Below are 48,536 nucleotides of genomic sequence, written 5' to 3' on the forward strand. Positions count from 1 at the left end.
TGTTAAAGAGCAGTGCCGCTTCGTTTTCGCTGCGGCGCGGGGTGTGCATATTACGCTTTCCCGCTTCAGAGTCAAGCGTTTATTTCGCTGTTCTCTGCTGACCCGGCGGCGTGTGTGCCGTTGTTCCGTGTCAGTGGAGGCGCATTATAGGGAGTAATTCCGAAGCTGCAAGGATAAAGTGAAAATTATTTACCAACTGCTCACTTTCCAGGCAAAACGCATCCCAGCCCTCAATTTTCGCCTGGTTTTTAAACAAAAACGAGCCGCAAGCGGCTCGTTTTTGCGTTTTGTGACTTACTGCACTGCCACAATACGATCGTCGTTGGCTTCCAGACGGATAACTTTGCCCGGAATCAGTTCTCCGGAGAGGATCTGCTGCGCCAGCGGGTTTTCGATCTGCTGCTGAATAGCACGTTTCAGTGGACGCGCACCATAAACCGGATCGTAACCATTCTCGCTCAGCAGCTTCAGCGCATCGTCGGAGATGTGAATTTCATATCCACGCTCTTCCAGACGTTTGTACAGACGCTGCAGCTGGATCTGCGCAATCGACGCAATGTGTTTCTCACCCAGAGGGTGGAATACCACCACTTCGTCAATACGGTTAATGAACTCCGGACGGAAGTTATGGCTCACCACACCGAGCACTAGATCCTTCATATGGCTGTAGTCAAGTTCACCGAAACGTTCCTGAATCAAATCGGAACCCAGGTTCGAGGTCATGATGACGACCGTATTACGGAAATCGACCGTTCTCCCCTGCCCGTCCGTCAGACGACCATCATCCAGCACCTGAAGCAGGATGTTGAACACATCCGGATGCGCTTTTTCCACCTCATCCAGCAGGATGACGGAATAAGGACGCCGGCGCACCGCTTCGGTCAGGTAGCCGCCCTCTTCATAACCAACATATCCCGGAGGCGCACCGACCAGACGCGAGACGGAGTGTTTCTCCATGAACTCGGACATGTCGATACGCACCATCGCATCGTCGCTGTCGAACATAAAGTTTGCCAGCGCTTTACACAGTTCGGTTTTACCGACACCGGTCGGCCCCAGGAACAGGAACGAACCGATCGGGCGATTTGGATCGGAAAGCCCAGCACGGCTACGGCGAATAGCGTTGGAGACCGCTTCAACCGCCTCGTCCTGACCAATCACCCGCTGATGCAGATCCTGCTCCATACGCAGCAGCTTATCGCGTTCGCTTTCCATCATGCGCGCCACCGGAATACCGGTCCAGCGAGCGAGCACTTCGGCAATTTCGGCATCCGTCACTTTATTACGTAACAGACGCATGGTTTTGCCTTCAGACTGCGTGGCGATCTCAAGCTGTTTCTCCAGCTCAGGGATTTTGCCGTACTGCAGTTCAGACATACGTGCCAGGTCACCCACACGGCGAGCCTGCTCAATGGCAATTTTGGCCTGTTCGAGTTCCGCTTTAATGGTCTGCGTGCCAGAGAGGGAGGCTTTCTCGGCTTTCCACTCTTCTTCCAGCTCAGAATACTGGCGCTCTTTATCGTCCAGCTCTTCATTGAGCATATCCAGGCGTTTCTTACTGGCTTCATCAGACTCTTTTTTCAGCGCCTGCTGTTCCAGCTTGAGCTGAATGATGCGGCGGTCGAGTCGGTCCAGTTCTTCCGGCTTCGAGTCAATCTGCATACGAATGCTCGACGCCGCTTCATCGATCAGGTCGATTGCTTTATCAGGCAACTGACGATCGGCGATATACCGATGCGAAAGCGTCGCCGCCGCAACGATGGCCGGGTCAGTAATCTGTACATGGTGGTGCAGTTCATAACGCTCTTTCAGACCACGCAGGATCGCGATGGTATCTTCAACGCTTGGCTCAGCAACAAACACTTTCTGGAAGCGACGTTCCAGAGCGGCATCTTTCTCAATGTACTGACGATACTCATCAAGCGTAGTGGCACCGACACAGTGAAGTTCACCACGCGCCAGCGCAGGTTTCAGCATGTTCCCGGCATCCATCGCGCCGTCGGCCTTACCAGCCCCCACCATGGTGTGCAGTTCGTCGATAAACAGAATGACGTTGCCTTCCTGTTTCGCCAGGTCGTTAAGCACGCCTTTCAAACGCTCTTCAAACTCACCGCGGTATTTCGCACCGGCCACCAGCGCGCCCATATCCAGCGCCAGTACGCGGCGGCCTTTCAACCCTTCCGGCACTTCACCGTTTACGATACGCTGCGCAAGCCCTTCAACGATGGCAGTTTTACCGACCCCCGGCTCACCAATCAGTACCGGGTTGTTTTTGGTACGACGCTGCAGTACCTGAATCGTACGACGGATCTCTTCGTCACGGCCGATAACCGGGTCAAGTTTGCCCTGCTCGGCACGTTCGGTCAGATCGACCGTAAATTTCTTCAAAGCCTGACGTTGGTCTTCGGCTCCCTGATCGTTCACGCTTTCACCTCCGCGCATTTTCTCAATCGCCTGAGTCACATTGGCGGTGGTCGCACCGGCAGATTTCAGCAGGTCGGTCAAGGTACCGCGTGATTCAAGCGCCGCCAGAACAAAGAGCTCCGACGAAATAAAGTTGTCCCCACGTTTTTGCGCCAGCTTGTCGCAAAGGTTCAGCACGCGCACCAGATCCTGAGACGGCTGCACATCGCCGCCGGTACCTTCTACCTGCGGTAAACGGCTCAGCGCCTGATCGATAGCGGTGCGTAACTGGCCAGCATTAATGCCAGCAGACGTTAATAAAGGACGTATCGATCCCCCTTCCTGATTCAGCAAGGCGCTCATTAAATGAAGAGGTTCGATGAATTGGTTGTCGTGCCCCAGTGCAAGGGACTGGGCATCGGCGAGAGCAAGCTGGAATTTATTAGTAAGACGATCCAGACGCATAACTCCTCCCATAACAGGTCAAATTTGCTACTGGAGATTAAATGAGGTCATCCCTCAATTATTCAAGGTTAATGACCTGAATTATGTGAAAAGAAAACGGCACGTGCCGGATCGTCTTGATTCTTTAGGTTATATCAGCCAAATGAAACTTGCCATACGACCCGTCGTCTTGTCGCGGCGATAGGAGAAAAAATCATCCTTTTCGGTGAACGTACAGCGATCGCCGCCGAAGATCTGCGTTACGCCAATATTATTCAGACGCTGGCGGGCAAGCTGGTAAATATCCGCCAGATATTTTTCCCCGGCAGGCAGGAAGGCCTCAATGGCTTGCGGATCTTTTTCCATAAATGCTTCGCGAACCTCCGGCCCCACTTCAAAAGCATGAGGGCCAATCGCCGGACCTAGCCAGGCCATGATATTGGCGGGATCATCATTGAAGCAGGCGACGGTCTCTTCCAGCACGCCCTCGCATAAGCCACGCCAGCCCGCGTGCGCTGCTGCCACCTCCGTACCGGCACGGTTACAAAACAGAACCGGCAGACAATCGGCGGTCATTACGGCACAAACCGTGCCCGGCGTATTACTGTAAGAAGCATCGGCGCGTTTGGAAGCGTAAGGTTCTCCCGTCAGCTTCAGTACCGCTTTGCCGTGAACCTGCTCCAGCCAAACCGGCTTCGACGGCAGATTTCCTGCAGCAAACAGACGCGTGCGGTTCTCTTCAACGTGTTCCGGGCTATCGCCGCAGTGCGCACCGAGGTTTAAAGACTCCCACGCGCCCTGGCTCACGCCGCCAATACGGGTCGAACTACAGGCGGCCACGCCTGCAGGCAGCGGCCACTCCGGGACAATCAGTTTGGTCATAACCAGTCCACTTGATCCTTATGTTCTTCGAAATCGGCACGCATGGCATCAATGAGTTCCACCATATCCTGCGGGATAGGCGCATGCCATTCCATCTGAATACCACTGATCGGGTGATAAAGACGCAGCATGGTCGCATGCAGCGCCTGACGATCGAATTTACGCAGTACGCTGATGAACTCATCCGACGCGCCTTTTGGCGGACGCGGACGACCGCCGTACACCTGATCCCCCACCAGCGGATGGGTAATGTGCGCCATGTGAACGCGGATCTGGTGAGTACGACCGGTTTCCAGGCGCAGGCGCAGGCGGGTATGAATACGGAAATGCTCCATAATGCGATAGTGCGTCACCGCCGGTTTACCCATCGGATGCACCGACATATGGGTACGTTTCGTCGGGTGACGGCTGATCGGCTCTTCTACCGTGCCGCCAGCGGTCATGTGTCCAATCGCCACCGCTTCATATTCGCGAGTAATCTCACGCAGCTGCAGCGACTCCACCAGACGGGTCTGAGCGGGAACGGTCTTCGCCACCACCATCAGACCGGTGGTGTCTTTATCCAGACGGTGAACGATGCCTGCACGTGGGACATCCGCAATCGGCGGATAATAATGAAGAAGTGCGTTAAGTACCGTACCGTCTGGATTCCCTGCGCCCGGATGAACAACCAGGTCGCGCGGCTTGTTGATCACCAGAATGTCATCATCTTCATAGACGATGTCCAATGGGATATCCTGCGGCTCGAAGCGGATTTCCTCTTCGATTTCAGCATTGATGGCAACAGCTTCCCCACCAAACACTTTCTCTTTTGGTTTGTCCCAGATCTTGCCGTTTACCAGCACGCGCTGGTCAAGGATCCATTCTTTTATGCGTGAACGCGAATAATCAGGGAACAATTCGGCCAAAGCCTGATCTAAGCGTTGACCGAGCTGATTTTCGGAGACTGTTGCGGTGAGTTCTACTCGTTGTGCCATAAACTGCTTCTTTGTTTAACGTTGGGTTTTACGGCTTTGCCGTTTAATATAGTGTGCTATTGTAGCTGGTCTTAATCGGGAGCAGGAACAGAGTTTCTCCCGGACAAACATTTGAGGAAAGTCAAAACGTCATGACGCGCATGAAATATCTGGTGGCAGCGGCCACGTTGAGCCTGGCTTTGGTGGGCTGCTCCGGTTCGAATGAACAGGTCCCTGACAATCCGCCGAATGAAATCTATGCGACTGCACAACAAAAGTTGCAGGACGGTAACTGGAAACAGGCGATAACGCAACTGGAAGCGTTGGATAATCGCTATCCATTTGGTCCGTATTCGCAGCAGGTACAGTTAGATCTTATCTACGCCTACTACAAAAATGCCGATCTGCCGCTGGCTCAGGCAACTATCGATCGTTTCATGCGTCTGAACCCGACTCATCCTAACATCGACTACGTCATGTACATGCGCGGCCTGACCAACATGGCGCTGGACGACAGCGCCCTGCAGGGCTTCTTCGGCGTAGATCGCTCCGACCGTGACCCGCAGCATGCGCGCGACGCCTTCAATGACTTCTCCAAGCTGGTGCGCGGCTATCCGAACAGTCAGTACGTCACCGACGCGACCAAACGTCTGGTGTTCCTGAAAGATCGTCTGGCGAAATATGAGTACTCCGTTGCGGAATACTATACCCGCCGTGGCGCATGGGTTGCCGTGGTTAACCGCGTAGAAGGTATGCTGCGTGATTACCCGGATACTCAGGCAACGCGTGACGGCCTGAAGCTGATGGAAAATGCTTACCGTCAGATGCAGATGACCGCTCAGGCTGAAAAAGTGGCGAAAATCATCGCCGCGAACAGCAGCAACACGTGATAGCGTTTCAATGCAAAACGGCAGCCCGAAGGCTGCCGTTTTTTTATTCAATTCAGACATCCGCTGAAGCGCTTTAGCCTCAACACATCCCGTCAACTATGACCGCAATTCGTACCTTCCACAAGGTAAATCTCATCTCTTCCTGCCCTGCCTCACAAAAAAGATTCCCTGACAAAAACCGACAAAATAACGTGATCTAAATCACACATTTTGACATTAGGTCGGGTATGCTGGAATCACCAAGACGGAAAGACAAGAGGTAAAATTTATGACAATGAACATTACCAGTAAACAAATGGAAATTACTCCGGCAATTCGCCAGCACGTCGCAGACCGTCTCGCCAAACTGGATAAATGGCAAACACATTTGATTAATCCACATATCATCCTGTCCAAGGAGCCCCAGGGTTTCATCGCTGACGCAACTATCAATACTCCAAACGGCCATCTGGTCGCCAGCGCAAAACATGAGGATATGTACACCGCTATTAACGATTTGATCAACAAGCTGGAACGGCAGCTCAATAAAGTGCAACACAAAGGTGAAGCCCGTCGCGCCGCAACGTCGGTGAAAGACGCCAGCTTCGCGGAAGAAGTTGAAGAAGAGTAATCCTTTAAATTGAGTGTACCGCCAACGCGCCTTCGGGCGCGTTTTTTATTGACAGGGTGAAAACAGTACGGGTACTTTAACGGTATCAAACACAGGATGACTTTATGAAACTTACGCCGTTCTTCTTCGCATTCTTTTTTACCTTCCCCTGAACGGGAGGCGTTTCGTCGTGTGATAAAGAATGCGAAGACGAACAACAAGGCCTCCCACACCGGGGGGCCTTTTTTATTGATAACGATAAAATGAGACAGGCAACACTATGACACCGGAAAACCCGTTACTGGATCTGCGAGTAAAAATCAGCGCGCTGGATGAAAAATTACTGGCGCTGCTGGCCGAACGTCGCGCCCTCGCCGTTGAAGTGGGCAAAGCCAAGCTGGACTCCCATCGTCCGGTCCGTGACATCGACCGCGAGCGGGATCTGCTGGAACGTCTCATCCAGCTCGGCAAAGCGCATCACCTCGATGCCCACTACATCACCCGGCTGTTCCAGCTCATCATCGAAGATTCCGTTCTGACCCAGCAAGCGCTACTCCAGCAGCATCTCAATAAAACCAACCCGCACTCGGCGCGCATCGCCTTCCTCGGGCCTAAAGGCTCCTACTCTCATCTGGCCGCACGCCAGTATGCCGCACGTCATTTTGAAGAGTTTATTGAGAGCGGCTGCGCAAAATTCGCCGATATTTTTAACCAGGTTGAGACCGGCCAGGCGGATTACGCCGTGGTGCCGATTGAAAACACCAGTTCCGGTGCCATCAACGACGTCTACGATCTACTGCAGCATACCAGCCTGTCGCTGGTCGGCGAGCTGACGATCCCTATCGATCACTGCGTGCTGGTCTCCGGTTCAACGGACCTGAACACGATCGAAACGGTCTACAGCCATCCGCAGCCTTTCCAGCAGTGTAGCCAGTTCCTGAACCGCTATCCGAACTGGAAAATTGAGTACACCGAAAGCACCTCGGCGGCAATGGAAAAAGTAGCGCAAGCCAACTCCCCAACCGTTGCTGCGCTCGGCAGCGAAGCGGGCGGCGCGCTATATGGCTTACAGGTGCTGGAACGCAATCTTGCTAACCAGACGCAAAACATCACCCGCTTCGTGGTGCTGGCCCGCAAGGCAATCAACGTGTCAGACCAGGTGCCGGCGAAAACCACGCTGCTGATGGCGACCGGCCAGCAGGCGGGCGCGCTGGTAGAAGCCCTGCTGGTGCTGCGCAACCACAATTTGATCATGACCAGGCTGGAATCACGCCCAATCCACGGTAATCCATGGGAAGAGATGTTTTACCTCGATATCCAGGCCAACCTGGAATCTGCATCCATGCAGAAAGCCCTGCGCGAACTGGGTGAAATTACCCGTTCAATGAAAGTGCTGGGCTGCTATCCGAGCGAAAACGTCGTCCCGGTCGATCCAAGCTAGCATTCGATAAAACGGCTTTTCTTCATCCCTGCCACATTAACCGGCAGGGTGAAGACGGCTCCGGAAAGCGGATACTTCGCCACCTCCTCCGCATCCATATTTTCCCGCGTGGTGGTAATGAACAGCGTTTTCATATCATCGCCGCCAAAGCAGACCATCGTAGGGCAACGCACCGGCATGCGGTATTCTTCCAGTTGCTCCCCTTGTGGAGAAAAACGCGCGATACGCCAGCCGTCAAACAGCGCGCTCCAGTAGCAGCCTTCCACATCCATCGCCGCACCGTCCGGTATCCCTTCTCCCGCGTTAAACTGACGAAATACCTCACGCCTGCCGGGTTCGCCCTGCTCGTTAAGCGGCGTGCGGTAAATTACGCCGTTTGGCGTGTCTGAGGTAAACATCCACTGTTTATCCGGGGTAAACGCTAAGCCGTTGTGCCCGTGAATATCGCACTGGATCACTTTCGGCGTCAGGTCATTGTCGATGCGCATCAGCAGGGCGCCGTTGTAATCTCCCGGCCCCCAGAACGTGCCCGCATAGAACCGGCCCTGATAGTCGGTGCCCCCATCGTTAAAACGCGCCAGCTGCGGGTTAGAGGGGTTATCACACACCTTGCGGCGCAGCAGTCCGTGTTTATCGGTCAGCCAGATGCCCGTGCGCATCGCAACGATAAAACCACCCTGCTCGCGCAGCGCGAAACAGCCCACCTCCTCGTGGAAAGAGAGCACGGTATGTTCCGCCGTCGGCAGGTGGTAGCGGTGGATCTCCCCTTCCAGAATATCCGCCCAGTAAAGCGCATTTTCTTCTGCGCTCCACGTCGGGCATTCGGGCAGATGCCCGGTGTAGTTCAACAGCAGCTGCGGTTCAGCCATGACAGTTCCCCAAAATGAAAAAAGCCAGCATTGCTGGCTTTCAGTATATACATCATTGGATTACTGGCGACTATCATTTGCTTGGCGCAACAGCGTGCGGCTTTCACTCTGGAAACGCGTGGCGTAATCGCCGAACCAGTGCTCCACTTTGCGGAAGCTGTCGATAAACGCCTGCTTGTCTCCGTGCTCCAGCAGCGTAATGGCTTCGCCAAAGCGCTGATAGTAGCGCTTGATCAGCGCCAGGTTATTTTCAGACGACATGATGATGTCGGCGTAAAGCTGAGGATCCTGCGCAAACAGACGCCCGACCATCGCCAGCTCAAGACGATAGATCGGTGAAGAGAGCGCCAGCAGCTGTTCAAGCTGCACGTTCTCTTCCGCCAGATGCAGGCCGTAGGCAAAGGTCGCAAAGTGGCGCAGCGCCTGAATGAACGCCATGTTCTGATCGTGCTCGACCGCGCTGATGCGGTGCAGCCTCGCGCCCCAGACCTGAATCTGTTCCAGGAACCATTGATAGGCTTCAGGCTGACGGCCGTCGCAGTAAACCACCACCTGCTTTGCCAGGCTGCCGCTGTCCGGGCCAAACATCGGGTGCAGCCCGAGCACCGGGCCCGTATGCGCAGCCAGCATCGCCTGCAGAGGGCCGTTTTTAACGGAAGCCAGATCCACCAGAATGCAGTCTTTTGGTAAAGGAGGAAGCTTCCCGATGATCTGCTCCGTCACGTGGATCGGCACGCTGACGATAACCATTCCGGCATCTTTCATCAGTTCCGGTGCTTGTGCCCAATCCTCTTTTTCCAGAATGCGCACCTGATAGCCAGAAAGCGTCAGCATTTTCTCGAACAGACGCCCCATCTGCCCTGCTCCGCCAACAATCACCACCGGACGCAGGGACGGACAGAGGGTTTTAAAGCCCTTGTCGTTTTCGCTGGAATAGGATTCCCGCATCACGCGACGCAGAACATCTTCAATCAAATCCGGCGAAACGCCCAGCGCCTGCGCCTCTTTACGACGGGAGGCCAGCATTGAGGCTTCGCGCTCCGGGACGTAAATCGGCAGGCCGTATTTGCTTTTCACCTCACCGACTTCGGCAACAAGCGCCATACGGCGCGCCAGCAGGTCCAGCAGCGCCTTATCCACTTCATCAATTTGATCGCGCAGTGCGGTCAATTCAGCAACCATAACTACCCTCTTAAGCCAGACGCGTCGCCAGCTGGCCGCTTAAATCTTTATGGATCTCACGCAGCAGCGCATCGGTGGTTTCCCAGCTGATGCAGGCATCCGTCACGGAGACGCCGTGCTTCATCGCGCTGCGCGGCTGTTCTGATGACTGATTACCTTCATGAATGTTGCTCTCAATCATCAGGCCGATAATCGAACGGTTTCCGTCTTTGATCTGTGCGACCACGGATTCCGCAACCGCTGGCTGGCGACGGTAATCTTTATTCGAATTACCATGACTGCAATCTACCATCAGTGCCGGACGCAGTCCCGCCTGTTCCATCTCTTTTTCACACTGCGCCACGTCCGCCGGGCTGTAGTTTGGCGCTTTACCGCCGCGCAGGATCACATGACCGTCCGGGTTGCCCTGCGTTTGCAGCAGGCACACCTGGCCCGCCTGGTTGATCCCAACAAAGCGGTGCGGCATGGCGGCGGCGCGCATGGCGTTGATCGCCGTCGCCAGGCTGCCATCGGTACCATTTTTGAAGCCAACCGGCATCGACAGGCCAGACGCCATCTCACGGTGGGTTTGCGATTCAGTCGTACGCGCACCAATTGCGGACCAGCTAAACAGATCGCCCAGGTATTGCGGGCTGTTTGGATCCAGCGCTTCGGTTGCCAGTGGCAGCCCCATGCTGACCAGTTCCACCAGCAGGCGACGCGCAATCTTCAGGCCTGCTTCCACATCAAACGAGCCATCCATGTGCGGATCGTTGATCAACCCTTTCCAGCCGACGGTGGTACGTGGCTTCTCAAAATAGACGCGCATCACCAGATAGAGGCTATCGCTGACCTCCTCCGCTAATGCTTTAAATCGACGCGCATACTCAATGGCGGTTTCAGGATCGTGAATAGAGCAAGGACCACAAACCACCAGCAGGCGCGGATCGCGGCCGGCGATAATGTCAGAAATGGTCTGGCGAGAGTGCTCGATCTGAGCCTCCTGCGCGGCGCTCAGCGGAAACTCCGCTTTCAGTTGATCCGGGGTAATCAAAACCTGTTCGTCAGTGATATGTACGTTGTTCAGCGCGTCTTTTTGCATGATAGCGATCCTGTAAAGCTCGTTTGCGATAGTTGTTTTCCTCAGTGAGGTGAAACCACGATACCATAAAAAGTAAACATTTCAATCCAAAATACGTACATATTACTTTACAGTCGCATAATAAAGGCAAAAATCAGCCGCTAAAATCGTAAACTTTAAATTACACTCTAAATTTCTCCCGCCAGGCTATGCTGAAGAAAAAGGAGAAGGGTTATGCGATCGATTGCTTTCGTCCTGCTGTCGCTGTTTTTATCGGGCTGTCAGATTAATCCTTACACTTTCCAGCCCAACTGGACGAGCCCGGACTGGTTCAGCGCGGGTAAAGAAGACGCCATAAATGGCCTGCCGGTTAAAGATAACCAGACCCTGGCCGATAGTTTTAACGACCCCCACGTCGATCGTAATGAATATCTTCGCGGCTATGCTGATGGTCAGAAGAAAGTGTGTGAAGAAGGCTTTATTCATGCATGGGGATTAGCGGGCAAATCTTATCCAGCCAGTTGTGATACTGTTGAAAATGCAGCGAAACTGCATGCGTCATGGCAAAAAGGAATGGATGAAAGTATGCGTTCCAGCAGGCTTAATTAAGTCTGCTTTTATTCTTTGGAAAATAAACAACTGTAGGATTTAGCTTAGGTCAGCCATGGGCTATTTCTGACATAATGACGGTTCTGATAAACAATGGTATTCTGCCCGCAACTCTTAAGGACATCTATTTCCGGAGCGGTACGGCGGATTCTGGTGAAAAATTTATACTTGAACTCTTTGTTCCGACTCACTCTGGTGCTAATGCTGTTCCTTATGGTGGGCCCGGCGATGGCAGGCGCGCTCTCGGAGACAGATAAATCGGTACGTTCTATTGTCTCAGGCATAGTGAGCTATACGCGATGGCCGTCGCTTTCCGGTCAGCCTAAACTCTGCATCTATGCCACTTCTCACTATACGCACGCGCTCAGCGAAGACCAGGGGCATAACGAGTTACCTTATACCCCCGTTATTGTACGTAACGATCGGGAAGCCCTGGCCGCGACATGCGATGCTGTTTATTTCGGGACTGAACCACCTGCGAAACAACTTGAATTAATAAGTCAATATCAGGGCAGAGCATTGCTATTAATCTCAGAGCAAAATCCGGAATGTGTTATTGGCAGCGCCTTTTGCCTGATAATCGATCGTGGCCAGGTGCGATTTTCCGTCAATCTGGATGCGTTGACACGCAGTGGCGTCAGGGTTAACCCGGATGTATTGATGCTTGCACGGAATAAGCAGCATGGATAAAGATTTCATCTCGACGCAGCGTCCGACCTTTAAAAGAACGCTGAGGCGAAACAGCATGATAAGCGTCATCATCACAATGACGTTAATATGGCTGTTGCTCTGTTTTGCCTCGGTCGTAACATTAAAACAATACGCGCAAAAAAATCTCGAATTAACCGGCGCCACAATGAGCCACAGCCTTGAAGCCTCTCTGGTTTTCAACGATTCACTGGCGGCCAACGAAACGCTCGCTGCGCTGGGTAAGCAGGGGCAGTTTGCCGTAGCAGAAGTCATCAACGGGCATAAAAAGCGCTTTGCCTACTGGTCCTGGAACCCGAAGGATAATAACGACACGCTGGGGGCGCTGGTCAGCCGCTGGCTTTTCCCCGTTCCGGTTGCGCAGCCCATCCTGCACAACGGCGCGAAGATAGGTGAAATACGTCTTACCGCGCGTGACAGCCTTATCAGCCATTTCATCTGGATGTCGTTTGCCGTCCTCACCGGCTGTATTCTTTTTGCAACCGTCGTCGCGCTCACCATTACCCAGTCTCTGCACCGCGGCATGGTCACGGCGCTGCAAAATATCACCGACGTTGTGCATGACGTCCGCACCAATCGCAACTTTTCCCGTCGGGTGAAAGATGGGCGCATTGAAGAATTCCATCAGTTTGGAGAAGACTTCAACAGCCTGCTGGACGAGATGGAGGAGTGGCAGCTTAAGCTCCAGGCGAAAAACGCTCAACTGCTTCGTACCGCCATGCACGACCCGCTCACCGGCCTTGCTAACCGCGCTGCGTTTCGTAACAGTATTGCGGCATTAATGAATGACCCCTCGGCAAAAACAAACTCGGCCCTGCTCTTCCTCGACGGTGATAATTTTAAGTTTATTAACGACACCTGGGGACACGCGGCAGGAGACTGCGTGCTGATTGAAGTCGCCAGCAGGATGGTGGAATTTGGCGATAAACGCCACCAGTCCTACCGCCTTGGCGGTGACGAATTTGCCATGGTGCTGTACGGGGTGCATTCTGAACCAGAGGTTCAACACATTTGTGCTGCGCTAGCGCAGCAGTTTATCCGTCCGTTTGATCTGCATAACGGACAAAAAGCATCGATGTCACTCAGCATTGGCTTTGCTCTGGCGTGGGAAAATGCTTCCGTGGAAGCATTACTGGAGAGGGCTGACCGCAACATGTACCAGGTTAAAAACCAGCGTACGAAAACAATAAGTTAGAAAGGATACACTATGTTAAAACGTTACTTCGCGCCGTTAGTTATGGCCTCACTGGTTCTGGCAGGCTGTCAGTCGCCGCCCCAGGGCAAGTTCACACCTGAGCAAATCGCGGCGATGAAGTCATACGGTTTTAACGAACTGAACGGCGACTGGTCGCTTGGTATGTCGGACACCATCCTCTTTGATAAGAATGACGCCAGACTGCGCCCGGAAAGTGAAACACAGATCCAGTCTATGGCCTCTCGTCTGGCGAAAACTGGCCTGAATCACGCGCGAATGGACGGTCATACGGATAATTACGGTGAAGCAAGCTACAACGAAGCCCTGTCGTTAAAACGCGCCAATGCCGTGGCCGACGCGTGGGCGAAGGGCGCGAATATCCCGCGCAGCAATCTCACCACCCGGGGATTAGGCCAAAAATATCCGATTGCGAGCAACAGCACTGCACAAGGGCGCGCTGAAAACCGCCGGGTGTCAGTGGTTATCAGCGCGCCATAGGATTATTTAGCGGATGATTCGGTGAGCGACACGCCTGTTGCCGCTCGCCAGCGCAGCCAGTCAATCAGAACAAACAGCGCCAGACTCACGCCCATCACCGGCAAAGCCAGCCCCAGCAGTGCGCTGATGACCACGGTAACACCTCTTCCCCACCCTGACAGCGCCAGCCAGCTCTGAGCAAGCGTCTGCACCGGATTCATTGCCGACTGTGCCGGACGACGCATCCACCACATCCGGTATCCCCAGATGATAAGCACGCACAGGGCAAGGCCGAAAGCAACGAGCAGCAGCTGATTCACCAGCCCGAATAAGATCCCCATATGGAAATCCACGCCCCAGCGGGTCAGTTTTGCCATGAGCGGGAAGTCCTCGAATCGGGTTCTGTCGAGGATCTGCATCGTACCGGGATCAACCGCAACGGCGTCCACCTGAGTCGGCCAGCTGCGGTCGATTTCCGTTACTGTCCATGCGCGATCCATTGTTTTCGCCGGGCGGATCTCCAGCCTGTTGGCATCAATCCCCGCTTTACGCGCCGCGCTTAACACACCGTCAAACCGCGTCAGATCCATCGCCATTTCCGGCATCATCATTCCGCCGTGATGGCCACGGTGTTCGGCGTGCTCATCCACGCTCTCCGGCACGCCGGATAGCATCGTATTCACCTGCGGGGTTAGCCAGTTCAACTCAGCGCGCAGCTTATCAACATTCCCCCCCGCCCACTGGGACCAGGTCAGGCCGGTTGCAGAGAAGAGCAGCATGCCCCCCAGTAATATCCAGCCGAGCGTCACATGCACCCGACGGCGGTTCTGGAAGCGATTGTTAATCCGGCGTTTTGGTCGGGTATAAAACCACAGGGCAATCCCTCCCAGTGCGGCCACCCACATCCAGGAAGCGGCCAGTTCGCTATAGAGCCGCCCGATATCGCCCAGCATCAGAGAGGTATGCAGATAATCAATGGTCTGACGCAGCGGTAAAATCCCGCTGGTGCCGTACACCGTCATATCTCCCCGCACCGCCAGGCTTACCGGATCGATAAAGATCGCCCGGTTTTCCGAGGGCCCCAGCGTCGGGTCAGCAAACATCACGCGGGTGGTTTCACCTTCAACCAGTCCCGGACGAACGGCGTGCAAACGTAGATCTGAGCCAACGGCCTTTTCCGCCGTGGCGATTTGTTCCGCCAGCGGCTTCGGCTCGCCCACGGAATCCGTATGGAGCGCGTGCCGGTAGAGCGCATTCTCGAGCTGCGGGGTCGCCACGTACAGCGTACCGGTCAGCGCGGCGAAGAAGATAAACGGGCCGACAAATAGCCCGACGTAGAAATGGAGGCGACGCAGCAGGTTTCCCCATGCCGCGCGCGGTGTGCAGGTAGTCATACTTTTCCTTTTTAAGGCAGTAAGTTATCGGTTTATTTTTTTAAAGGGAAAAAGCAGACTGCCGCGGCGGCGCGCGGGTATCAGGGTAAAGCCAGGGGAAAAAGTGCCAGTGGCTGACCGCCTGACGCGGCGGCTTAACGCGAAGCCTTTGCAGCACGATACTGAGCAGCACAATCAGCGCGAGCATCACGCCCGGCACGTGGGCTAACAGCACGCAGTAGCCACAGGCTTCCGCATGGTCAACCGGCATCGTGTGCGGCATATCGCCGTGATGCTCGTCCATCGACATCATGCTCATGTCATGATGCATGCCCGGTATGGCGCTCATGGGGTCTTTCTGCAACGAGACGGAGATAAGGGGTGCCACCACGATCAGCAGGATCGCAAACAGCGCGGTCAATGCCGCTGCGCGTTTCCGGTTAGGCTGATGCAGTACGTTATCCACGTCCCCTCCATTCAAGAGGCAAGCATTGTAAATGATTTATGACGAAAGGGTTAATGCGAGAGGTGCGATGGGATAAAAAAAGGGCCAGCCTTTCGGCCAGCCCTTTCTAACAGGATGTCGCTTAAGCGAATCTTAGTTCAGACGCTCTTTAATACGAGCAGACTTACCAGTACGCTCACGCAGGTAGTACAGTTTAGCTTTACGTACAGCACCACGACGTTTAACAGCAATGCTGTCAACTACCGGAGAGTGAGTCTGGAAGACACGCTCAACGCCTTCGCCGTTGGAAATTTTACGAACAGTGAATGCAGAGTGCAGACCGCGGTTACGAATAGCGATAACCACGCCCTCGAATGCCTGCAGACGTTTTTTGGAACCTTCAACAACCCATACTTTCACTTCCACGGTGTCACCTGGACGGAAGGAAGGTACGTCCTGCTTCATCTGCTCTTGTTCAAGTTGCTTAATAATGTTGCTCATAATTTAATCTCTTATCCTGGGTAAACTGATATTCGGGAGCGTATTACGCATTCCCATCATGTTCATGCTGCTGGTGCGCGTGTTCAGTTTTGAACTCGGCCAGCAACTTTGCTTGCTCTTCAGTCAGAGCCAGGTTTTCCAGAAGTTCAGGTCTTCTAAGCCAGGTTCGGCCCAGCGACTGCTTCAAACGCCAGCGACGTATCTCGGCATGGTTTCCTGACAGTAACACTGCCGGTACTTCCATCCCTTCTAACACTTCAGGACGAGTATAGTGTGGACAGTCCAGCAATCCATCGGCAAAGGAATCTTCCGTTGCCGAAGCTTCATGGCCCAGTACCCCCGGAATAAACCGGGCGACGGAGTCAATCAGCGTCATTGCCGGTAACTCACCACCGCTGAGAACGTAATCGCCGATAGACCATTCTTCGTCAATCTCGGTTTGAATTACGCGCTCATCTATCCCTTCGTAGCGCCCACAGACCAGAATCAGTTTTTGATTCGTCGCCAGTTCGCTCACGCCCGCTTGATCAAGCTTGCGTCCCTGAGGTGACAGATAAATCACCTTTGCGCCTTCACCTGCCGCGGCTTTTGCTGTGTGAATGGCGTCCCGTAAGGGTTGCACCATCATTAACATCCCCGGTCCGCCGCCGTAAGGACGATCGTCCACGGTACGGTGCCGGTCATGAGTAAAGTCACGAGGACTCCAGCTCTGGATGCTCAGCAGGCCATTCTTTACTGCCCGGCCAGTTACCCCGTAATCGGTAATCGCGCGGAACATTTCAGGAAACAGGCTAATTATGCCAATCCACATAGCGCCGTCTTTTACCGTTTATCCGGAGAATTTAAAAACCAGGATCCCAATCTACTTCAATGGTTTGAGTAGCGAGATCGACTTTCTTGATAACCTGTCCATCGAGGAACGGGACCAGCCGCTCCTTGATGCCAAATGCATCTTTCAGGTTTGCCTTAATGACGAGAACGTCATTTGACCCGGTTTCCATCATATCGATGACTTTCCCCAGGCTGTAACCTTCAGTGGTGACTACCTGGCAGCCCATAAGGTCTTTCCAGTAGTAGTCGCCCTCTTCCAGCTGTGGCAACTGCGACGAATCCACGACAATTTCACAATTAGTCAGCGCATTCGCGGCATCACGATCGTCAATGCCTTTCAGCTTGATGATGATGTCCTGATTGTGGTGACGCCAGCTTTCCAGCTCGACCTCTTCCCACTTACCAGCTTTCTGGATGAACCAGGGCTGGTAATCAAAAATGCTATCAGCGTCTTCAGTGGAGGAAAACACTCTGAGCCAACCACGGATACCGTAGCAAGAACCCATTTTTCCCAATACGATCGGTTCAACAGGTGCTTTATTGCTCATCATGACCACCGTGACAGATTAAGCTGCTTTGTTTGCTGCTTTGATCAGCGTAGCAACGCGATCGGAAACAGTAGCGCCCTGGCCAACCCAGTGAGCGATACGATCCAGATCCAGACGGGTTTCTTCTTCTGCGCCAGAGGCCAGTGGGTTGAAGAAACCAACGCGCTCAATGAAGCGACCGTTGCGTGCATTACGGCTGTCAGTCACAACAACCTGGTAGAACGGACGCTTTTTAGCGCCGTGACGTGCTAAACGAATAGTTACCATAACATCCTCTTGTGTGAATAAAACAACCGGGCCCCATCGAGGAACGGAGCCCGGGTGTCATATTAAAAGCCCGAAAATTTTACTCATTTTCGGGCAAAAAGCAATCTCAAAAGCGATTAACGCCCTGGAAAACCGGGAGGCATCATGCCTTTCATGCCGCGCATCATCTTCGCCATGCCGCCTTTCTTCATTTTCTTCATCATGCGCTGCATGTCGTCGAACTGTTTCAGAAGGCGGTTAACGTCCTGCACCTGCATGCCGCAACCGGCAGCGATACGGCGCTTACGGGAACCTTTGATGATTTCTGGCTTGGCTCGTTCTTTCAGCGTCATGGAGTTAATGATCGCCTCCATACGCACCAGCACTTTGTCATCCATCTGGGATTTAACGTTGTCAGGGATCTGGCCCATGCCCGGCAGTTTGCCCATCAGGCTTGCCATGCCGCCCATGTTTTTCATCTGACGCAGCTGCTCAAGGAAGTCGGTCAGATCGAAACCGTCGCCTTTTTTCAGCTTGCTGGCGAGCTTTTCAGCCTGCGCGCGGTCGACCTTGCTCTCGATATCTTCGATCAGCGACAGCACGTCGCCCATGCCGAGGATACGGGAGGCGATACGGTCCGGGTGGAACGGCTCCAGCGCTTCGGTTTTCTCGCCCACGCCGAGGAACTTGATCGGCTTACCGGTGATATGACGAATAGAAAGCGCCGCACCGCCGCGGGCGTCGCCGTCGACTTTGGTCAGCACCACGCCGGTTAACGGCAGCGCTTCGTTAAACGCTTTCGCGGTATTCGCCGCATCCTGACCGGTCATGGCGTCAACGACAAACAGGGTCTCTACCGGGTTGATAGAAGCGTGCACCTGCTTGATTTCGTCCATCATCGCTTCGTCAACGTGCAGACGACCGGCGGTATCCACCAGCAGCACGTCGTAGAATTTCAGCTTCGCTTCTTTCAGCGCGGCGTTAACGATGTCGACAGGCTTCTGGGCAACGTCGGACGGGAAGAAGTCCACGCCGACCTGCTCGGCCAGCGTTTCCAGCTGCTTGATCGCCGCCGGGCGATAGACGTCCGCAGAGACCACCAGCACTTTCTTCTTGTGCTTTTCGCGCAGGAATTTACCCAGCTTACCGACGCTGGTGGTTTTACCCGCACCCTGCAGGCCCGCCATCAGCACCACGGCCGGCGGCTGAGCCGCCAGGTTAAGCACCTGGTTCTCTTCGCCCATCGCCGAAACCAATTCGTTACGAACGATTTTGACGAACTCCTGACCCGGGGTCAGGCTCTTGTTAACTTCATGACCAACCGCCTTCTCTTTTACGCGGTTGATAAAATCACGAACAACCGGCAACGCCACGTCTGCTTCCAGCAGCGCCATGCGCACTTCGCGCAGCGTTTCCTTGATGTTCTCTTCAGTAAGGCGTCCGCGGCCGCTGATGTTGCGCAGCGTGCGCGACAAACGATCGGTTAAATTATCAAACATTGTCTCTCGCCTGAGTAGAAACGTTGGGCCGCATTGAGCGACACATACACAGAATTTTGCCGGAGTATAACATGAAGGCGCCTTTGTTGTTATGCAACGGTTGGAGCAGGCGTCACGTAACGTTATACTGCTTCTCTTTCTTATTAAGACAACTGTCGATGCCTATATGCCTGTTTTCGCACTGATCGCCCTTGTTGCCTACTCAGTCAGCCTCGCGCTGATCATTCCTGGCCTGCTGCAAAAAAACAGCGGCTGGCGGCGCATGGCTATTCTTTCGGCGGTCATCGCACTGATAAGCCACGCGTTTGCGCTGGAATCACGCATTATTCCCGGCGACGGCAGCGTGCAAAACCTGAGCGTCCTCAACGTCGGCTCGTTGGTCAGCCTGATGATCTGTACGGTAATGACCATCGTCGCGTCTAAAAATCGCGGCTGGCTGCTGCTGCCGATTGTCTATACCTTCGCGCTGATCAATCTGGCTTTAGCCACCTTTATGCCTAATGAATTCATTACGCATCTGGAGGCGACGCCGGGGATGCTGGTGCACATCGGCCTGTCACTGTTCGCCTATGCGACGCTGATCATCGCCGCGCTTTACGCCATGCAGCTCGCCTGGATTGATTACCAGTTGAAAAACAAAAAGCTGGCGTTCAACCATGAAATGCCGCCGCTGATGGTCATTGAGCGTAAGATGTTCCACATCACCCAGATAGGCGTGGTGCTGCTGACGCTCACGCTCTGCACCGGCCTGTTTTACATGAAGAACCTGTTCAGCGTGGAGAATATCGATAAAGCAGTGCTCTCCATCATCGCGTGGTTTGTCTATATTGTCCTGTTGTGGGGCCATTATCATGAAGGCTGGCGCGGTCGTCGCGTCGTCTGGTTCAACGTCGCGGGTGCGGGCATTCTCACCCTTGCCTATTTTGGCAGCCGCTTCATACAGCAATTTGCTGGCTAAGTTATAAAAGGAGTTCCCCCTGGAACACATCTCTACCACCACGTTGATCGTTATCCTGATCGTCATGGTGGTCATCTCCGCCTATTTCTCCGGCTCGGAAACCGGCATGATGACCTTAAACCGTTACCGGTTGCGTCATCGTGCTAAACAGGGTAACCGTGCCGCCCGCCGCGTTGAAAAACTGCTCCGCAAGCCGGATCGGCTGATAAGCCTGGTGCTTATCGGCAACAACCTTGTCAATATTCTGGCCTCAGCCCTCGGCACCATCGTTGGGATGCGCCTGTACGGCAACGCCGGGGTCGCGATTGCTACCGGCGTGCTGACGTTTGTGGTGCTGGTGTTTGCCGAAGTATTGCCAAAAACCATCGCCGCGCTTTACCCGGAAAAGGTGGCCTACCCGAGCAGCTTCCTGCTGGCACCGCTGCAGATCCTGATGATGCCGCTGGTATGGCTGCTGAACATGGTCACGCGCGTTTTAATGCGGATGGTGGGGATCAAAGCCGACGTCACTATCAGCAGCGCGCTCAGCAAAGAAGAGCTGCGCACCATCGTGAACGAATCCCGCTCGCAGATCTCCCGGCGCAATCAGGATATGCTCCTGTCGGTGCTGGATTTGGAAAAAGTGAGCGTGAACGACATCATGGTGCCGCGTAACGAAATCGTCGGTATCGACATCAACGACGACTGGAAAGCCATTGTCCGCCAGCTGACACACTCTCCGCATGGGCGCATCGTGCTCTATCGCGACTCGCTGGATGACGCCATCAGCATGCTGCGCGTGCGCGAAGCCTACCGTCTGATGACCGAGAAAAAAGAGTTCACCAAAGAGGTGATGCTGCGCGCCGCCGACGAGATTTACTACGTGCCGGAAGGTACGCCGCTCAGCACGCAGCTGGTTAAATTCCAGCGCAACAAGAAAAAAGTCGGCCTGGTGGTCAACGAGTACGGCGATATTCAGGGCCTGGTGACGGTCGAAGATATTCTGGAAGAGATTGTCGGAGACTTTACCACATCGATGTCCCCTTCCCTCGCGGAGGAAGTGACTCCGCAGAACGACGGTTCGGTGCTGATTGACGGTAGCGCGAACATCCGTGAACTCAACAAAGCCTTTAACTGGCATTTGCCGGAAGATGAAGCTCGTACCATGAACGGGATGATTCTGGAAGCGCTTGAAGAGATCCCAGCGGCGGGCACGCGGGTGCGCATTGAGCAGTACGATATTGATATCCTGGACGTGCAGGACAATATGATTAAGCAGGTGAAGGTGCTGCCCGTTACGCCACTTAGGGAAAGTATTGCCGAATAAAACGTAGGCCGGGTAAGGCGAATGCCGCCACCCGGCACTACAGGTAGCAAATTAGGCTTTCGCTTTCGCCACGGTCACCATCGCAGCGCGAATGGTACGGCCGTTCAGGGTGTAACCTTTCTGCATCACGCCCAGCACTTTACCGGCTTCAATCTCTTCAGATTCCACCATCGCAATGGCCTGGTGAACGTTTGGATCCAGCGGCACATCGGTATCCGCAATCACTTCCACGCCAAACTTACGCACGACATCGAGCATGGATTTCAGCGTCAGTTCGATACCTTCGATCATCGCCGCGTTGTCCGGATTCGCTTTGTCAGCCACTTCCAGCGCGCGGTCGAGGCTATCGATCACCGGCAGCAGTTCGTTGACGAATTTCTCCAGCGCAAATTTATGCGCCTTCTCAACGTCCTGCTCGGTGCGACGACGCAGGTTTTCCATTTCTGCCTTGATGCGCAGAACGGTGTCGCGTTCGCGATTCTGTGCTTCTACCAGTTGGGCTTCCAGATTCGCAATTTTTTCATCGCGCGGGTCCACCTGCTCAGCAGATGCGTCTGGCTCTACAGCCTCAACTTCATCGTGCTGTTCCGTGATAATTTCTTCAGGGGCTTGCCCCTCAGGCGTTTTCTGTTCTTTACTACTCATGAATTTCTCCGCGTTTTTCTGCATTCATCTCGCTAACTTCGCTTATTATGGGGATCAGTTTCCTGGATTCAAGGGAACAAGAGAGATTGTCATCATTCATCAGGCACAAGGACCTCCAGAAAATGAATAATCATTTCAGGTGTATTGGGATCGTCGGGCATCCGCGTCACCCTACCGCATTGACGACACATGAAATGTTGTATCGCTGGTTATGTAGCAAAGGCTATGAAGTGATGGTCGAGCAGCAAATTGCGCAGGAACTGCAGCTGAAGAGCGTCAAAACCGGCACGCTGGCGGAAATTGGTCAACAGGCCGATCTCGCCGTGGTGGTGGGCGGCGATGGCAACATGCTCGGCGCGGCACGCACGCTGGCGCGTTATGACATCAAGGTCATCGGTATCAACCGCGGCAATCTCGGCTTTTTAACCGACCTCGATCCGGACAACGCGCAGCAACAGCTGGCCGACGTGCTGGAAGGTCATTATATCAGCGAAAAACGCTTTTTACTGGAAGCGCAGGTGTGCCAGCAGGACTGTCAGAAGCGCATCAGCACCGCGATTAACGAGGTGGTGCTTCATCCCGGCAAAGTGGCACACATGATTGAGTTCGAAGTTTATATCGACGAAATCTTTGCCTTCTCCCAGCGTTCTGACGGGTTGATTATCTCCACCCCGACCGGCTCAACCGCCTACTCGCTTTCTGCGGGCGGCCCGATCCTGACGCCCTCTCTGGATGCTATTACGCTAGTGCCGATGTTCCCGCACACACTCTCCGCGCGCCCGCTGGTGATTAACGGCGACAGTACGATACGTCTGCGCTTCTCGCACCGCCGTAACGACCTGGAGATCAGCTGCGACAGCCAGATCGCGCTGCCAATCCAGGAAGGTGAAGATGTTCTTATTCGCCGGTGTGATTACCACCTGAACTTGATTCACCCGAAAGATTACAGCTATTTCAACACATTAAGCTCGAAGCTTGGCTGGTCAAAAAAATTGTTCTGATTTTGCATCCAGTACTTTACTGTATAAAAAACCAGTTTATACTGCATGAAAACACAGTTATGGTTTTTCATACAGGAAAACAATTATGCTGGCACAACTGACCATCAGCAACTTTGCCATTGTTCGTGAGCTTGAGATCGATTTCCACAGCGGCATGACGGCGATCACCGGCGAAACCGGTGCGGGTAAATCCATTGCCATTGATGCCCTCGGCTTGTGCCTTGGCGGCCGTGCAGAAGGCGACATGGTGCGCATGGGCGCAAACCGCGCCGATCTTTGCGCACGTTTCTCCCTGAAAGATACCCCTGCAGCCCTGCGCTGGCTGGAACAAAATCAGCTCGAAGATGGACGTGAGTGTTTACTTCGCCGCGTGATCAGCAGCGACGGGCGCTCCCGTGGCTTTATCAACGGCACGGCAGTCCCGCTCTCCCAGCTCCGCGAACTCGGCCAGCTGCTTATCCAGATCCACGGTCAGCACGCGCATCAGCAACTCGTCAAACCAGAACAGCAGAAAGCCCTGCTTGATGGCTATGCGGGTGAGTACGCGCTTACTCAACTTATGGCGGAGCACTACCGCCAGTGGCATCAGAGCTGCCGCGAGCTCGCCCAGCACCAGCAGCAAAGCCAGGAGCGCGCCGCGCGTGCGGAGCTGCTGGCGTACCAGCTTAAAGAGCTGAACGAATTCAACCCGCAGGCGGGTGAGTTTGAACAAATTGACGAAGAGTACAAGCGCCTCGCCAACAGCGGCCACCTGCTCTCAACCAGCCAGAATGCCCTCAACATGCTGGCAGATGGCGAAGACGTTAACCTGCAGAGCCAGCTGTACAATGTCCGTCAACTGGTCACCGAACTGGCCGGCATGGACAGTAAACTTTCTGGCGTACTGGATATGCTGGAAGAGGCCGCGATTCAAATCTCAGAAGCCAGTGACGAACTGCGTCATTATTGTGAACGGCTGGACCTCGACCCGAACCGCCTGTTTGAGCTGGAGCAGCGCCTTTCTCGTCAGATTTCACTGGCGCGCAAGCACCATGTCACGCCGGAAGAACTACCAGGCTATTATCAGTCTCTGCTCGAAGAACAGCAGCAGCTTGACGATCAGGCGGATTCGCAGGAAACCCTCTCTCTGGCCGTGAACCTGCATCATCAGCAGGCGCTGACCACGGCGAAAAAACTGCATGAGATCCGTCAACATTACGCTCAGGAGCTAAGCCAGCACATCACCGACAGCATGCACACGCTGGCGATGCCGCACGGTGTATTCACCATTGATGTCCGTTTTGAAGAGAACCACCTGACAGCAGAAGGGGCGGATCGCATCGAGTTCCGCGTCACCACCAACCCGGGGCAGCCGCTGCAGGCAATCTCCAAAGTGGCATCCGGTGGTGAACTGTCGCGTATTGCGCTGGCGATTCAGGTGATTACCGCGCGTAAAATGGAAACCCCGGCGCTGATTTTCGATGAAGTGGATGTCGGCATCAGCGGCCCAACGGCGGCAGTGGTGGGTAAACTGCTGCGCCAGCTAGGTGAGTCAACGCAGGTGATGTGTGTCACCCACCTGCCGCAGGTCGCGGGCTGTGGTCATCATCACTTTATTGTCAGTAAAGAAACCGACGGCGAAATGACCGAAACGCACATGAAGCCGCTGGATAAACGCGCGCGTCTTCAGGAGCTGGCACGACTGCTCGGCGGCAGTGAAGTCACGCGTAACACGCTCGCGAACGCGAAAGAACTGCTGGCGGCATAAACTTTTTCGGGATCTCAGGGTCATACAGAACAACAAAAACGCCGCCAGACCGGTTTCAAAGTGGGGCAAGGTCTATTATCATCGGCATATTACATATGAGCCGCGTTCTGCTCGGGCCCGAAAAGGAATCAAATCACTATGCGTTGTAAAATGCTGACCGCTGCCGCAGCGGTTCTTCTGATGTTGACCGCAGGCTGTTCCACTCTGGAGAAAGTGGTTTACCGTCCTGACATCAACCAGGGGAACTACCTTACCCCTAACGATGTGTCCAAAATCCGCGTGGGGATGACACAACAGCAGGTCGCTTATGCACTGGGAACCCCGATGATGACCGATCCGTTCGGCACTAACACCTGGTTCTATGTATTCCGTCAGCAGCCTGGCCACGAAAGCGTGACCCAGCAGACCCTGACGCTGACCTTCAGCAGCGCCGGTGTGTTGACCAACATCGACAACAAACCTGCCCTGACAAAATAATCAGAAGCCAGAAATGCAAAAAGGTGCTCAACGAGCACCTTTTTTGTTTTTCTTTATCCCTTCCCCCCTTTGGGAAGAGGAACAGGGTGAGGGGAAGAAGCGCTACTTACCCGCCTTCTCCGCACGCTGGCGACGCAGCTCTTTCGGGTCGGCAATCAGTGGACGATAAATCTCCACCCGATCGCCCTCTTTCAACACGTCGCCCAGCTTCACCGGACGGCTGTAAATCCCGACCTTGTTCTTCGCCAGGTCGATATCTCTGCGAAGCTCAAGGATGCCGGACGCGCGGATAGCCGCCTCAACGGTGGCACCCTCTTCCAGCATTACACGCTGTAGGTACTGCTTCTCCGGCAGCGCGTAGACCACCTCTACAGCAATCTTATGCGACACTGTAAACCTCTTTGGCGCGGGTGGTAAACGCCTGAACCATATTTGACGCCAGCTCTTTAAAGATGCGGCCAAACGCCAGCTCAATTAGCTTATTGGTGAACTCAAAGTCCAGATGGAACTCAATGCGGCAGGCGTCAGCGCTCAGTGGCGTAAACTTCCAGCCACCCATCAGGGTTTTAAATGGACCATCCACCAGATGCATCAAAATACTCTGATTGTTAGTCAGCGTATTGCGGGTGGTGAACGTCTTGCTGATCCCCGCTTTGGAGACATCCACCGCCGCAGTCATCTGCGTCGGGCCAGACTCCAGAACGCGGCTCCCGGTACATCCCGGGATAAACTCTGGATAAGACTGAACATCGTTCACTAACTGATACATTTGTTCCGCGCTGTAAGGAACGAGCGCAGTACGGCTAATCTGAGGCATAGCATTTTCCATGGTCACACAACGGACAAATAATAACATTTATCACCTGTTAAAAAAACGCTAAGCCTCATCTCGTGCTAAGATAGCGCGTTAGACCTCACAGGACGCAATGAGGTGACTTTTTGAAATCAGATTACCGACGGCTTTACGACACTTATGACGAAGAAAAAAGCACATAAACCAGGCTCGGCGACCATTGCGCTCAACAAGCGTGCTCGCCACGAGTATTTCATTGAAGAAGAATTCGAAGCTGGCCTTGCGTTGCAGGGCTGGGAAGTAAAATCGCTGCGCGCCGGGAAAGCCAACATCGGCGACAGCTACGTGATCCTTAAAGATGGCGAAGCCTTCCTGTTCGGCGCGAACTTTACGCCGCTGACCGTCGCCTCGTCGCACTACGTATGTGACCCAACGCGCACCCGCAAGCTGCTGCTGAACAAGCGTGAGCTGGAATCCCTCTACGGACGCATCAACCGTGAAGGTTTCACCGTGGTCGCCCTGTCACTGTACTGGAAAAATGCCTGGTGCAAAGTGAAAGTTGGTGTCGCGAAAGGTAAAAAACAGCACGACAAACGTACTGACCTGAAAGAACGCGAGTGGCAGTTGGATAAAGCGCGCATTATGAAAAACGCAGGACGTTGATTCTGCACACTTATTGTACTATTCAATAAGTTAGCGTTCCGGGCTGGTATCCAGGAAGTGAAATCTGGTATACTTAGTTCAACACTATTGGGGCTGATTCTGGATTCGACGGGATTTGCGAAACCCAAGGTGCATGCCGAGGGGCGGTTTGCCTCGTTAAAAGCCGCAAAAAAATAGTCGCAAACGACGAAAACTACGCTTTAGCAGCTTAATAACCTGCTTTGAGCCCTCTCTCCCTAGCTTCCGCTCTTAAGACGGGGATCAAAGAGAGGTCAAACCCAAAAGAGATCGCGTGGAAGCCCTGCCTGGGGTTGAAGCGTTAAAACTAATCAGGCTAGTTCGTTAGTGGCGTGTCTGTCCGCAGCTGGCGTGCGAATGTAAAGACAAACTAAGCATGTAGTACCGAGGATGTAGAAATTTCGGACGCGGGTTCAACTCCCGCCAGCTCCACCAAAATTCTCCATCGGTGATTACCAGAGTCATCCGATGAAGTCCTGAAAGCCCGCACGGCGCAAGCCCTGCGGGCTTTTTTGTGCCCTCAATTTGTCCCGCTAAGTCTGATGCCAACTAATTAAATCCGAACCTTTTAGGCACCTTGTTAGGCACCTCATAAAGCTTTATTGTTTTTGAGGTGCCTAAAACTATGGAAACCCGGCAATGGCAAGACAAACCAAACCTCTATCCGTTAAAGAAATCGAATCAGCCAAACCCAAAGAAGCGGACTACGTTCTCTATGATGGTGATGGCCTTGAGCTACTCATCAAATCCAGCGGGAGTAAAATCTGGCAGTTTCGCTATATTCGCCCTGTCACCAAGAAGCGCGCGAAGAAGAGCATCGGCCCCTACCCATCAATTACCCTTTCCGATGCCAGAAACTACCGGGCAGAGTCTCGCTCACTCCTCGCGAAACAAATCGATCCACAGGAGCATCGGCAAGAACAACTTCGCAGTTCGCTGGAAGCCAAAACCAATACTTTCCAGCTCGTGGCTGAACGTTGGTGGAATGTGAAGAAGGCCAGTGTGACCGAGGACTACGCAGAAGATATCTGGCGCTCTCTTGAAAGAGATGTTTTTCCTGCAATTGGCGACGTCAGCGTTACAGATATTAAAGCTCATACACTAGTTCAGGCCGTCCAACCGGTTCAGGCCAGAGGAGCATTGGAAACCGTTCGTCGCCTGTGCCAACGCATTAATGAGGTCATGATCTATGCCCAAAACACAGGGCTAATTGATGCTGTTCCCAGCGTTAATATCGGTAAAGCATTCGAGAAACCGCAGAAGAAAAATATGCCCAGCATTCGACCGGATCAGCTACCACAACTGATGCAGACAATGCGAACAGCCAGCATTAGCCTTTCCACACGCTGCCTGTTCATGTGGCAACTTCTTACTATTACCCGCCCTGCCGAAGCGGCTGAAGCTCTCTGGGAAGAGGTTGACATAGAAGCACGAGAATGGAAGATTCCTGCAGCACGCATGAAAATGAACCGCGACCATACTGTTCCATTGTCAGATGGAGCAATTGCGATACTGGAGATGATGAAGCCGTTAAGTGGAAATCGAGAATTTATCTTTCCCAGTCGCATTAAGCCTACCCAGCCGATGAACAGCCAGACAGTGAATGCTGCACTCAAGCGTGCTGGCTTAGGAGGCGTACTCGTATCACACGGTTTACGTTCTATCGCTAGTACGGCACTCAATGAGGAAGGATTTCTGCCTGATGTCATTGAAGCAGCACTGGCTCATGTAGACAAAAATGAGGTACGTCGCGCTTATAACCGCAGTGATTACCTTGAGCAACGGCGACCGATGATGCAATGGTGGGCTGATTTTGTTATGGCTGCTGATCGCGGAAGTATGATTGAGGGAGGTATGAGGGAAGAGCGTTTAGCGGGATGACGGATAATTAATGACAGTTGCGACTTTAGTAGTGGGCCAGATGAGAATTTATATTTCAAGCGAAAGCTAATAGTTTTAGAAATCAAGCTAATTAGCATAATATCTCTTAATTGAAGGGATATGGAGCCGCAGAAATAAATGAAGACACGGCAGTATGCGCAAAAATCAATCTTCGATCTGGAAGCAATCTTCGAGCAGTCCAGCAACAATGTTAGCGAACTTGAACAGTTGTTGAGCGAGCTAACCTTTCGCAACACTGCCAGGGCGCGGATGCTGACGGCTAAAATCGAGCAATCTCTATTTGCACTTAGCGGCCACAGCGTGGTCGCCATGTCGGCTCCCAGCCCATCAACACGCCATCCCGATTCGGTGTCCATTCAATCTTCTCGAGTTGTGCCCCACAATTCGCCTGCTGCGGAAGAGCAACTGCAACTGAAGGCCATCCCAGACTCTGCCATACGAGAGCAATTCGACAAAGACCAAATCGACCTTGGTCCGATCCCGTCTTTTTCTCCATCAGGTAAGGCGAATGATGCGCGAGCAATACTGGCAGCATGGACAGCCCTCGAAGCACTGTCGCCTCAAGGTTATAAACGCCCAGAGGATATGGTAACCGGCGACCGCTCTAGGGTTGCTCTATTGGAGCGAGGTGTTCCATGGGGACCAAATGCCCGCAGCAAGCCCAGTTATAAGCTTTATTTCGAGGTCGTCCTCGGCTCCATCGCTCTCGACAAGGCGACGGACGAGCTGGTCAAGGTTTTTGGCGAGGATGAGGAGCGTTCACGCCCGGACGGTAAGAAAGCGGCCATCGGCTCGATCCTGATCGACAAAGAAGGCTATGTGCTTGAGGACAAAGGCGTTGCCGTGTCCAGTTTTGCCTGGGCACTCAAGCCGGCTCTCGATCTGAAGCTTGGGAGTTTAGGGAATTGGCCGAATGTTGAGACGCGCATTATCGAGCATCTGGATCGAATGGTTCGCCACCACAACAAAGATGGAGAACCCATACCGATCGATCTGAATGTTGTTCATAAAGCTTATAAATGGCTTGTATCGCAGTTCAGTGTACCCGAGCATTTGGTTGAGCCACCCACATTCGCGATTAAGGTGTTTCATCATTTCAAGGCTAAGGCGCCGCCTGAACCTTCGTTACTGAATTCCTTCTATCTTGAAGATCTCGGTGAAGCAACCAAATTGCTCGAGACGGGCAAAGCCGGAACCGGTTTGCGCCGCTACATGGGAATTGGCAGACCTGACCAGAAAATCGACGTGCTATCGCCCATTTCCGCAGTTGAGCCGTTCGTCGCACCGTCGCTCATGCCGCAGGCTAGTTGGCCTTCGAAAGGCGGCCATCCACTGGTGTTGCTTCAACAGGCTGCCGTGAATGCGGCGCGTGCTGAGCTGAACGATGCTCCAGGTATCATCGGCGTCAATGGGCCTCCGGGAACCGGAAAGACCACTCTTCTCCGGGATATCGTCGTTGGATGCATTCTCGATCGGGCCACGGCGATGTCCGGCTTCAACAAACCGCAGGATGCCTTTTCCACAACAGGCGAGAAGCTGGCATTCGGTTCCAATGCATTCCTGCACTTCTACAAGTTACATGCATCCTTGAGAGGCCATGAGATCGTCGTAGCCTCCTCCAATAACAAAGCGGTCGAAAACGTCAGTAAAGAGCTTCCTCTCAAGGAAGCCAATGGTCGCCATGAACAGATCGCCTACTTCCGGTCCATCAGCGACCTGATTGCGAATCCCAAACGCGCCGGCTATTTCGAAGCCGAGGCCGAGGGGGACATCCCCTCCGACACTGTCGAAACCTGGGGGCTGATCGCCGCAGCTCTCGGCAAGAGCAGCAACCGAGGCGCGTTTCAGCAAGGTTTCTGGTGGAATGAAGACGGTGGTTTCCTTACCTACCTGAAAGCAGCTCGCGGCATAGATGTCATGCGTGAGATCAAGGACGAGCGAACTGGCGAAACCATCGATCGCGTGATGCCCAGCGTGGTTGTCAATGAGCGGCCCAGCACCAACGAAGCGGATGCTGCTGCGGCCTGGCTGAAAGCGCGAACCGCCTTTCTTAAACTTAAGGAGACGGTAGACGCCGAAATCGCCAGCATCGAAGAGATGCGACGGGATATCCAGGCGCTCAAGGGAGCGATCACCGAACTTCAAAGGGCTGAACAGCGTCGACCGAGTCTGAATGAAGCCGTCGAAGAGGCACACAAGACTGCTGAATCCTGCCAACGAGAGCATGAGAAGGCAAAATCGCAGATCGAGCAGGGCAAGATCATGCTCGAAAGCCATCTCGCTTGCCGTCCAGGTTTCTTCTCCCGTTTGTTTGCGACTGCGGCCTGGAAGTCGTGGAGATCGACACTGCAGAAGCTCTCGGCGACCTTGCAGCAATCAGTCATACGGGCGCAGGGGACGGACGGTGCCCTAGAGCTTGCAAGGGCTGAGTGGAGCAATACTGAGTCCCAGTTACAGCAACTCGACCAGGAAATTTCCAGCAAAAGTCAGGCTGTCTCGAAATTGAAGGCAACCGAGGCACAGGCACGAAACCGTATGGGAGACAGGGTCGTTGATGAGAGGTTCTTCGAGCGCGAGCACGAGGCTATCCACCTCACTGCGCCATGGCTTCCCGATGAGGTTCATCGCCTGCGAGAGGATCTTTTCGCCGCTGCCCTGACTGTGCATAAAACGTTCATCGATGCTTCGGCCAGCCGCTTGCAACACAATCTTGGGTTATTGATGTCAGGCATGGTAGCTGGTGCCTTCCAGTCTTCCGCTCACCGTGAACTTCTCCCCGACCTTTGGTCAAGCCTTTTCGTGGTTGTGCCGACCGTGTCCACGACATTCGCCTCTGTTCGGACAATGTTCGGGGATCTGCCACCAGAGAGCATTGGTTGGCTTCTGGTAGATGAAGCGGGCCAAGCCGTTCCTCAGGCAGCAGTTGGAGCTATCATGCGGGCAAAGCGCTCCATTGTGGTAGGTGACCCGTTGCAAATCCCACCTGTAGTTTCACTTCCTGAAAAGCTGAACGCCGAAATCTGCAAGTTCTTTGACATTGACCAAGTCGAATGGTCTGCCCCCGCAGCATCTACGCAGACCCTTGCTGATCAGGCATCGCGCTTCAAATCCACCTTCGTCATGGACGTAGGTGATCGAGAAGTCGGGCTGCCATTGCTCGTTCACAGGCGTTGCCAGAACCCAATGTTTGATGTTTCTAACTCCATCGCCTATGCCGGGCAGATGGTCCATGCTGTCGGGCCTAAAAAACCCGGATCTATCGGCTCGGCTTTGGGGAGATCTCACTGGGTGGATATCAATGGCGATGCTGAGACGAAGTGGTGTCCCGACGAGGGCGAAGCGGTTGTGCGAATGCTCAAAGAGCTGGCAGCATCGGGCATTACAAATCCGGACGTATTTATCATCACACCATTCAAGATCGTAGAGCAGAACATGCGTCGGCGTCTCGGCAGTGAAACTGATCTGCTGCGAACGTTCGGCGTAAAGCTGGATGAATGGTGCCGTGATCGTGTAGGCACAATCCACACGTTCCAGGGCCGAGAGGCGGACACGGTAATCCTGTTGCTGGGTGCGCCGAAAGCGAGTCAGCAAAGGGCGCGTCAGTGGGCGGCAAGCCCACCAAACATAATCAATGTAGCTGTCTCACGCGCCAAGCAAAACCTGTATGTGGTCGGCTCGGCTGCTGCATGGGCAGGGGCGGGAACTAGCCTTCAGGTCCTGCATCGGCAATTAGCGAAATCAGCCTAACAATCTCCGAGGTGGCCCTCATTATTGAGGGCTCATCGCGACTCATTTTTGGCTAACTTCAGTAATGGGCTGGCCGCTATGTGTTAAAAGCTGACATTGCTCACATAATAGTCAAGCAGTCACTTTACACCGCCCATCCAAGCTTGATAATTCTTACCGCTCCCCTTATATCCACACTGAGGAATAACCTCTGACATGGCTAAGGAGTATGATTATGGGGCTTAAACCTGGTCCAAAACCAATTGCAAAATCAACAGGAAAACCCGATCAACGCAGACGTGATAATAAGGATACACCCGGCAATACCCCAGGACTGAAACCAAGCAAATCAACTGGGAAGTAATCGTTCAAGGGTATGGAGAATTCATCTATACCCTTATCTCATCAAATCAGTCTGCTTTAACCCGTTTAGTGCCAGGAGCGGACATTGCTGACATAACTAATGTCTCATCCTAAAGGGCAGCTAAATACCACTGTATTGTTAAATTGCACTTCAGATTTTGTAACCGACCGCCTTAATGATAACATACTGTATAGGTTAACAAATTTGGCAGGAGTCAAATGTGGAATGGGAAGAATTTAAGCGTTCTCTATCAAATAGGGATCTGAATGGCTTGGACTCCGAGTTCACATTATCGACCAAGAAATTAGTGTCTATGTTTAACGCTGATGGCGCTCATCTCAATAAATGGTGGGTTATGACGCCAGTTGAGTGGATGTGTCCATGCTGCAAAAGAAAAAAATCAGAAATCGTGAGGTTGAATAAAAATAATTTTTTAACATGCCAACTGCATGAGCATCATGACCATATGAAGGAAGTCGTAAAATCGCTTTTCGAAGACATTTCAATAAGGAAAAATAATATCGTTGCAGATGAGCACTCTGAAAAATTCGCAATAAAAATAGCTTTTGCATTATCAGCTTATGACAATACAGTTATATGCTTTGATTGCAATAAAGCTGATGCGGATGCTAAGCGGTTGGTTCAGTGCCATAAATTCTTTTCTTTTTCTCCAAAAGAAATCTCCGAATTTATTTGCGTCACCCCAAATAGTGAACATCGAATTGATATTGAAATAGCTCGGAAAGTTTGGGCGAGATTAGAGTCAGTATTCAAGATACGCATGAATCTGGCTGAGCAATTTGCGACAATAGCGGCTGATAAACAAGACTGGTATCAACCTTCAAGCAGAACAGCGAAACAAACTGAGCGTATTGCCACTCATTTTTTTGGTATGAATGGCTTGTTTGACTTTGATAAGGTTGAACCGGAAAAATTGCTATATACCAGTGAACCATTTAAAGGAAAAGTCAATTCCTGGAGAAACAAAAAAAATCCTGTTGCTAAAAGGTCTCCTTTACAAAATGAAATTTCCCACCTTTCATCTACTAGAGGTAAGTACTGGAATAGATATGATGAGCAATGGTCTTGCCCATGTTGTAAACGAAGTAAATATTTCTGTGTCAGAGCATCTAAAAAGAACCCATGGATACTGGAAATAAAGAAAGTCCCATTATTTCAATCGAAAACTGGTGGCAATTACAATGATATAGCTATGTGTGCTGATTGCGTTGATTCTGCGATAAATTTAGGGCGCGAAATTATTAAAATCTCTAACTTACACACGTCGTTTCCTAGTTCTGTTGTTACGTTAGAGGAACTTTCTCAGTTTATAATTCCTCGACCACACTCAATGCATGCATTTCACAATCACTTAATTGATAAAATGCTACCATCAATTATTGAAAGATACAAAACCTCCTTAAACGGAAAAAACAGGTAAGCCAGATTGATAGTAACTTAATTACATTACTTTATTATACTCAACCCCATTTTATATTCACCAGGTGATATGCTATGGGGTAAATATATTTAGCGGATGCTGATTGTAAAACACCATTATTAAATAAAGGCTCTGTCATCATCGATATGTGGTCATGAAAACCCGCTTAAACGCATTTTAAATAATTATTAGAAATTGATCTTTATTAATGATTGAAATTTTCCCCATTACACCATATGAAATATTGAAAGTATATTCATTGCTTCACTATAAATGGCGTAACATAACTAAAATACTCAGATTGAGCAGTTCGTCTAATATCCCAGCGTTTCGCATCAGCAGGACGTTCCCGTTGATCTGCATGAGTTAAAATCAAACAGTTTTTTGCACGCGAGACCCCCACGAAGAAGGCGCAGCGATTTTCATCTTCGTTGCCAAAAAATATTTCATTTTCAACCGCCATGATTATGACAGAGTCGAACTCCAGTCCTTTGCTTTTATGAATAGTGAGAATCCTTACGGCTTGATCATCAGCAAATCTCCCTAATGCGCAAGGTAAATCTGATTCAATTTTAATCAAATCTTCAATTCGTGCTTTAGTATCACGAACGACCTCCAGTAAGCGTTCGCGTGATTCATAATCGGGTGATAGCGCGACAAGTGTTTCAGAACCTACATGTTTTAAAAAATCTCTGACGAATCGCCACCTTCCAGAATGAGGTGAGTCAGTTTTTCTGGCATCGGACACTTCTTTGCGTTGCTTTTTTATCAACTGATCAAGGTCTTTTCGTACGCTTGACTGGACCTCTTCATCTGCAAAAGGTATGAGCTGATTCATCAATCGAATCCAAGACTTAGGCTCTCGCTGTCCGTACAGACAAGACAAATAATCTACGATCAAACGAGCGGCTGGTTCGACCGTTATATCTTGCATATGCTGCTCATTACGGTATGGAATTTTACGCGCTTCTAACTCTGCCATAAGGTGACCTGCATATAGATCCAACTGTTTAGAAACTAAGACTGCAATTTCTGCAGGAGGTAACTGTTTTGTATTTATCCATCCATTTATCAAATCAGCCAAATAAATGGCTTCTTTCTGACCATCCTCAAAACGCCATGCATAAACCTCACCTCCCTTGCCATCCAATTGTTCATCTGCCATGACAGAAGAAGGATCTAGTTTGCTAATTATTTTGTTCTGAACCTGCAGTAAAAGTGGTTTAGAGCGGAAATTGCGATACATGTTTAGTGATACAGCATTAAAATCATTAGCAAAGGACTGGAAAACACCATCCAATGCACCAGCCCAAGCCATAATTTTTTGCTTGGTGTCACCTACAGCGGTGAGGCGAAGACTAGTCCCCAGGAAAGCAAGCTTAACCAAATCATATTGCAAATTAGTGCAATCTTGGAACTCATCCAGAAAAATATCGCTGTAAGTTTGCCGAATTGCATTACGGGCAATTTTTGAACTTTGTAATATTTTGATTGCCAACGGAACTAGGTCACCGAATTCTATTTGAGTCCGAGAAGGGCCATTTTTCTTGTCAACTATGGCATAGCCTGCATCTAGAGCATCCCTACCTGTAAGTATCGGTCTGAAACGATCAATGATACGCTTGGCAAATGCATGGAAGGTATAGCTATCAAAACGCGAAGCTAGAGCAGAACCACACCGCCGTTCGACGCGCTCTTTCAAATTTCTGCTAGCATCAACCTTGAAGGAAATCGCCAGAATTCGTTTTGGGTACCGACATGTTCCAGTACGCAAAAGGAAATCCGCTCGTTGTGCAAGCATTTCGGTTTTACCAGCCCCTGGCCCTGCAGTGAGCGCAAGGCAACGATCACTCTCCTTTGCTGCACGTAATGCATTTGGTTCAAGTGTCAGCCCATCAGCGGGTTGCCATTCTTCAACGGCAATCATTCTGGTAACTCTGCCAATTTGGCAATAACTGCATCAGCAAGTCTGATTAGTGACTCAGGCATTTTTGCAAGTAACTCGTCATCATTTAACTTGGCCAACGCATCTATATGTGCAGCTGGTTTACTGCCAAGTTTGAAACTTTGATGATAAGTGACAAATAACTTTTTTTCTTCTTCGTTATATTGGGTCGAATCGAAATAGCTTTTACCAAGCACCGCTTTAATAATTGACTCATCTGGCTCTTCTTCAGCAACACCATACGCTTCGGGATACGCCAAAAGCATAGAAAAATCCAAATCCATTGGAGAGGAAAAAAATATCGATCTATTCTCGAGTTCAACAAAAATGTCATGAGTACCACCATTAAAAAAATGGTGGGTTCGCACAGGCGACGTATTGTCATTCCATTTTGGAATTGGCCAGTCAGCAGGAAGTTCTTTGCTTGGCTCAAACACAGCAAACTGAGCATTGACATATTTAATCCGTCCCCAGCCTGCTGCATAGCGGGCTACATCCAGATCAAGAAGCGTCAAATACGGAATTTCCAACGCTGAAAGTAAACGCCAAAAATGATTGACATGCCGCCCCCCTAGAGGTGCTATCGTGACTGCAGACTCATCAACTGGCGCGCCTTTAGCCTGAAACAAACGTGGCAATACAATCTCTTCACTATCGCCTTCGCCGAGCACTACCAAGCGTGAAAAATAGATCTCTGGAAATGCCTGGACGGCTTCCCGGACAAATTTGTGTGCATCATCAGTTTTCTCTGGCAATTTGATACAGGTTACCCGTGTATTTCGAGTCTGAGTTAACCGAAGATATCGTATTAGCTCAGGAGCAACACGACGCAACATTGTGGGAGCATGTGTAGCAATGAGAGCTTGTGCATCCGCACTTTTCGTCATGATATTCAGGGCATTGACGATGCGTCCTAAGTAATGTGGAGAAAGACTATTTTCTGGCTCCTCCAAGGCGACCAACGTAAACACCGGTGGGCGTAGCTTATCGGGATCAAAGGATATATCTTCCTCCGCTAGCACAGCTCTGCCAATAGCTTGAGACGATAATACTAAAGAAAGGTAAAGCATTGACTTTTGGCCATCACTCAACCGCGAGAAATCAACAAGTGAATCATCGTGCCCTGGTGTAAAGGAAACGGATAAATGCCGCAGCAGTGCTTCAATCTCAGAAGCAACAAATGTGATTTTAGGATCAGCGAAAAATTTTCCCTTGTGAAGGGTGGTCCAGGTTGTTTTTAATGTTTCACTAAATGCATTTACTGAAGGGTTTGCAGCAAGGCTGTTGCTTATTTGATCGGTCAATTGTTTAATTGTATCGCGCTCAGCATCCCAACGTACCGCACGAAGCAAACGGCCGAGTAAAGCATTCGTGCCGTAAGTAATATGGTCAGCAGGATCACGTCTGGCAGGCAGATAGTGGACTTGAATATGATTACGCTCAGACCGGGGAACCTGTGCGGTATTAAGAGGCGAGCCATCAGCATTGATATCAAGAACATACATTAAGGTTTCATCAATATCTCCATCAAGTCCTATCGTAGCCGTGAGGCGAAAACGCACTCGTGGGATACCTTCTGGCTCGTCCAATCGCATATGGCCAAAATGAGGTGCTATGGTGCTATTATCCTCATCACCTGCAAGTTCGGGAAATAAAAAATCGGCTTCTATCCACAACTGGCGCTCCGAAGGAACCTCTACCTCATCAAAAGGGACATGGAAATCTGAACGTTGGAGGCGTCGCAGTGTAGGGTCAAACGCAAAGAGTCGGCATAAAGCCTGTAGTGCAGCGGTTTTACCTGAACCATTAGGACCAATTAAATAAGTAATATCTTCTAAGCCCAGTTCAGTTGGTTCAAGACCAAAAGACTGAAAACCTGATAACCGAATTGTTTCCAGCTTCATTCTACCCCTACCTTCAGCTCCTGCTATCGACTAAATTAGCCATCGAGCCTAGTTGTTGTCAAAATTGAGATACCCTCTATTTAATTATCTCATGTGGAAAATATAATTAATTGATCTTATTCACAAATATCCTGCACATGGCTGTTTGTTTACTAAACGTGTGAGAGTCCGTTCCTCGCTCAAAGCAGACCTTATGACCTCGATTTCTGGCAGATCCGAGCCAAGAGCAAAAATTAATATCATCAATCGGCCTCAAGCTTAAGGGGAACATCTCCCCCTTTTTATGTAACCAGTTTACTGAAGATGTTCTTTCAGCCAGGTACACGCGCCTTCAATGTCATACGCTTTTTCCCCAAATCCTTTCGCAAGCAGAAACTCTGGTAAATATTCATCATATTTATCTAAGTACTTTTCTGGAACATTTACAGCAAGATCAAACGCTGAGGGCAAGCCTGACTGCAGCAGGTCTTTAAGGGCCTGTTGAACAGAAGTGATACTTGAGCCGTCAATTTCTATAACTCCAGCCAATGAATTAGCTTTAAAGCCACAACGTATGAGCAAGGCTGTAATCGTATTGACAACCTTATCTCCCATCCATGGGAGGATGTAACAGTATTGGCCGCTCGTAAGAAAATACTCATTTTGCAGGTTATAACTCTGGAAGTTACGGCTGCCTTCCGCAAATAGGCTTCTGGCGGCAGAATCGGCATAATCTACTCTCTTGCTACCTATTGCTATGCGGTAATCACCTTCCCTATAGATAGCGAGCATTTCCTGACGAACGGCATCATGAACAGACATTCCCCCCCCACTAAATTGTGGTGGCTGACCGCCTTTGGTCGCCTCTACATAGATAACTTTTTTCTCTGTCTCGATCTCTGTCACTCTCCAGCGCCGCCCACCGAAGATGATGTGTTGATCTGGTAGCAGTGGGGAGTCCACAGGCACTGTTCCAAGGGTTCTGTTTCCGGTGACAATGCGGAACTCTTCTGGTGTGTTGAACACGGCATAAAACGTGTAATGGTTAGTCAGTTTCTCCCCCTCTGCCCCAACAACCATTTCTCCACTAGCGAGTTGAGTGAGCAGGCCACATGCCCCCATATGTTTAAGCAGGCTTTTGAAATCGCCTATATCCACATTACGGAACGGGCCTGTTTGACATAGCTGCGACCAGAGTTGATCGGCACGAACTCCGCCCCATTGCGCGGTAATTGCAAGAATCTGGTGTAGCAGCGTGGAGTAATGCATCTGCTGGGAATCGGCAGGCTCAAACCATTGTTTAGAGATCATCAATCTGATCATTGCCATCGACTGGACCAAATGCAGCCGTAGGTGGTCAACGATACTGCTAGTCACAGTGAGCTCATTTTCTGTAATTAGCATTCTTAGAACTGATGGGGAGTCGCGTCGCCCAGAACGTCCCATACGCTGACGCAGACTGGAAACAGTATGCGGAGGCGTAACTTGGATAACCGACTTAACCTTACCGATATCAATTCCCAACTCAAGCGTCATTGTACAAACAGCTGTTGTGGGCAAATTTCCTTTCTGAAGACGAGTTTCAAGCGCTTCCCGCAATTCCTTGGCAAGGGAACCATGGTGGGGAAAGAATTCATTGGGAACAATATGTTCCTCACACATGTCGCTCAGCGTGGCAGCAATGCTTTCAGTCCGCTTTCGACTGTTTGCAAAGACCAAATGAGAATCGCCACGGCAAAGTCTAAAAATGTCAGCGCAAACGTCATGTTCAGCTGAACTCTGAAGTTCTTCTTCTTTTTGGAGCACTCGCTCCAGATAACCTTTGACCTGTACCTGAAGAGTGGCCTCGCTCTTACTATCTGTAACAGTTACGCAGGGTAGTCGTTTGTCCGGGCGCAAAAGTTCGGGTACTTTCTCCAGTTCCCCAAGCGTGGCACTCAACGCAACGCGGGGAATTGGATTTACCTGGCGTCCTAGCACATGGTCAATTCTATTGAGCAGAGAAAGCAGCTGTACACCACGCTCTGAGCCAATGAAAGCATGAAACTCATCAATAACGATGTATGCGACTGACGAAAACGCCTGTTTGAGCCAGCCCATTGAATTTATGAGCAAAGACTCAAGTGACTCAGGTGTAATCAGTAAAATGCCAGCAGGGTTTGTCCGAGCCTTCTTCTTTTTGCTTTGTGGTACATCCCCGTGCCAAGGAGTCACTGGCATTTCCAATGCATCTCCAAGGCTCTCAAGACGACGGTACTGATCGTTAATCAATGCCTTCAACGGACTGATATAGACGATGCCAAATCCATTAGTGAGATCTGCAACTGCCGAACAGGCAGGAAGAAAGAAAGCCTCTGTTTTACCGGCTGCTGTGCCTGCACTGATTAGCACGTCTCGATCACGGGCTAAAATTGCCGGGATAGAACTCTCCTGCAAGGGCCTTAATGTAGACCACCCCTGCTTGTAAACCCACTTACGGACGCGGGGATCGAGACTATCATAGGCACTGCTCATAATTTGAAGTTCGCCAGTCCGTCGTCGTCATCGCTTTCCTCTATAATGACGTCATCCATTTCGCTGGGCCTGTCCTCTTCAATCGCCACACCCTCGATTAGTGTTTGCCAGTTCATCGTTCTGTTTTGTTCCAGCACGGCCAGCATGTCCAAGAAACCTTTTATGGTATTACGGGGGGTACGGAAGTAAGCGTCTCCAATGGTTTTACTACAGTGATGCAGAAATCCAGTCAGTGCCTCATCTGGAACCAGATAATTCTCTGGATCTCCGCCTGCATAAACATGACGAAGATTTCTCAGTAAAATATACAGTTCCTCAGGGGTGAGGCTGGCAAGATGCAAAGTGGGAGACGAGTAGTCAATCACTCCTGCTTTTTGCGCGAACCGATTTTCCGCCAGACGTGATTGGAGCGCCTCATAGCTGTAAAGACCTTTGCGCGGATCGAAAAGGAACTCTGGCGTCCCCCCGAGGATAAAACCAATATTCTCGGCTGAGCCTTGCAGGCAGTCATTCAGGATCCGCAAAATCTGTTCGTAGTTCGCTGTTCTTGCTTGCGTATTATTCAGTTTAAAGAGGTTCACCATTTCGTCGAGGCTGACCAAAAGACCGGCATAGCCTGCCTGGCGGACAAAAAGGCTCATCAGCTTCAAAGAGTCATAGAATGAAGCGTCTGAGATAATAGTCCGAACGTCGAGATCGTTACGGGCATCAGTTTTAGTGGTGTACTCTCCCCGCAACCAGCGAATAGCATTGGATTTTAGTGTTTCGTTATCCTGCTCATGCCCGCGCCAGAATGAATCAATGACCTTCGCAAAGTCATATCCGCCGACCATATCTGATAGTGCTGCCAGGCGTTTATGAATAACTGATGAAACCTCGGAGCCGTCCTTGTCAGCTTCCTTCCTTGCCTCCGTAACGAATCTTTCAACAACGCTAAGTAACGCATTACCATCCAGCTTGTTTCTGGTGGACATGTTTTTCATAAGCTCAGAATAGAGATTACGAGCCTGACCTCCCGATGAGTGAATGCGTCTGTCAGGAGAAAGGTCTGCACTGATTGACACCAGCTTCTTCTCTAGCGCAATAGAGCGCACAACACTCAGAAAGAACGTTTTACCAGAACCATATTCACCGATGATAAGTCTGAAGCTTGCACCACCGTCAGCAATCCTCTCAATATCCTGGTGGAGAGCGGTGATCTCATTCACGCGGCCAACCTGGATATGCTGAATGCCTATCCTTGGCGTTACACCTGACTTAAGTGACTGAATAATAGCGTCGCGTTCTTTCACTCTTATACGTGTTACAGACATTCACTATCCCTCTAATTCTTTGGCAATTTCCAGGTCAACCCAGATATCATCATCGGCATCGTCCAGTACCGGAGCATCAACCACCGCATAGGACCAGTCATTAATCACCTCAAGCGCACCGCCGAGCATCAAATTCAAATTTCCACACAATTCTGTCGCCTCTTTCCGGGACCACTGTTCTTTCTCCAGCAAACTGCGATAAAGCTGGCTATGTGCGGAGTCTAGCCCCCCCGCCTCCGTTAATGAGGCTGGAGCGCTTTCTGGCTCTTCCGGTTCTTCTTCGGTGAAAATTGTGTTCAGCAATTTACGAACATCATCCGTGGCAGATTCGTGGCGGGCAAGTACATTAGCATCCAGTGTGAACCCTACTGCTGGCTGATCAGTTGGTACAGACGAGACGAGATCATGTTCAGTTGCGGAATGCTGATGGATATTGCTCGAGACAGATGAGGGATCCAGCCCCAAACTTGAGTAAATCTTCTCAAGCTGTTTGATTTCGGCAGGCGCTATTGTCCCATCCGAACAGGCAACACTAACGATAACTTTACCCACAGCAGCTTTTTCCGCAGCCCCCATCAACTCAATCCTGCTTTTCATTCCTGTCATATTGGCTGGGGTATGAAGTTGCCACGTTAAATACGCATGTAGAGAGCGTTTTTCATCATCGGTGAAGCCAGTATTGTTGTTGATGGCATTCTCAAGCACTTTCTGTTCAGCTTGATCAAGAGAATCGTCAATCAAGGCGACCATCGCCCCTAATCTGAGCGTCATTACTGCTGAGATAAATTCAGAAGAAGGTGAGAAGCGTCCACCTTCGGCGGCAGGGAATAGAACAAGTGTCCCATCAACATCCGCCTTCACATGGTGATAATACGGGTCAGGTGCCAGACCGTAACCCATCTTCAGAGCAAAGGCCTGCATCAAATCGGCCTCTTTTTTATTGATTTTATTGGGGCAAATGGCATTCATATGTGCCCAAAAGTCAGCAACTGAGACTAACCCCTCCTTGACGAGGATCGCCTCATCAGCCCAGCGTTTGAATGAGCTTAATATTTTTTCTGCGCTTTCATTAACGATCTCTGAAGGGAGCAACATTATTGCAGCCGTATCATTGACTGACGTACCTTTCCTACCAAGGTAGCGACTATAAGCATCAAGTTCATCCGTACATATGTCGGCAAGAGCCATAATTTTCTGGACAGGGCTCTTCAACGCACTTGGATCAGGCAGGTCGGGAACAGGGAGTCGAACACCTCGCAAACTAGGACTTGCTGGTGTGTAATCTAACCTTAGGCGCGTTTTATTCGCCTTAACGACCATCCCTTCACCATATTTGAGGGTGTAACGCCGTTTGAAAAGCGCAGCAAACTCTTTAGCACAGCGGCGAGCCGGGGTACGCAGCGAATACTCGGTGTGGTTTATTACCCAGCTCAACGCCAGTTCAGCTGATACAGGGACTCCTTCATGTACAGTTTTTGCCAGAGCCAGCTTAAATTGCATGCTGTTGCTGAAACCTGAATTGCTATCGAGCTCAGTGGCTAAGCCCATGTTCGGGCGCAGAATAGACATGGCTTCGAGTAACTGGGCCGAATATCCACGGAATGAGCGGTTCTCAATGAATACGGATCTTAACCGAGCTACTTCATTGAACAGATTACGGAACTCAGCATCAGGGAATTTTGGGTCGGTGGAATCTATGAGCGCTTTTCTTTCCAGGCCGTAGAGGTAGATAAAAACATAGCCGATAGGACACAATGGATCAGACCTATCGCTGGCGAGCCAACTGACATACGCACCGCGTGCTTCTGGGGAAAGAGAAGAAAAACTGGGCCAGTATCCTAATGAACTGTCCTCGTAAAGATAAGAAGTAGGTTTTATCTTACATGTGTCATCAATTAATGATGCCTCATTTCCATCGTCATAATAGCCGCCTGATTCCTGACCGGAGGGCTTCATACGTTGCCCCAAGTAAATGTGGCCACCGCTAATTGCTACACCAGCTACAGTTATCATCTCACCCGGAAGTACCCATCGAGCTAGTGCACCTGCTGACTTTGAGGTGTTCCGGTAATGATTGGTTGTCACCCGAAGTTCAACACCCCGGCCACCGCTCAATGTAAAAGTTGCAAGGTTATCGTCTTCACTATCATCGTTTCGCACAACCGCCTCTTTTTTCTTGATGTCAGCGAGCCATTCTTTTGGCGGTGCTTTCACGGGGCTTGAAGCATAAGACTTTGAAGATTTACGTTTTTTCTTTCTAAAAAACAACAAGTAAATTACTAAAATCGCCGCCAGAAACTTCAATAACTCCATGATATATAACCTTAAAATAATTCTTCATTCACATTTGAAATGTGGTAGGGAATGCATGGCAAGTGGATTAATCTCAAAATAATACGTCTAAATCGCTATGGTTAAAAGCAAATCGCAATTAAAATTAACCAATTGATTTAAATGACAAAAATCATTGAATAATTTACTTCACCAGAAGTGAATTTTTAAGGAGTAAAAAGCCTGCTGGGCCATTCGCCTAAGAATGATGTTGTACTAATGCTAGGTTAACATACGAGCAAATATACTGGGGATGCAGAACTGACCGCTGTATGATGACATTTACCTATTCGTTGAGAATGTCGGTAACTATTGGAAAGCCGTTAGAGACTGTACATTCTCGGATTTTAAGAGTAGCTGGTTTAGTTTTGTGTAATAGCTGCGTCAGGTCAAACCTGATCTATGAGCAGATATAGCGAGGGGCCCCACGCTGATTTTTATCAACTAATTAAGCTATGAGCTGAGTTGTGCCGAAGTTAAGATATCCTCATCGCCTACGTTGATGAGCTGAAGAGCATCTCTGACGCCATTAATGCAGTTTATCCGGAGAGCGGATTAAGTTCTGTATCATTCACATGGTGCGTAATAGCCTGCGGCTCGTATCTTAGAAGGACTACAAAGCATTAACCCATGACCTGGGGTACCTGCGGCAGAGGCGGTTTTACACGACGAATACCATTGCCAGATTGGACAGTGTGATCCGGCATACTATTAAAAAGTGCAAGGTACTCCCGACAGATTACTCATTAAAAAGTTGTATCGCTATCAACCCTGTCAGTATCGCTAAAAAGACGATGATGTTCAGGGGAGCTCGTATCGTCTTATTATCAGCTCTATGCTCTTCTGCACAGCCACATCTGAGAAAAGGCAGTCACATTGAATCACGTACGCGCTCTCAAGGTACCGGACTATCGATTTTGCGACACCCCGATACGTTTTTGTACTGCCTTCGCAAACGCCGCCTTCACTCTTTTGTCTTTGACTGACCATTCAGCCAACAACTTGATCTGGCTTGCCTCCACCATTGCCGCGTCCCGTGAGTCGTTTTTATCCTGTGCGGAAGGCCATCCATGCTCCTCAATATAGGGCCTTAACGCTTTAATAATTGCGTTGATGGCATCGGTTTTAGTTTCCCAGCCCTCAGGTTGCGCTTCCAGGTGTTTTATCACTTCGTCTTTAACGCCATCAAAACGTGTCGCTTTGACCTTTCCGCCATAAGCAGAATTGAGTTTATGCCGTTCCTTGATTCTTTTACCTGCTGCGGATTCACTGCGTTTCAGACCGCGATCCAACAACGCGATAGCCTTCAGCATTAATTGCACCGCATGATCTGGATCCGATTCGAGAGCCGATGTTCCCTGCCTCCAGTATTGTTCAGCCTCAGACATATCGTTCCTGATCCCCTTTATCATCCATTCTGAAAGACTGAAAATTTTCAGATAACGCCGCCATTTTTTCTCTCCGTGCTCATCAGCAAGTCGCCGCGCTAAATCTTCATCCTTCGTTTGTCTCCCTGTTTGTAGCACGATAACAATTTCAGTATCTTTATTCAGCCATTGCCTGGCGATATGTTTCTGTCTGATCCCGAGATGAAAACGTAACGCTTTCCTCTTTTTACGAAATACGATGAGTAACTCATCAGGGGTAAAATCCCTGTCTAAATCAGCCATGAAGTCCCTCTTTTCGAATGACAATTTCTATACTCCAGTAAATTTCCTTGCCTGACACCTGGAACGACTCATTCTTGCCCTTAGCCAGACGCTTCCGACACCATTTTCGAAAAAAAACATTCTGTCACCAACAAAAAACGGGAAAAAACCCTAAAAAAACCCCCTATCTCGTTGTTATAAAATGTCTTTTTTGCTACAGCCACCAGGCGGGTGCCATTACCTGTTCCGGCACCATACAATTGCATCCATATCGAAAGAACAGGGGGAATTAACAGATATGTCTGTACAAGGTATCAGGATACTGCGGATACGCGCCGTTGTTAACAAAACGGGCATTGCCCGCTCAACCATCTATGACTGGATCAACCCGAAGTCGCCGCGCCACGACCCGACCTTTCCGAAACAGCGCAGGCTGGGTATGCAGTCCGTCGGCTGGCTTGAGTCAGAGCTGGATGCATGGCTGCTGGAACGCCAGCAGGCATCATAAGCGATGAGATAGTATTGGTAAAAATTAAAGGAGGATACGCAGGTTATATAACAACGTCTCTGATTTAAATATGTACTCGCTGCGACATATTTTTGCCAGTTGCAAGGAAACTGAATGCGATTATTTATTGAGTAAAATTATTACTTTAAATAAATTTTGACGCTTGGCTATTTTATTATATTCACAACTAACCCGTTACTGAAAACAGTAACCAAGGAGAATATTACATGCAGAATATACTGCCACACACTGTCATTCCGAAAATGCCGGAGCCTTATATTCCCGTACAAAACAGAACCCCGGAGGGTTATCCTGTCTGCGCGTTCCCGCCGGTGATGCGGGATGTCATTGATGCTCTTTATAACGAGACGGGTATCCCGGCGGAACTGATAGCGGGGGCCGTACTGGCAGCCGCTTCCCTCGCCTGTCAGGCTCATATTGAGGTGGTACCACCACACTCATCGGATCCGATGCACTGTGCACTGTATTTACTGACGTTGGCGGTCTCCGGTGAAGGTAAGACCAGTATCAGCAAAAAAGTGATGAAGCCTTTTTACCGATTCGCTGAGCAAATGAAGCAGCAGCACGACGGTCTGATGAAGGCACACCTGCGTGCTGACAATATCTGGAAAATACACCAGAAAGCATTGACCAGTAATCTGTACACTGCCATCAAAAGCGGTTCTGAGGGGACGGAGGAAGAACGGCTGTTAGATGAACATGCAGAAACCCGGCAGCAGCCTCCGACCCGCCTGGCGATGCTTTATGACGACACCACCGCAAAGGCGCTCCTGGAAGGTTTGAGCCGGTATTCTGAAGCCGGGGTGCTCTCAGATGAGGCAATTACCTTTTTTAAAGGGTATCTGAAAAACAACCTCGGTTTACTGAATAAAGCCTGGGACGGAGAGACCTATGAATACCACCGCCCGGGCGGTGAGGAGTACGATATCAACGCCTGCCTGACCCTAGCATTAATGGTTCAGCCCCCGGTCTTTGAAAATTACCGCCGTAACCACGGTGAACTCAGCAAGGGAAGTGGTTTTCTGTCGCGGTTTCTTTATATCAATACCATCAGCACGCTGGGACGTCGCCGCACAAATACGGACCACGCTCATTCTGATGAAGCATTAAATGTGTTCCACAGTAAAATTAACCAGTTACTTGATAAGCAAAAGGCGCGTTTTTATAGTCACGATACGCAAAAACAAACGCTCAGGTTATCTGATGATGCGACCACTTACTGGGCAGATAAACAGTCAGAGCTCAGCCGTAAAACAGCCCCCGGACAGCAGATGGAGCATATCAGTGAAATTGCAGCCAAAGCGGGGGCGAATGCCCTCAGGGTTGCGGCCATTCTGACATATATGTATTCACCTGAGAGTTTATGTATTTCGCGGGGGGTCATCCAGGCCGCCTTCAAAATTGTGGAATGGCATCTTGAAGAAGCGGAAAGGCTGTTTTTCCCTTCTTCTGAACGGAATGCATTTATGGAGGACGTTTACGAGATGTTCAGGTGGCTTAAGGAGAAATTTCTCGATAATGAGGGATATCCACTCAGGAAAAATGAGGTAAACCGGAACGGCCCGAACCGGCTGCGTGACGCCAGTAAATCACAATCTGTTCTTGAGCAGTTAATCGCACTGGGTCTGATTTGTTTTATTCGTCCCGGCCGTCATTCTGCGGTGTATATTGCCATGCCTTCCCTGGAATGTCGCCACTCATGGTGTATTCCACCGGCATTCCTGGAGAACGGACATAATCCGATTATTGCATCGCCAGAGAATGTCACTGGCAGGTATGGTTTTGAATACTTCGACTTTAACAGGCTGGAATATTAATCGGGACATCTCACTACAGAGGCCCGGATGGCCAGAGCGTACACTGGTTAAACGTCTTCGAAAACAACCACAGAGGCAAAAACCCCGCGCCAGTCGCTACTGGTCGCGATCTGCGCGGGGTTTTCTCAGAATACAGTAGTAAAAAAAGATAATGACGACAGGTGTAAAGCTCTGTGGATATGAATCATTAACAGCCATTAAAACCTGTAATTTAATAAAACAGTTCTGCTGGTGTATTTCTTACTCATTTGAGACAAATACATTAATATTTAATTGATGTTAACCAATAAATATATTTAATGATACGTAAAATATCATCACCGCTATTGTCAATAAAAACATAGATACTGTCTCTTATACACATCT

General features: G+C 50.8%; 41 protein-coding genes, 1 other RNA gene, 1 pseudogene and 1 other annotated feature. Of the genes and pseudogenes, 21 read left to right on the forward strand and 22 right to left on the reverse strand.

Features of this window, described 5'->3' with window-relative positions; genetic code table 11:
* Positions 1–294: 294 nt before the first annotated feature.
* The 3 genes from clpB to rluD all read right to left on the reverse strand — a co-directional run bounded on the left by clpB (position 295) and on the right by rluD (position 4,706).
* Entirely contained in the window at positions 295–2,868 is a 2,574-nt protein-coding gene (gene clpB, locus HBA26_RS16300) for an ATP-dependent chaperone ClpB (RefSeq protein WP_126345020.1), read from the reverse strand.
* 129 nt (positions 2,869–2,997) lie between these two features.
* Positions 2,998–3,729: a purine nucleoside phosphorylase YfiH gene (gene yfiH / locus HBA26_RS16305; protein ID WP_126345019.1), complete on the reverse strand. Its 732-nt coding sequence runs from the start codon at positions 3,727–3,729 to the stop codon at positions 2,998–3,000.
* Positions 3,726–4,706, reverse strand: a complete 981-nt coding sequence (gene rluD / locus HBA26_RS16310; protein ID WP_028014116.1) for a 23S rRNA pseudouridine(1911/1915/1917) synthase RluD — start codon at positions 4,704–4,706, stop codon at positions 3,726–3,728. The genes yfiH and rluD overlap by 4 nt, the downstream gene beginning before the upstream one ends.
* Before the next feature lie 131 nt (positions 4,707–4,837).
* Here rluD and bamD point away from each other — a divergent pair, with 131 nt between their 5' ends.
* From bamD to pheA, 4 genes are all read left to right on the forward strand, one after another.
* On the forward strand, positions 4,838–5,575 hold the full coding sequence (gene bamD / locus HBA26_RS16315; RefSeq protein WP_023308867.1) for an outer membrane protein assembly factor BamD: 738 nt from the start codon (positions 4,838–4,840) through the stop codon (positions 5,573–5,575).
* Between the two features lie 268 nt (positions 5,576–5,843).
* On the forward strand, positions 5,844–6,185 hold the full coding sequence (gene raiA / locus HBA26_RS16320; RefSeq protein ID WP_003863162.1) for a ribosome-associated translation inhibitor RaiA: 342 nt from the start codon (positions 5,844–5,846) through the stop codon (positions 6,183–6,185).
* Positions 6,186–6,288: 103 nt separating this feature from the next.
* Positions 6,289–6,414 (forward strand) — a sequence feature (Phe leader region).
* The gene (gene pheL, locus HBA26_RS16325) at positions 6,290–6,337 is read left to right on the forward strand and encodes a pheA operon leader peptide PheL (protein ID WP_100249759.1); all 48 of its coding nucleotides are present in this window, start codon (positions 6,290–6,292) and stop codon (positions 6,335–6,337) included. Its footprint overlaps the feature before it by 48 nt.
* Before the next feature lie 30 nt (positions 6,415–6,444).
* Positions 6,445–7,605 carry a bifunctional chorismate mutase/prephenate dehydratase gene (gene pheA / locus HBA26_RS16330; protein ID WP_028014117.1) on the forward strand — a complete coding sequence of 387 codons (1,161 nt, stop codon included), beginning with the start codon at positions 6,445–6,447 and terminating at the stop codon, positions 7,603–7,605.
* On the opposite strand, the gene HBA26_RS16335 is transcribed toward pheA, so the two are convergent.
* From HBA26_RS16335 to aroF, 3 genes are read right to left on the reverse strand one after another with little or no spacing between them, the layout of a single operon-like run.
* Positions 7,602–8,474 (reverse strand): SMP-30/gluconolactonase/LRE family protein, encoded by an 873-nt coding sequence (locus HBA26_RS16335; protein WP_126345018.1) that lies wholly within the window; start codon positions 8,472–8,474, stop codon positions 7,602–7,604. The genes pheA and HBA26_RS16335 overlap by 4 nt on opposite strands.
* Before the next feature lie 60 nt (positions 8,475–8,534).
* Positions 8,535–9,656 carry a bifunctional chorismate mutase/prephenate dehydrogenase gene (gene tyrA, locus HBA26_RS16340; protein ID WP_028014119.1) on the reverse strand — a complete coding sequence of 374 codons (1,122 nt, stop codon included), beginning with the start codon at positions 9,654–9,656 and terminating at the stop codon, positions 8,535–8,537.
* A gap of 10 nt (positions 9,657–9,666) precedes the next feature.
* Complete coding sequence (gene aroF, locus HBA26_RS16345; protein WP_041908638.1) at positions 9,667–10,737, reverse strand: 3-deoxy-7-phosphoheptulonate synthase AroF; 1,071 nt, start codon at positions 10,735–10,737, stop codon at positions 9,667–9,669.
* A 213-nt stretch (positions 10,738–10,950) separates the two neighbouring features.
* Between aroF and HBA26_RS16350 the strand changes: the two genes are divergently transcribed.
* From HBA26_RS16350 to HBA26_RS16365, 4 genes are all read left to right on the forward strand, one after another.
* Entirely contained in the window at positions 10,951–11,325 is a 375-nt protein-coding gene (locus HBA26_RS16350) for a DUF2799 domain-containing protein (protein WP_041908636.1), read from the forward strand.
* 201 nt (positions 11,326–11,526) lie between these two features.
* The gene (locus tag HBA26_RS16355; protein WP_045260860.1) at positions 11,527–12,015 is read left to right on the forward strand and encodes a YfiR family protein; all 489 of its coding nucleotides are present in this window, start codon (positions 11,527–11,529) and stop codon (positions 12,013–12,015) included.
* Positions 12,008–13,228: a diguanylate cyclase DgcN gene (gene dgcN, locus HBA26_RS16360; protein WP_045260861.1), complete on the forward strand. Its 1,221-nt coding sequence runs from the start codon at positions 12,008–12,010 to the stop codon at positions 13,226–13,228. Before HBA26_RS16355 ends, dgcN begins: the two co-directional genes overlap by 8 nt.
* Before the next feature lie 12 nt (positions 13,229–13,240).
* Positions 13,241–13,726, forward strand: coding sequence for an OmpA family protein (locus tag HBA26_RS16365; RefSeq protein ID WP_028014123.1), 486 nt, complete (start codon positions 13,241–13,243; stop codon positions 13,724–13,726).
* Between the two features lie 2 nt (positions 13,727–13,728).
* On the opposite strand, the gene HBA26_RS16370 is transcribed toward HBA26_RS16365, so the two are convergent.
* The 7 genes from HBA26_RS16370 to ffh all read right to left on the reverse strand — a co-directional run bounded on the left by HBA26_RS16370 (position 13,729) and on the right by ffh (position 19,148).
* Positions 13,729–15,099, reverse strand: coding sequence for a PepSY-associated TM helix domain-containing protein (locus tag HBA26_RS16370; RefSeq protein WP_166720959.1), 1,371 nt, complete (start codon positions 15,097–15,099; stop codon positions 13,729–13,731).
* Between the two features lie 40 nt (positions 15,100–15,139).
* Entirely contained in the window at positions 15,140–15,544 is a 405-nt protein-coding gene (locus tag HBA26_RS16375) for a DUF2946 domain-containing protein (protein ID WP_126345015.1), read from the reverse strand.
* 132 nt (positions 15,545–15,676) lie between these two features.
* Entirely contained in the window at positions 15,677–16,024 is a 348-nt protein-coding gene (rplS, locus tag HBA26_RS16380) for a 50S ribosomal protein L19 (protein WP_002914145.1), read from the reverse strand.
* A 43-nt stretch (positions 16,025–16,067) separates the two neighbouring features.
* Positions 16,068–16,835, reverse strand: a complete 768-nt coding sequence (trmD, locus tag HBA26_RS16385) for a tRNA (guanosine(37)-N1)-methyltransferase TrmD (protein WP_014832949.1) — start codon at positions 16,833–16,835, stop codon at positions 16,068–16,070.
* Between the two features lie 31 nt (positions 16,836–16,866).
* Positions 16,867–17,406, reverse strand: coding sequence for a ribosome maturation factor RimM (gene rimM, locus HBA26_RS16390; RefSeq protein WP_028014127.1), 540 nt, complete (start codon positions 17,404–17,406; stop codon positions 16,867–16,869).
* Between the two features lie 15 nt (positions 17,407–17,421).
* The gene (rpsP, locus tag HBA26_RS16395) at positions 17,422–17,670 is read right to left on the reverse strand and encodes a 30S ribosomal protein S16 (RefSeq protein ID WP_022649067.1); all 249 of its coding nucleotides are present in this window, start codon (positions 17,668–17,670) and stop codon (positions 17,422–17,424) included.
* Positions 17,671–17,786: 116 nt separating this feature from the next.
* Complete coding sequence (ffh, locus tag HBA26_RS16400; RefSeq protein ID WP_003863132.1) at positions 17,787–19,148, reverse strand: signal recognition particle protein; 1,362 nt, start codon at positions 19,146–19,148, stop codon at positions 17,787–17,789.
* A gap of 166 nt (positions 19,149–19,314) precedes the next feature.
* Between ffh and HBA26_RS16405 the strand changes: the two genes are divergently transcribed.
* Positions 19,315–20,106, forward strand: coding sequence for an inner membrane protein YpjD (locus HBA26_RS16405; protein WP_032645009.1), 792 nt, complete (start codon positions 19,315–19,317; stop codon positions 20,104–20,106).
* Between the two features lie 19 nt (positions 20,107–20,125).
* Positions 20,126–21,412, forward strand: coding sequence for an HlyC/CorC family transporter (locus tag HBA26_RS16410; RefSeq protein WP_032644905.1), 1,287 nt, complete (start codon positions 20,126–20,128; stop codon positions 21,410–21,412).
* Positions 21,413–21,463: 51 nt separating this feature from the next.
* Here the strand turns inward: HBA26_RS16410 and grpE are convergent, their stop codons facing one another.
* Entirely contained in the window at positions 21,464–22,057 is a 594-nt protein-coding gene (gene grpE, locus HBA26_RS16415; RefSeq protein ID WP_032644906.1) for a nucleotide exchange factor GrpE, read from the reverse strand.
* A 122-nt stretch (positions 22,058–22,179) separates the two neighbouring features.
* Between grpE and nadK the strand changes: the two genes are divergently transcribed.
* The 3 genes from nadK to bamE all read left to right on the forward strand — a co-directional run bounded on the left by nadK (position 22,180) and on the right by bamE (position 25,282).
* Complete coding sequence (nadK, locus tag HBA26_RS16420; protein WP_008502500.1) at positions 22,180–23,058, forward strand: NAD(+) kinase; 879 nt, start codon at positions 22,180–22,182, stop codon at positions 23,056–23,058.
* Positions 23,059–23,143: 85 nt separating this feature from the next.
* Positions 23,144–24,805 carry a DNA repair protein RecN gene (gene recN / locus HBA26_RS16425; RefSeq protein WP_048957964.1) on the forward strand — a complete coding sequence of 554 codons (1,662 nt, stop codon included), beginning with the start codon at positions 23,144–23,146 and terminating at the stop codon, positions 24,803–24,805.
* A 138-nt stretch (positions 24,806–24,943) separates the two neighbouring features.
* A complete protein-coding gene (bamE, locus tag HBA26_RS16430) occupies positions 24,944–25,282 on the forward strand; it encodes an outer membrane protein assembly factor BamE (protein ID WP_028014132.1) in 339 nt (112 codons plus the stop codon).
* Positions 25,283–25,384: 102 nt separating this feature from the next.
* On the opposite strand, the gene HBA26_RS16435 is transcribed toward bamE, so the two are convergent.
* Both HBA26_RS16435 and HBA26_RS16440 read right to left on the reverse strand, forming a co-directional pair.
* Positions 25,385–25,672 carry an RnfH family protein gene (locus HBA26_RS16435; protein WP_126345014.1) on the reverse strand — a complete coding sequence of 96 codons (288 nt, stop codon included), beginning with the start codon at positions 25,670–25,672 and terminating at the stop codon, positions 25,385–25,387.
* A complete protein-coding gene (locus tag HBA26_RS16440) occupies positions 25,662–26,099 on the reverse strand; it encodes a type II toxin-antitoxin system RatA family toxin (protein ID WP_008502504.1) in 438 nt (145 codons plus the stop codon). Before HBA26_RS16440 ends, HBA26_RS16435 begins: the two co-directional genes overlap by 11 nt.
* A gap of 156 nt (positions 26,100–26,255) precedes the next feature.
* On the opposite strand from HBA26_RS16440, the gene smpB reads away from it, so the two are divergent.
* From smpB to HBA26_RS16465, 5 genes are all read left to right on the forward strand, one after another.
* A complete protein-coding gene (smpB, locus tag HBA26_RS16445) occupies positions 26,256–26,738 on the forward strand; it encodes an SsrA-binding protein SmpB (RefSeq protein ID WP_008502505.1) in 483 nt (160 codons plus the stop codon).
* Positions 26,739–26,827: 89 nt separating this feature from the next.
* Positions 26,828–27,191, forward strand: a transfer-messenger RNA (tmRNA) gene (gene ssrA, locus HBA26_RS16450).
* A 204-nt stretch (positions 27,192–27,395) separates the two neighbouring features.
* Entirely contained in the window at positions 27,396–28,637 is a 1,242-nt protein-coding gene (locus HBA26_RS16455; protein ID WP_024274573.1) for an integrase, read from the forward strand.
* A 138-nt stretch (positions 28,638–28,775) separates the two neighbouring features.
* Positions 28,776–32,405, forward strand: coding sequence for an AAA domain-containing protein (locus HBA26_RS16460; RefSeq protein ID WP_024274574.1), 3,630 nt, complete (start codon positions 28,776–28,778; stop codon positions 32,403–32,405).
* Positions 32,406–32,968: 563 nt separating this feature from the next.
* On the forward strand, positions 32,969–34,189 hold the full coding sequence (locus HBA26_RS16465; protein ID WP_024274575.1) for a hypothetical protein: 1,221 nt from the start codon (positions 32,969–32,971) through the stop codon (positions 34,187–34,189).
* Between the two features lie 256 nt (positions 34,190–34,445).
* Here HBA26_RS16465 and HBA26_RS16470 read toward each other — a convergent pair whose 3' ends face one another.
* The 5 genes from HBA26_RS16470 to HBA26_RS16490 all read right to left on the reverse strand — a co-directional run bounded on the left by HBA26_RS16470 (position 34,446) and on the right by HBA26_RS16490 (position 44,157).
* The gene (locus HBA26_RS16470; protein WP_064343672.1) at positions 34,446–36,116 is read right to left on the reverse strand and encodes an ATP-dependent helicase; all 1,671 of its coding nucleotides are present in this window, start codon (positions 36,114–36,116) and stop codon (positions 34,446–34,448) included.
* Positions 36,113–38,038 (reverse strand): AAA family ATPase, encoded by a 1,926-nt coding sequence (locus HBA26_RS16475; RefSeq protein WP_024274577.1) that lies wholly within the window; start codon positions 38,036–38,038, stop codon positions 36,113–36,115. Before HBA26_RS16475 ends, HBA26_RS16470 begins: the two co-directional genes overlap by 4 nt.
* A gap of 294 nt (positions 38,039–38,332) precedes the next feature.
* Positions 38,333–40,531, reverse strand: coding sequence for a DEAD/DEAH box helicase (locus tag HBA26_RS16480; RefSeq protein WP_010434172.1), 2,199 nt, complete (start codon positions 40,529–40,531; stop codon positions 38,333–38,335).
* Positions 40,528–41,844 (reverse strand): ATP-binding protein, encoded by a 1,317-nt coding sequence (locus HBA26_RS16485; RefSeq protein WP_010434173.1) that lies wholly within the window; start codon positions 41,842–41,844, stop codon positions 40,528–40,530. Before HBA26_RS16485 ends, HBA26_RS16480 begins: the two co-directional genes overlap by 4 nt.
* A 3-nt stretch (positions 41,845–41,847) precedes the next feature.
* Positions 41,848–44,157 (reverse strand): TerB N-terminal domain-containing protein, encoded by a 2,310-nt coding sequence (locus tag HBA26_RS16490; protein WP_024274578.1) that lies wholly within the window; start codon positions 44,155–44,157, stop codon positions 41,848–41,850.
* Positions 44,158–44,655: 498 nt separating this feature from the next.
* Here HBA26_RS16490 and HBA26_RS22945 point away from each other — a divergent pair.
* Positions 44,656–44,927 (forward strand): annotated as a pseudogene (locus HBA26_RS22945) (transposase); the annotation flags it as partial.
* Between the two features lie 156 nt (positions 44,928–45,083).
* On the opposite strand, the gene HBA26_RS16495 reads toward HBA26_RS22945, so the two are convergent.
* On the reverse strand, positions 45,084–45,845 hold the full coding sequence (locus HBA26_RS16495) for a hypothetical protein (RefSeq protein WP_010434175.1): 762 nt from the start codon (positions 45,843–45,845) through the stop codon (positions 45,084–45,086).
* Between the two features lie 277 nt (positions 45,846–46,122).
* Between HBA26_RS16495 and HBA26_RS16500 the strand changes: the two genes are divergently transcribed.
* Positions 46,123–46,332: an AlpA family phage regulatory protein gene (locus HBA26_RS16500; RefSeq protein WP_004114618.1), complete on the forward strand. Its 210-nt coding sequence runs from the start codon at positions 46,123–46,125 to the stop codon at positions 46,330–46,332.
* Positions 46,333–46,559: 227 nt separating this feature from the next.
* Positions 46,560–48,170 carry a YfjI family protein gene (locus HBA26_RS16505; protein WP_024274579.1) on the forward strand — a complete coding sequence of 537 codons (1,611 nt, stop codon included), beginning with the start codon at positions 46,560–46,562 and terminating at the stop codon, positions 48,168–48,170.
* The last annotated feature ends 366 nt before the right edge of the window (positions 48,171–48,536 follow it).

Source organism: Enterobacter sp. 725m/11 (assembly GCF_011683705.1).
Taxonomy (GTDB): domain Bacteria; phylum Pseudomonadota; class Gammaproteobacteria; order Enterobacterales; family Enterobacteriaceae; genus Enterobacter; species Enterobacter bugandensis.

Bases quoted from the DNA above. Each gene is read 5' to 3' on its own strand.
- clpB (WP_126345020.1), bottom strand. From the start codon at position 2,868: ATGCGTCTGGATCGTCTTACTAATAAATTCCAGCTTGCTCTCGCCGAT.
- HBA26_RS16455 (WP_024274573.1), top strand. From the start codon at position 27,396: ATGGCAAGACAAACCAAACCTCTATCCGTTAAAGAAATCGAATCAGCC.
- trmD (WP_014832949.1), bottom strand. From the start codon at position 16,835: ATGTGGATTGGCATAATTAGCCTGTTTCCTGAAATGTTCCGCGCGATT.
- HBA26_RS16505 (WP_024274579.1), top strand. From the start codon at position 46,560: ATGCAGAATATACTGCCACACACTGTCATTCCGAAAATGCCGGAGCCT.
- HBA26_RS16335 (WP_126345018.1), bottom strand. From the start codon at position 8,474: ATGGCTGAACCGCAGCTGCTGTTGAACTACACCGGGCATCTGCCCGAA.
- raiA (WP_003863162.1), top strand. From the start codon at position 5,844: ATGACAATGAACATTACCAGTAAACAAATGGAAATTACTCCGGCAATT.
- bamD (WP_023308867.1), top strand. From the start codon at position 4,838: ATGACGCGCATGAAATATCTGGTGGCAGCGGCCACGTTGAGCCTGGCT.
- rimM (WP_028014127.1), bottom strand. From the start codon at position 17,406: ATGATGAGCAATAAAGCACCTGTTGAACCGATCGTATTGGGAAAAATG.
- HBA26_RS16365 (WP_028014123.1), top strand. From the start codon at position 13,241: ATGTTAAAACGTTACTTCGCGCCGTTAGTTATGGCCTCACTGGTTCTG.
- dgcN (WP_045260861.1), top strand. From the start codon at position 12,008: ATGGATAAAGATTTCATCTCGACGCAGCGTCCGACCTTTAAAAGAACG.
- ffh (WP_003863132.1), bottom strand. From the start codon at position 19,148: ATGTTTGATAATTTAACCGATCGTTTGTCGCGCACGCTGCGCAACATC.
- tyrA (WP_028014119.1), bottom strand. From the start codon at position 9,656: ATGGTTGCTGAATTGACCGCACTGCGCGATCAAATTGATGAAGTGGAT.
- HBA26_RS16470 (WP_064343672.1), bottom strand. From the start codon at position 36,116: ATGATTGCCGTTGAAGAATGGCAACCCGCTGATGGGCTGACACTTGAA.
- HBA26_RS16350 (WP_041908636.1), top strand. From the start codon at position 10,951: ATGCGATCGATTGCTTTCGTCCTGCTGTCGCTGTTTTTATCGGGCTGT.
- HBA26_RS16480 (WP_010434172.1), bottom strand. From the start codon at position 40,531: ATGAGCAGTGCCTATGATAGTCTCGATCCCCGCGTCCGTAAGTGGGTT.
- pheA (WP_028014117.1), top strand. From the start codon at position 6,445: ATGACACCGGAAAACCCGTTACTGGATCTGCGAGTAAAAATCAGCGCG.
- rluD (WP_028014116.1), bottom strand. From the start codon at position 4,706: ATGGCACAACGAGTAGAACTCACCGCAACAGTCTCCGAAAATCAGCTC.
- grpE (WP_032644906.1), bottom strand. From the start codon at position 22,057: ATGAGTAGTAAAGAACAGAAAACGCCTGAGGGGCAAGCCCCTGAAGAA.
- HBA26_RS16355 (WP_045260860.1), top strand. From the start codon at position 11,527: ATGCTGTTCCTTATGGTGGGCCCGGCGATGGCAGGCGCGCTCTCGGAG.
- HBA26_RS16495 (WP_010434175.1), bottom strand. From the start codon at position 45,845: ATGGCTGATTTAGACAGGGATTTTACCCCTGATGAGTTACTCATCGTA.
- HBA26_RS16500 (WP_004114618.1), top strand. From the start codon at position 46,123: ATGTCTGTACAAGGTATCAGGATACTGCGGATACGCGCCGTTGTTAAC.
- aroF (WP_041908638.1), bottom strand. From the start codon at position 10,737: ATGCAAAAAGACGCGCTGAACAACGTACATATCACTGACGAACAGGTT.
- HBA26_RS16460 (WP_024274574.1), top strand. From the start codon at position 28,776: ATGAAGACACGGCAGTATGCGCAAAAATCAATCTTCGATCTGGAAGCA.
- rpsP (WP_022649067.1), bottom strand. From the start codon at position 17,670: ATGGTAACTATTCGTTTAGCACGTCACGGCGCTAAAAAGCGTCCGTTC.
- nadK (WP_008502500.1), top strand. From the start codon at position 22,180: ATGAATAATCATTTCAGGTGTATTGGGATCGTCGGGCATCCGCGTCAC.
- HBA26_RS16490 (WP_024274578.1), bottom strand. From the start codon at position 44,157: ATGGAGTTATTGAAGTTTCTGGCGGCGATTTTAGTAATTTACTTGTTG.
- HBA26_RS16485 (WP_010434173.1), bottom strand. From the start codon at position 41,844: ATGTCTGTAACACGTATAAGAGTGAAAGAACGCGACGCTATTATTCAG.
- recN (WP_048957964.1), top strand. From the start codon at position 23,144: ATGCTGGCACAACTGACCATCAGCAACTTTGCCATTGTTCGTGAGCTT.
- yfiH (WP_126345019.1), bottom strand. From the start codon at position 3,729: ATGACCAAACTGATTGTCCCGGAGTGGCCGCTGCCTGCAGGCGTGGCC.
- rplS (WP_002914145.1), bottom strand. From the start codon at position 16,024: ATGAGCAACATTATTAAGCAACTTGAACAAGAGCAGATGAAGCAGGAC.
- smpB (WP_008502505.1), top strand. From the start codon at position 26,256: ATGACGAAGAAAAAAGCACATAAACCAGGCTCGGCGACCATTGCGCTC.
- HBA26_RS16440 (WP_008502504.1), bottom strand. From the start codon at position 26,099: ATGCCTCAGATTAGCCGTACTGCGCTCGTTCCTTACAGCGCGGAACAA.
- HBA26_RS16405 (WP_032645009.1), top strand. From the start codon at position 19,315: ATGCCTGTTTTCGCACTGATCGCCCTTGTTGCCTACTCAGTCAGCCTC.
- HBA26_RS16370 (WP_166720959.1), bottom strand. From the start codon at position 15,099: ATGACTACCTGCACACCGCGCGCGGCATGGGGAAACCTGCTGCGTCGC.
- HBA26_RS16475 (WP_024274577.1), bottom strand. From the start codon at position 38,038: ATGAAGCTGGAAACAATTCGGTTATCAGGTTTTCAGTCTTTTGGTCTT.
- bamE (WP_028014132.1), top strand. From the start codon at position 24,944: ATGCGTTGTAAAATGCTGACCGCTGCCGCAGCGGTTCTTCTGATGTTG.